Origin of the sequence: Bifidobacterium tibiigranuli (genome assembly GCF_009371885.1) — a bacterium.
In the GTDB taxonomy this organism is placed as follows: Bacteria; Actinomycetota; Actinomycetes; order Actinomycetales; family Bifidobacteriaceae; genus Bifidobacterium; species Bifidobacterium tibiigranuli.
This window is the reverse complement of record NZ_QLZA01000003.1, coordinates 55,324-112,994: the sequence shown is the minus strand read 5'-3', so window position 1 is coordinate 112,994 and position 57,671 is coordinate 55,324. Positions and strand designations below refer to the sequence as shown.

The 57,671-nt window shown below is 61.5% G+C and carries 47 protein-coding genes, 1 tRNA gene, 1 pseudogene and 2 riboswitches (1 of these 51 running past the window's edge); of the genes and pseudogenes, 33 read left to right on the top strand and 16 right to left on the bottom strand.

Features of this window, described 5'->3' with window-relative positions:
- Positions 1-97 carry the final stretch of a homoserine O-succinyltransferase gene (locus tag DDF78_RS03360; RefSeq protein WP_152580378.1) on the top strand. 953 nt of this gene lie to the left of the window's left edge, so the window shows 97 of its 1,050 coding nt (coding positions 954-1,050); its start codon lies beyond the left edge, outside the window; its stop codon occupies positions 95-97.
- Between the two features lie 317 nt (positions 98-414).
- On the opposite strand, the pseudogene eno reads toward DDF78_RS03360, so the two are convergent.
- Positions 415-1,709 (bottom strand): annotated as a pseudogene (gene eno / locus DDF78_RS03355) (phosphopyruvate hydratase).
- Positions 1,710-1,769: 60 nt separating this feature from the next.
- Positions 1,770-1,841: riboswitch (Fluoride riboswitch) on the bottom strand.
- A gap of 933 nt (positions 1,842-2,774) precedes the next feature.
- Between eno and atpB the strand changes: the two are divergent.
- The 8 genes from atpB (at position 2,775) to DDF78_RS03315 (ending at position 9,742) form a co-directional block, all read left to right on the top strand.
- A complete protein-coding gene (gene atpB, locus DDF78_RS03350; RefSeq protein WP_152580377.1) occupies positions 2,775-3,578 on the top strand; it encodes a F0F1 ATP synthase subunit A in 804 nt (267 codons plus the stop codon).
- Between the two features lie 79 nt (positions 3,579-3,657).
- Positions 3,658-3,888, top strand: coding sequence for an ATP synthase F0 subunit C (atpE, locus tag DDF78_RS03345; RefSeq protein ID WP_152580376.1), 231 nt, complete (start codon positions 3,658-3,660; stop codon positions 3,886-3,888).
- A 62-nt stretch (positions 3,889-3,950) separates the two neighbouring features.
- On the top strand, positions 3,951-4,475 hold the full coding sequence (locus DDF78_RS03340) for a F0F1 ATP synthase subunit B (protein ID WP_152580375.1): 525 nt from the start codon (positions 3,951-3,953) through the stop codon (positions 4,473-4,475).
- Between the two features lie 18 nt (positions 4,476-4,493).
- Complete coding sequence (locus DDF78_RS03335) at positions 4,494-5,321, top strand: F0F1 ATP synthase subunit delta (RefSeq protein ID WP_152580374.1); 828 nt, start codon at positions 4,494-4,496, stop codon at positions 5,319-5,321.
- Between the two features lie 43 nt (positions 5,322-5,364).
- Positions 5,365-6,996, top strand: a complete 1,632-nt coding sequence (atpA, locus tag DDF78_RS03330) for a F0F1 ATP synthase subunit alpha (protein ID WP_152580373.1) — start codon at positions 5,365-5,367, stop codon at positions 6,994-6,996.
- A gap of 3 nt (positions 6,997-6,999) precedes the next feature.
- Positions 7,000-7,959 carry a F0F1 ATP synthase subunit gamma gene (locus tag DDF78_RS03325; RefSeq protein WP_152580372.1) on the top strand — a complete coding sequence of 320 codons (960 nt, stop codon included), beginning with the start codon at positions 7,000-7,002 and terminating at the stop codon, positions 7,957-7,959.
- An 8-nt stretch (positions 7,960-7,967) separates the two neighbouring features.
- On the top strand, positions 7,968-9,452 hold the full coding sequence (gene atpD, locus DDF78_RS03320; RefSeq protein WP_152580371.1) for a F0F1 ATP synthase subunit beta: 1,485 nt from the start codon (positions 7,968-7,970) through the stop codon (positions 9,450-9,452).
- Entirely contained in the window at positions 9,452-9,742 is a 291-nt protein-coding gene (locus DDF78_RS03315) for a F0F1 ATP synthase subunit epsilon (RefSeq protein WP_162000673.1), read from the top strand. Before atpD ends, DDF78_RS03315 begins: the two co-directional genes overlap by 1 nt.
- A gap of 139 nt (positions 9,743-9,881) precedes the next feature.
- Here DDF78_RS03315 and DDF78_RS03310 read toward each other — a convergent pair whose 3' ends face one another.
- Entirely contained in the window at positions 9,882-12,692 is a 2,811-nt protein-coding gene (locus DDF78_RS03310; protein ID WP_152580369.1) for an ABC transporter permease, read from the bottom strand.
- Positions 12,689-13,624 carry an ABC transporter ATP-binding protein gene (locus tag DDF78_RS03305; RefSeq protein ID WP_152580368.1) on the bottom strand — a complete coding sequence of 312 codons (936 nt, stop codon included), beginning with the start codon at positions 13,622-13,624 and terminating at the stop codon, positions 12,689-12,691. The genes DDF78_RS03310 and DDF78_RS03305 overlap by 4 nt, the downstream gene beginning before the upstream one ends.
- Before the next feature lie 401 nt (positions 13,625-14,025).
- Here DDF78_RS03305 and nucS point away from each other — a divergent pair, with 401 nt between their 5' ends.
- Positions 14,026-14,730 carry an endonuclease NucS gene (gene nucS / locus DDF78_RS03300; protein WP_152580367.1) on the top strand — a complete coding sequence of 235 codons (705 nt, stop codon included), beginning with the start codon at positions 14,026-14,028 and terminating at the stop codon, positions 14,728-14,730.
- Between the two features lie 19 nt (positions 14,731-14,749).
- Here the strand turns inward: nucS and DDF78_RS03295 are convergent, their stop codons facing one another.
- Positions 14,750-15,718, bottom strand: coding sequence for an FKBP-type peptidyl-prolyl cis-trans isomerase (locus DDF78_RS03295; protein WP_237564527.1), 969 nt, complete (start codon positions 15,716-15,718; stop codon positions 14,750-14,752).
- Between the two features lie 79 nt (positions 15,719-15,797).
- On the opposite strand from DDF78_RS03295, the gene DDF78_RS03290 reads away from it, so the two are divergent.
- The 3 genes from DDF78_RS03290 (at position 15,798) to DDF78_RS03280 (ending at position 19,315) form a co-directional block, all read left to right on the top strand.
- Complete coding sequence (locus DDF78_RS03290; protein WP_237564526.1) at positions 15,798-17,150, top strand: hypothetical protein; 1,353 nt, start codon at positions 15,798-15,800, stop codon at positions 17,148-17,150.
- Positions 17,147-18,148: a DUF8094 domain-containing protein gene (locus DDF78_RS03285; RefSeq protein WP_152580366.1), complete on the top strand. Its 1,002-nt coding sequence runs from the start codon at positions 17,147-17,149 to the stop codon at positions 18,146-18,148. Before DDF78_RS03290 ends, DDF78_RS03285 begins: the two co-directional genes overlap by 4 nt.
- Positions 18,149-18,334: 186 nt before the next feature.
- The gene (locus DDF78_RS03280) at positions 18,335-19,315 is read left to right on the top strand and encodes a tetratricopeptide repeat protein (RefSeq protein ID WP_152580493.1); all 981 of its coding nucleotides are present in this window, start codon (positions 18,335-18,337) and stop codon (positions 19,313-19,315) included.
- Positions 19,316-19,756: 441 nt separating this feature from the next.
- Here DDF78_RS03280 and DDF78_RS03275 read toward each other — a convergent pair whose 3' ends face one another.
- On the bottom strand, positions 19,757-20,383 hold the full coding sequence (locus tag DDF78_RS03275; RefSeq protein WP_152580492.1) for a CYTH domain-containing protein: 627 nt from the start codon (positions 20,381-20,383) through the stop codon (positions 19,757-19,759).
- 103 nt (positions 20,384-20,486) lie between these two features.
- Here DDF78_RS03275 and DDF78_RS03270 point away from each other — a divergent pair.
- The 3 genes from DDF78_RS03270 to DDF78_RS03260 all read left to right on the top strand — a co-directional run bounded on the left by DDF78_RS03270 (position 20,487) and on the right by DDF78_RS03260 (position 23,853).
- Positions 20,487-20,562: transfer RNA gene (locus DDF78_RS03270), tRNA-Arg, on the top strand.
- Positions 20,563-20,773: 211 nt separating this feature from the next.
- Positions 20,774-22,228, top strand: a complete 1,455-nt coding sequence (locus DDF78_RS03265) for a DUF2252 domain-containing protein (RefSeq protein ID WP_152580365.1) — start codon at positions 20,774-20,776, stop codon at positions 22,226-22,228.
- 104 nt (positions 22,229-22,332) lie between these two features.
- Entirely contained in the window at positions 22,333-23,853 is a 1,521-nt protein-coding gene (locus DDF78_RS03260; RefSeq protein WP_152580364.1) for a C69 family dipeptidase, read from the top strand.
- A 174-nt stretch (positions 23,854-24,027) separates the two neighbouring features.
- Here the strand turns inward: DDF78_RS03260 and DDF78_RS03255 are convergent, their stop codons facing one another.
- From DDF78_RS03255 to DDF78_RS03220, 8 genes are all read right to left on the bottom strand, one after another.
- Complete coding sequence (locus DDF78_RS03255) at positions 24,028-25,407, bottom strand: metallophosphoesterase (RefSeq protein WP_152580363.1); 1,380 nt, start codon at positions 25,405-25,407, stop codon at positions 24,028-24,030.
- A gap of 39 nt (positions 25,408-25,446) precedes the next feature.
- Positions 25,447-26,283 (bottom strand): phosphonate ABC transporter, permease protein PhnE, encoded by an 837-nt coding sequence (gene phnE, locus DDF78_RS03250; RefSeq protein ID WP_152580362.1) that lies wholly within the window; start codon positions 26,281-26,283, stop codon positions 25,447-25,449.
- Positions 26,280-27,095: a phosphonate ABC transporter, permease protein PhnE gene (gene phnE, locus DDF78_RS03245; protein ID WP_152580361.1), complete on the bottom strand. Its 816-nt coding sequence runs from the start codon at positions 27,093-27,095 to the stop codon at positions 26,280-26,282. The genes phnE (DDF78_RS03250) and phnE (DDF78_RS03245) overlap by 4 nt, the downstream gene beginning before the upstream one ends.
- Positions 27,092-27,913: a phosphonate ABC transporter ATP-binding protein gene (gene phnC, locus DDF78_RS03240; protein ID WP_152580360.1), complete on the bottom strand. Its 822-nt coding sequence runs from the start codon at positions 27,911-27,913 to the stop codon at positions 27,092-27,094. Before phnC ends, phnE (DDF78_RS03245) begins: the two co-directional genes overlap by 4 nt.
- Before the next feature lie 142 nt (positions 27,914-28,055).
- Positions 28,056-29,000: a phosphate/phosphite/phosphonate ABC transporter substrate-binding protein gene (locus DDF78_RS03235; protein ID WP_202613186.1), complete on the bottom strand. Its 945-nt coding sequence runs from the start codon at positions 28,998-29,000 to the stop codon at positions 28,056-28,058.
- A gap of 146 nt (positions 29,001-29,146) precedes the next feature.
- Positions 29,147-30,040 (bottom strand): MurR/RpiR family transcriptional regulator, encoded by an 894-nt coding sequence (locus tag DDF78_RS03230; protein WP_152580359.1) that lies wholly within the window; start codon positions 30,038-30,040, stop codon positions 29,147-29,149.
- On the bottom strand, positions 30,028-30,765 hold the full coding sequence (locus DDF78_RS03225) for an HAD family hydrolase (RefSeq protein ID WP_152580358.1): 738 nt from the start codon (positions 30,763-30,765) through the stop codon (positions 30,028-30,030). Before DDF78_RS03225 ends, DDF78_RS03230 begins: the two co-directional genes overlap by 13 nt.
- A 144-nt stretch (positions 30,766-30,909) precedes the next feature.
- Entirely contained in the window at positions 30,910-31,794 is an 885-nt protein-coding gene (locus DDF78_RS03220; protein WP_273192305.1) for a TetR/AcrR family transcriptional regulator, read from the bottom strand.
- Between the two features lie 256 nt (positions 31,795-32,050).
- On the opposite strand from DDF78_RS03220, the gene ftsY reads away from it, so the two are divergent.
- The 4 genes from ftsY (at position 32,051) to DDF78_RS03200 (ending at position 37,610) form a co-directional block, all read left to right on the top strand.
- On the top strand, positions 32,051-33,349 hold the full coding sequence (gene ftsY, locus DDF78_RS03215; RefSeq protein WP_152580356.1) for a signal recognition particle-docking protein FtsY: 1,299 nt from the start codon (positions 32,051-32,053) through the stop codon (positions 33,347-33,349).
- 563 nt (positions 33,350-33,912) lie between these two features.
- On the top strand, positions 33,913-35,199 hold the full coding sequence (locus DDF78_RS03210; RefSeq protein WP_152580355.1) for an ammonium transporter: 1,287 nt from the start codon (positions 33,913-33,915) through the stop codon (positions 35,197-35,199).
- Position 35,200: 1 nt separating this feature from the next.
- Positions 35,201-35,539 (top strand): P-II family nitrogen regulator, encoded by a 339-nt coding sequence (locus tag DDF78_RS03205; protein ID WP_024463231.1) that lies wholly within the window; start codon positions 35,201-35,203, stop codon positions 35,537-35,539.
- Positions 35,540-35,774: 235 nt separating this feature from the next.
- A complete protein-coding gene (locus DDF78_RS03200; RefSeq protein WP_162000672.1) occupies positions 35,775-37,610 on the top strand; it encodes a [protein-PII] uridylyltransferase family protein in 1,836 nt (611 codons plus the stop codon).
- Between the two features lie 169 nt (positions 37,611-37,779).
- Here the strand turns inward: DDF78_RS03200 and DDF78_RS03195 are convergent, their stop codons facing one another.
- Complete coding sequence (locus DDF78_RS03195; protein ID WP_152580354.1) at positions 37,780-39,174, bottom strand: MATE family efflux transporter; 1,395 nt, start codon at positions 39,172-39,174, stop codon at positions 37,780-37,782.
- A 417-nt stretch (positions 39,175-39,591) separates the two neighbouring features.
- On the opposite strand from DDF78_RS03195, the gene dnaB reads away from it, so the two are divergent.
- The 3 genes from dnaB to DDF78_RS03180 all read left to right on the top strand — a co-directional run bounded on the left by dnaB (position 39,592) and on the right by DDF78_RS03180 (position 43,724).
- The gene (gene dnaB, locus DDF78_RS03190; RefSeq protein ID WP_152580353.1) at positions 39,592-41,037 is read left to right on the top strand and encodes a replicative DNA helicase; all 1,446 of its coding nucleotides are present in this window, start codon (positions 39,592-39,594) and stop codon (positions 41,035-41,037) included.
- A gap of 41 nt (positions 41,038-41,078) precedes the next feature.
- Positions 41,079-42,893, top strand: coding sequence for a Mur ligase family protein (locus DDF78_RS03185; RefSeq protein WP_237564525.1), 1,815 nt, complete (start codon positions 41,079-41,081; stop codon positions 42,891-42,893).
- An 81-nt stretch (positions 42,894-42,974) separates the two neighbouring features.
- Positions 42,975-43,724 carry a type 1 glutamine amidotransferase gene (locus tag DDF78_RS03180; protein WP_152580352.1) on the top strand — a complete coding sequence of 250 codons (750 nt, stop codon included), beginning with the start codon at positions 42,975-42,977 and terminating at the stop codon, positions 43,722-43,724.
- 85 nt (positions 43,725-43,809) lie between these two features.
- Here the strand turns inward: DDF78_RS03180 and DDF78_RS03175 are convergent, their stop codons facing one another.
- Together DDF78_RS03175 and DDF78_RS03170 are read right to left on the bottom strand one after the other, a co-directional pair.
- Complete coding sequence (locus tag DDF78_RS03175) at positions 43,810-44,490, bottom strand: TenA family protein (protein WP_152580351.1); 681 nt, start codon at positions 44,488-44,490, stop codon at positions 43,810-43,812.
- A complete protein-coding gene (locus tag DDF78_RS03170; protein ID WP_152580350.1) occupies positions 44,487-45,320 on the bottom strand; it encodes a TenA family protein in 834 nt (277 codons plus the stop codon). Before DDF78_RS03170 ends, DDF78_RS03175 begins: the two co-directional genes overlap by 4 nt.
- Positions 45,308-45,402, bottom strand: a riboswitch (TPP riboswitch). Its footprint overlaps the gene before it by 13 nt.
- A 597-nt stretch (positions 45,403-45,999) precedes the next feature.
- On the opposite strand from DDF78_RS03170, the gene DDF78_RS03165 reads away from it, so the two are divergent.
- The 10 genes from DDF78_RS03165 to rpsI all read left to right on the top strand — a co-directional run bounded on the left by DDF78_RS03165 (position 46,000) and on the right by rpsI (position 57,566).
- On the top strand, positions 46,000-46,707 hold the full coding sequence (locus DDF78_RS03165; RefSeq protein ID WP_152580349.1) for an IMPACT family protein: 708 nt from the start codon (positions 46,000-46,002) through the stop codon (positions 46,705-46,707).
- A gap of 274 nt (positions 46,708-46,981) precedes the next feature.
- Entirely contained in the window at positions 46,982-47,716 is a 735-nt protein-coding gene (locus tag DDF78_RS03160) for an AbrB family transcriptional regulator (protein ID WP_415481481.1), read from the top strand.
- A 108-nt stretch (positions 47,717-47,824) separates the two neighbouring features.
- On the top strand, positions 47,825-49,993 hold the full coding sequence (malQ, locus tag DDF78_RS03155) for a 4-alpha-glucanotransferase (protein ID WP_152580347.1): 2,169 nt from the start codon (positions 47,825-47,827) through the stop codon (positions 49,991-49,993).
- A gap of 10 nt (positions 49,994-50,003) precedes the next feature.
- Positions 50,004-51,017, top strand: a complete 1,014-nt coding sequence (locus tag DDF78_RS03150) for a DUF6574 domain-containing protein (protein WP_152580346.1) — start codon at positions 50,004-50,006, stop codon at positions 51,015-51,017.
- Positions 51,018-51,115: 98 nt separating this feature from the next.
- Positions 51,116-51,685, top strand: coding sequence for a type IV toxin-antitoxin system AbiEi family antitoxin domain-containing protein (locus DDF78_RS03145; protein ID WP_152580345.1), 570 nt, complete (start codon positions 51,116-51,118; stop codon positions 51,683-51,685).
- Positions 51,675-52,679 carry a nucleotidyl transferase AbiEii/AbiGii toxin family protein gene (locus DDF78_RS03140; protein ID WP_152580344.1) on the top strand — a complete coding sequence of 335 codons (1,005 nt, stop codon included), beginning with the start codon at positions 51,675-51,677 and terminating at the stop codon, positions 52,677-52,679. The genes DDF78_RS03145 and DDF78_RS03140 overlap by 11 nt, the downstream gene beginning before the upstream one ends.
- 174 nt (positions 52,680-52,853) lie before the next feature.
- A complete protein-coding gene (locus DDF78_RS03135) occupies positions 52,854-54,221 on the top strand; it encodes a DUF6574 domain-containing protein (protein ID WP_152580343.1) in 1,368 nt (455 codons plus the stop codon).
- Between the two features lie 33 nt (positions 54,222-54,254).
- Positions 54,255-56,270 (top strand): TcaA 3rd/4th domain-containing protein, encoded by a 2,016-nt coding sequence (locus DDF78_RS03130; RefSeq protein WP_152580342.1) that lies wholly within the window; start codon positions 54,255-54,257, stop codon positions 56,268-56,270.
- Between the two features lie 322 nt (positions 56,271-56,592).
- Positions 56,593-57,045 (top strand): 50S ribosomal protein L13, encoded by a 453-nt coding sequence (rplM, locus tag DDF78_RS03125; RefSeq protein ID WP_152580341.1) that lies wholly within the window; start codon positions 56,593-56,595, stop codon positions 57,043-57,045.
- A 23-nt stretch (positions 57,046-57,068) separates the two neighbouring features.
- Positions 57,069-57,566: a 30S ribosomal protein S9 gene (gene rpsI / locus DDF78_RS03120; RefSeq protein ID WP_152580340.1), complete on the top strand. Its 498-nt coding sequence runs from the start codon at positions 57,069-57,071 to the stop codon at positions 57,564-57,566.
- Positions 57,567-57,671: the final 105 nt, after the last annotated feature.

Genomic DNA, 57,671 nt, shown 5'->3' with positions numbered 1-57,671 from the left:
GATTCGCCATGCCCCGGGCAGCCCGCGCGCGGACGGGTTCGCACCGTTCGAGGGGCGCAGGTACGGCATGGGCGGCACAATTCCCGAGTCGGCGTGACTCCTAGTACATTCGTCACGCAACGAGGCTTGTTTGCGTGACGTTGCTACTAGAAACGCATGCTCCTAGTACATTCGTCACGCAAAGTGACCGGTTTGCGTGACATTGCTACTAGGACTCTCAGGATTGGGCGGTGCGCGATACGAAAATAATGACGGCAAACGCGCGAAAGGAATGAAAAAGACCGCCAGCCCTGAATCCGAAGCTGGCGGTCTAACGTGGCTTCCGGGATGCAATCGGAAACCACAATGTTCGGTCGAAGAGTCCTGTTCGAGAAGAGGGAAGAAAAAGGCTCCCCGGCCGAAGTCTGTGGGGCGCTAGATACGCGCCGCGTACTGCGGGAATGCCGAGATCCCCGCATATTCCGCATCGCTGCCCAGACGCCCTTCGATGCGCAGGAACTGGTTGTACTTGGCGATGCGCTCGCCGCGCGCCGGAGCGCCGGATTTGATCTGCATGGTGTTCATGCCAACCGAGAGATCAGCGATCGTATCATCGGGGTTTCGCCGGAGCGGTGCGACACCTGAGTCGTGAAGTCGTTGCGGTTCGCCAGCGCGATGCACTCCAGGGTCTCCGTGACGGTGCCGATCTGGTTGAGCTTGATGAGGATGGAATCAGCCGTCTTCTCTGCGATCGCGCGCTTGAGGAAGATCGGGTTGGTGACGAAGATATCGTCGCCCATGATTTGCACCTTCTCGCCGAGCTTTGCGGTGAGCTTGGCGAAATCGCCCCAGGCGTTCTCGTCGAACGGGTCTTCGATGGAAGCGATCGGGTACTCGGCCAGCAAGGACTCGTAGTAGACCGCCATGTCGTCGGCGCTTCTTTCCTCGCCGTCGAAACGGTAGACGCCCTTCGCCTTGTCATAGAATTCGGAAGCCGCCGAGTCGAAGAGCAGCGCAATCTGCGTGCCCGGCTTGTAGCCGGCCTTTTCGATGGCCTCCATCAGCAGGTCGAAGGCTGCTTTGTTCGAAGGCAGATTCGGCGCGAAGCCGCCTTCGTCGCCCAGCGCGGTGCCCAAACCCTTGTCTTTGAGGACCTGCTTGAGCGCATGGTAGGACTCCGCGTTGGCCCGCAGCGCCTCATGATAGCTGTCGAAGCCCACGGGGGCGAACATGAACTCCTGGATGTCGACGTTCGATGAAGCTGCATGCACGCCGCCGTTGAGGACGTTCATGCAGGTGACCGGGATGATATGCCCGTTCGTGCCGCCGAAATAACGGTATAACGGCAGTTTGGCCGACTGGGCGGAAGCGCGTAGCGCTGCAAGGGAGACCCCGAGGATGGCGTTGGCACCGAGGCGCGACTTGTTGCCAGTCCCGTCAAGCCTGATGAGCGTGCGGTCGATGAGCCGCTGGTCGGCAGCGTCCAAGCCGATGACCGCCTCGGCGATTTCGGTATTGACGCTTTTGACGACATCGAGTTTGCCTAGGCCGCCGTAGCGCTTCGGGTCGCCGTCACGCTTCTCCACGGCCTCGTTCTCGCCGGTCGACGCGCCAGAGGGTATGGAGCCGAGGCCGAAGGAGCCGTCAGCCAGCAGCAGTTCGACTTCAATCGTCGGATTGCCGCGCGAATCGAGTATTTCGCGCGCATGGATATTGGTTATGTTGCTCATGGCACACACTTCCTGTCGTTCCATTTCAGGGCGGGGAGGTGCAAGCACACGCGCTTCTGCAACCCTGCAGAAGTCGTCAGCGCTCAGCGGTTCAGGCACGACGCCTAGGGTAACTTCATACCCTCATAACGAGTGTCACGATACACGCATTCACCGGTAGGTGCAAGTCGCATGCGAGGCGAGAGTGCATTCGTCGCTGTTGGAAAAGCTCGTTCCGACTTGACTTCAGCTGCAAACGGAAATGAATTCGAGGGCGTTCGGACAGCTGCTGTATCGATTGACGGCACGCTCGCCGCAGGTTGGACGGCGGCCGGATTCAGCTGGGGTTTGCCACGATCTCCCCGCTTCTTATCGTCGTCATCTTGGCAGGGGTTCTTGTGGCGGGAGTAATACTGACGGGAATCGAGCAGTCGGCGTGACTCCTAGTACATTCGTCACGCAACGAGACTTGTTTGCGTGACGTTGCTACTAGAAACGCATGCTCCTAGTACGTTTGTCACGCAAAGTGACCGGTTTGCGTGACAAACGTACTAGGACTCTCAGGATTGGGGCGTGGAGCGCGAGACGATGGATGCGAAGCATAGAACATAGAACATGGGGCACGAATCAGGCGCGCGACAACGTGCCGATGACGCAATGACCACTATGCGACCCGCGCAGGGTGCGAAGTGACCACTATGTGGTCATCTTTGGCAATCCATCGTTTCTTTTACACGCTCAGACACGCTTATACGCTCTCAGACACGCCCATACACGCCATGTGTGCGCCCAGTCAACACCCGGCGCACTCTCGAACGACACCCAAGCGTCGCCTGCGCAGAAACGCCGTGCGCCGCTTGCCCCGCAAGGGCTGCGGGAAACTTGCCCATTCACGTCGTATGATTGCCTGATATCGGCCACACCGTGGTTACGGCTACGCATGCGCCCGCAGGCAATGAGCGGGCAATGAAATGGCTTGCGCTGTAGCTAGGATATGACCATGACGCAGGTAACCGGGACGTTACATCGTTTCGGCAATGAGGTCTAGACTGAAAGCTGTTGTAAACAGCAGGTTAGGAGGAATGGATGATTGGTGTGAGCGGGGTAGGGATATCACTCGCGGCCGGCTCCTTCCAGGTGCCGAGCGTCGACGAGTTCATGCCTCCCGAGATCCTGTTCCAAGGGACTCCTTTCGCGTTGAACCGCATTATCATCGTCCGTCTTATCGCGACGGTCGTGCTGCTGCTGATGCTGGGCATCACGGCGGCGCGGGCCAAGCTCATTCCCGGGCGCTGGCAAGGCGCCATCGAATGGCTTATCGAGTTCATCCGAGACAACATTGTCTATCAGGTCATGGGCGAGCTGCGCGGCAAGCAGTATGTGCCGATGATCACGACGCTGTTCATGACCATCTTCGTGTTCAATCTGTGCGGCATCATCCCGGGTCTGAACATCGCGGCGACGGCGACCATCACCATGCCGCTGCTGTTCGCGCTGTGGGCGTTCGCCCAGTATTGGGTTGCGGCGGTGAAGGGCAAGGGCCTGGGCAAGTTCCTCAAGGACGAGCTGCTTCCGGCCGGCGTCCCGTGGCCCATCTACATCATCCTGGTGCCGATGCAGCTGCTCGACATCGTGCTGATCCGGCCATTCTCGCTGACCATTCGACTCTTCGCGAACATGATCTCCGGGCATATCCTTGTGGCGCTGTGCTTCGCCGCCACGCAGTTCTTCCTCATCGACGCCGCGAACAAGGCGTTCATCGGGCTTGGCGCGGTCACCTTCGTGGCCGGCTTCGTCATGACGCTGTTCGAGGCCTTCGTGGCCGCCATCCAGGCGTTCATCTTCGCCACGCTGAGCGCGGTGTACATCAATCTCAGCTATCCGGAATGAGTTTCATCCGGCAATAACCAGCTGTAACAGTTTTCCACAATGTGACTTAGTCGAGAACCATAAGAAAGGAAACACAACCATGGATCTCATCACACTCGCCGAGGTTTCCGGCAATCTCAGCACCATCGGCTACGGCCTCGCGGCTATCGGCCCCGGCATCGGCATCGGCATCGTCTTCGGCAAGGCCATCGAGTCTACAGCTCGCCAGCCTGAGCTCGGCGGTCGTATCCAGACCCTGATGTGGCTCGGCTTCGGCCTTATCGAGATTCTTGCGCTCCTGGGCTTCATCGCCTTCTTCATCATGAAGTAAGCGCAGCTGATCGGTAACGGATCGGCTGTGTGCCGACATGAGTGACACGAAAGGAGGCAGGTATGCGTACTGAAGCTGCCGGAGGCATTCAACTGTTTTTGCCTGAGACATATGATCTGGTGTGGTCGGCTATCGTGCTGGTCATCATCGCAGTGTTCTTCTACAAGTTCTTCCTGCCGAAATTCCAATCGGTCTTTGACGAACGCGCCAAGAAGATCGAAGGCGGCATCGCCAATGCCGAGAAGACCCAGAAGGAAGCCGACGAAGCCAAGCGCAAGTACGAGGAGCAGCTGAATACTGCACGCGTCGAGGCGTCGAAGATTCGTGACGATGCGCGGTCCGAGGCTTCGCACATCATCGGCGACGCCCGCACGAAGGCTGAAGGCGAGGCCGCGCAGATTACGGCCAATGCCCAGCGTTCCTTGCAGACGCAGCAGCAGCAGGCGATGGTCAAGCTCAGGGGCGAGGTCGGCACATTGGCGACCGCGCTTGCAGGCAAGATCCTCGGCTCCAAGCTCGCCGACAACTCGGTGCAATCGACCATGCTTGACCAGATGATCGACGACCTGTCGGGTGACGATCGGTGAGCGGAAACGAGGTGAGGCATGCGTGGTGAAGCTTCACGCCTAGCGGATCGCAAATCCCGCGATTCGTTCGCGGCGCAGTTCAGCGGCATCGGCGAGGATACGTGGCGCATCGGCAACGAGCTGTTCTCTATCACCGCCCTGCTCGACGGCAACGCGGCGCTTGAGCATGCGCTCACCGAGGCTTCGCGCTCCAACGAGGACAAGATGGCCTTGCTGCGCGGCATATTCGGCGATCAGGCCCATGAGTTCACGATGACGATCCTCGCGGATCTCGTCAAGCGCCCGTGGAGCCGGTCGGCGGATATCGCGAATGCAGTCGAGGACTTCGGCGTGGACGCGATGATGTACTACGCGGACCACACCGACAGCACCGCACAGGTTTCCATCGAGCTCGCCGAGCTGCACTCGGCCCTGATCGATCTGCCTGTGGTGCGTGCTCGCCTGCAGGATGAGCGCGCGAATTCCGATGCCCGGGTCAAGCTGCTGCATGACATCCTGGACGGCAGCGGCTTCAACATAGTCACGCTGCGTCTTGCGGAGCACGCGACCGCCAACCTGCGCAAACGTCGCTATCTGTCCACCATCCAATGGCTTATCGGCAAATTCTCCCGGCATATGGGTCAATCGCTGGTCACGGTCACGACGGCGACGCATTTGAGCGACGAGCAGATTGCGAAGCTGGTCGATGTCTATTCGGCCAAGCTGGGCCGCCCGGTGCATGTCAACGCCGTGGTCGATGCCTCCGTGATTGGCGGCATGCGCATCCAGGTGGGCGAGGAAGTCACCGACAATACGGTGCTTGCTCAGCTGCGGCACCTGCAGGACACCGTGAAAGTCGGCGTCTGACAATGAGACTTACCAGTCAACACAACATCAATAAGGAGTGATCATGGCAGAACTTACCATCGATCCCGCCGCGGTACGCAAGGCGCTCGACGATTTCGTCGAGTCGTACACGCCGTCGGACACCCCCACCCAAGAGGTGGGCTACGTGGCCACGGCTGGCGACGGCATTGCGCACGTGGCAGGACTGCCTGGTTGCATGGCGAACGAGCTGCTGACCTTCGAGGACGGCACGCTCGGTCTGGCGATGAACCTCGACGCCAGGGAAATCGGCGTGGTGATTCTCGGCGACTTCGCCGGCATCGAGGAAGGCCAGGAAGTGCGCCGCACCGGCGAAGTGCTTTCCGTGCCGGTCGGCGACGGCTACTTGGGCCGCACGGTCGACCCGCTGGGCAACCCCATCGACGGCCTGGGCGAAATCGCGAGCGAAGGACGACGCATCCTTGAGGCGCAGGCCCCGGATGTGATGCACCGCCACCCGGTCGAGGAACCGCTGTCGACGGGCCTGAAGGCCATCGACGCGATGACCCCGGTCGGTCGCGGACAGCGCCAGCTCATCATCGGCGATCGCCAGACCGGCAAGACGGCCATCGCGATCGATACGATCATCAACCAGAAGGACAACTGGAAGACCGGCGACCCGAAGAAGCAGGTGCGCTGCATCTACGTCGCCATCGGCCAGAAGGGCTCGACCATCGCTTCGGTGCGTCAGAGCCTTGAGGAATCCGGCGCGATGGAGTACACGACGATCGTGGCCAGCCCGGCTTCCGATTCCGCAGGCTTCAAGTACATCGCCCCGTACACCGGCTCGGCCATCGGCCAGCACTGGATGTACCACGGCAAGCATGTGCTCATCGTCTTCGACGACCTGTCCAAAGAGGCAGAGGCGTATCGCTCGATCTCGCTGCTGCTGCGTCGCCCGCCGGGGCGCGAGGCGTACCCTGGCGACGTGTTCTACCTGCATTCCCGTCTGCTCGAGCGCTGCGCCAAGCTCTCCGACGATCTGGGCGGGGGTTCGATGACCGGTCTGCCGATCATCGAAACGAAGGCGAACGATGTGTCCGCCTACATTCCGACCAACGTGATCTCGATCACTGACGGCCAGATCTTCCTGCAGTCCGATCTGTTCAACGCCAATCAGCGCCCGGCTGTCGATGTGGGCATCTCGGTGTCCCGAGTCGGCGGCGCCGCGCAGACCAAGGCCTTGAAGAAGGTCTCCGGCACGCTGAAAATCTCGCTGGCGCAGTACCGCTCGCTTGAGTCCTTCGCCATGTTCGCCTCCGACTTGGATGCGGCCTCCAAGGCCCAGCTGACTCGTGGCGCGCGCCTGACCGAACTGCTCAAGCAGCCGCAGTTCTCGCCCTTCCCCATGGAGAACGAGGTCGTGTCGGTTTGGGTCGGCACGCACGGCAAGCTCGACGATCTCGACATCGAAGATGTGCTGCCCTTCGAAAAGGGCATGCTCGACTACCTCGACCACAACACGGATATCCTAAAGACCATCCGTGAGACCGAGGACTTCACCGCTGAGACGGAGAAGGCGCTGGATGCGGCCATTGACAAGTTCCGCACGACTTACGTGACGAAGGCCGGCAAGCCGCTCGTCGAGAAGAAGCCGGATGCTGTCAAGCCGACCGAGGTGGAGCAGGAGCAGTTCATCGCGGGAGAGAAGAAGTAAGCAATGGCCTCCCAACTTGCACTGAAATCAAGAATCAACTCCACCACGTCGCTCGGCAAGATCTTCAACGCCCAGGAGATGATCGCGTCCTCGCATATCGCGAAGGCGCGTAACGTGGCCCTGAATGCCAAGCCGTACACGGACGCGATTTTCGATGCGGTGCAGGCGCTGGCTGCGCATACCCATATCGACCATCCGATCATGAAGACGCATGATCGCGGGGACGGTCACGCTCGCGTCGCCGTTCTCGCGCTGACCGCCGATCGCGGCATGGCCGGCGCTTACACCTCCTCGATCATTCGTGAAACCGAAGGACTGCTTGCGCATCTCGACAGCGAAGGCAAGGATCCGCAGCTCTACGTCTACGGACGTCGTGGCGTCTCCTACTACAAGTACCGCAACCGCGATGTGGCCGGCACTTGGGATGGCGACAGCGATCACCCGGGCGTAGAAGTGGCCGAGTCCATCTCGTCCGCGCTGATGGACGCCTATATGAAGCCCGAAGACGAGCATGGAGTCAGTGAGCTCTATGTCGTCTTCACGGAATTCGTGAACATGGTGGTCCAGAAGGTCCGCGTGCTGCGCATGCTTCCTGTGGAGCTGATTCGCCCGGCTGTGGATACCTCCGACGGCATCACGATGGCCGAGCTGGCTGAACCTGACGATGCGGACGATCCGGCCAGCGAAGTCTCGCCGCTCTACTCCTTCGAGCCGAGCGTCGACGAGGTGCTGGATGCGATTCTGCCCAAGTACATCCAGTCGCGCATCCACGAATGCCTGCTCACCGCAGCGGCTTCCGAGACCGCAAGCAGGCAGAACGCCATGCATACGGCCACGGATAACGCCAACAATCTGATCGACAGCCTGACCCGCGAGCTCAACGCTTCCCGCCAAGCGGCCATCACCCAAGAACTTACCGAAATCATCGGCAGCGCCGACGCGCTGAACAAAGAGGAAGAGTAGGAACGCATATGGCTGATAACCAGACCACAGCGGCTCCCGAGGACACGGCGCAAGAGTCGAGTGCGGGGCGCATCACACGCGTCACGGGCTCGGTCATCGACGTCGAATTCCCGGTCGGCCACCTGCCCGATATCTACAATGCCCTGAAGGCCGAGATCAGCGGTGTCGGCCACACCGAGGGCAACACCGCCACGCACATCACCTTGGAGGTGGAGCAGCAGATCGGCGACTCGACAGTCCGTACGGTGGCGCTCAAGCCTACTGACGGCTTGGTGCGCGGCTCAAAGGTCATCGACACCGGCGGCCCCATCAAGGTGCCGGTCGGCGACGTGACCAAGGGCCACGTGTTCGACGTCTCGGGCAACATCCTCAACAAGAAGGATGGCGAAGTCGCCGAAATCACGGAGCGCTGGCCTATCCACCGCAATCCGCCGGCTTTCGATCAGCTCGAATCGCGCACTCAGATGTTCGAGACGGGCATCAAGGTCATCGACCTGCTCACCCCGTATGTGCAGGGCGGCAAGATCGGCCTGTTCGGCGGCGCTGGCGTGGGCAAGACCGTGCTCATCCAGGAGATGATCCAGCGCGTGGCGCAGAACCACGGCGGCGTCTCCGTGTTCGCCGGCGTCGGCGAGCGTACCCGTGAGGGCAACGATCTGATCGGCGAAATGCAGGAGGCTGGCGTCCTTGAGAAGACCGCGCTGGTCTTCGGACAGATGGACGAACCGCCAGGAACGCGTCTGCGCGTGCCGCTGACCGCGTTGACGATGGCCGAGTACTTCCGCGACGTGCAGAATCAGGATGTGCTGCTCTTCATCGACAACATCTTCCGCTTCACGCAGGCCGGCTCCGAGGTCTCCACGCTGCTGGGCCGTATGCCTTCCGCCGTGGGCTACCAGCCGAATCTGGCCGACGAGATGGGCTCCCTGCAGGAGCGCATCACCTCGACCCGTGGCCACTCGATCACCTCGCTGCAGGCCATCTACGTGCCCGCCGACGATTACACCGACCCGGCCCCGGCTACGACCTTCGCCCACTTGGACGCCACCACCGAGCTGTCTCGCGACATCGCCTCGAAGGGCATCTACCCGGCCGTCGACCCGCTGGGCTCCACCTCGCGAATCCTCGATCCGCGTTACGTGGGCCAGTCGCACTACGACTGCGCGAACCGCGTCAAGGCGATTCTGCAGCGCAACAAGGAGCTGCAGGACATCATCGCCCTGATCGGCATCGACGAGCTGAGCGAGGAAGACAAGACCATTGTGAACCGCGCGCGCAAGATCGAGCAGTTCCTCGGCCAGAACTTCTACGTGGCCGAGAAGTTCACCGGCCGCGAGGGCTCCTACGTGCCGGCCGACGAGACCATCGAAGCCTTCACCCGCATCTGCGACGGCGTGTATGACGACGTCTCCGAGCAGGCGTTCTCCGGCATCGGCGGCATCGACGACCTTGAGAAGAAGTGGCACGATATGAAGCAGGAATTCGGTGCGTGATGGCCGATAAGAAAGTCCTGCAGGTCAACATGGTCGCGGCCGATCACCCCGTGTGGTCGGGCACGGCCACCTCGGTGACCATCCCTGGCACTGAGGGCCAGATGGGCATTCTGCCCGATCACGAGCCGCTGCTTTCGATTATCAAGGGCGGCACCGTGAGCGTGGTGGACCCCAGCGGCGAACGCCACTCCTTCGAGGTCGCCGATGGATTCATCTCCTTCGACTCGAACAAGCTGACGATCGCGGTCGAACGCGGTCGTGACGTGGTCAGAACCTCCGGAGCCGACTAAGCGCATTTGCTTCGTCTTCATAGCAATGTGGCCCGCAGCACGTGAATGAACGTGCTGCGGGCCACATTTGTTTTGGATGGGGCTTAGTACCGGGGGAGTCTGGCCGGTCGGGTTGCTTGCCTTATTCGCTCGACTGTGCCTATTCGCTCGACACGGCGTCGAGCACGGGCTTCTTGAGCGCGCGGCTCGCGGGGGAGACGCTGGCGATGAGGCCGACCACCACGGCGAGTACCAAGAAAATGACGAGCTGGCTCCACGGTATGCTCAGCTTCTCCAACCCGCTGCTCTTGTAGACGGAGCGAATCATCGCGCCGGCGCCCGTTCCGATCAGGAGCCCCAGCAGTGTGCCGAAGACGGAGATAATCACGGCTTCGATGGCCAGCATGCCGCGAACCTGCCCGCGCGAGGTGCCGATGGCGCGCAGCAGGCCGATCTCCCTGGTCCGTTCGGAAACGCTGAGGGCCAGCGTGTTCACGATGCCGAAGATTGCGATGATAATCGACAGCGCGAGCAGCGCGTAGAGAATCATCAGAATCTGGTTGACCATCGAGCTCGTCGTGGACTTGTATTCGTCGTGGTCCATGACCGTGACCACGTAATAGGGCTTGACGGCCTTGAGCAGACGCTCGTGGAGCGCGGTGAGGTCTTCTCCGGGCTTGGCGATGACGAAGAGGTTGCGCGCAATCTGCATCTGGCTGTCGGAAAGGTCATTCGCCATCGTGTCGCTCATGTAGATGCCGCCGGCATAGGCCGAATTGGTGACGATGGCACCGACCTTGACCGGCTGCTCCTTGGTGACGGATTTGGTTTTCACGAGCGTGGCCGGGTCGACGTTCTTCGCCTCGTTCATGGCCTGCTGCGCGCCCGCCTTGTCTCCGGCGGCCATGCGCTGCTGGACTTCGGCCTGCACTTGGGTCTGGTAGCCGGCCTGCGCCTGCTTGGTGGCCTCTTCGTCGATGACGGTGCTGGTGGCCGAGACGGTTATGGTGTCGCCGACCTTCCAGTTGTTGTCATTGGCGATGTTCTTGGCCACGACGAGCTTGCCTGCTGCGATGGCCTGCTCGGCGCTGCCGCCCGTGGTGGTGGCGGCGAACACTTCGGAGAACATTGCGGCGGGCGTGGCGGTGGTTATGGCTGAGTCGATGGACTTGCCGTTGTATTTGACACCCATGACCATGCGATTCGTGACGGTTGACTTCACGCCGCTGGTTTTGCCGATTGCATCAATCGCGCCCTGCGGCAGCCTGCCATAGGAAGCCGAGCTGACGGCGAAGTCCGCTTTCAGCCCTGTATCGATGATATCGGCCACGGAGGCCTTGGCGGAGGCTGCAACGACGCCGAGACAGCTGACGATCGCGACGCCGACGAACAGCGCGGCGGCCGTGTTGGCAATGCGTCGCTTGGAGCGCGAGAGATTGCGCGTGGCGAGCCGCCCGGTCACGCGGAAAATGTGCGAGGGCAGCCACCCAAGCGCCGAGCCGGCCGGCCTGACCAGCGCGGGCCCGAGCACGATGGCGCCGATGACCAGCAGCGCCGCGCCGAATCCCAGCGGGAAGCCAGTGGCGATGTCATTGACGCCCTTCCACGGCGTGGGGCCGTTGCCGCCTGCCGTAGCGAGCGCCTGCGTGAACGCCCATGAGGCGAGGCCCAGTGCGCACATCACCGCGCCGATGATGCCGCGCAGCGTCACGGATTTTTCAGGATTGACCGTCTCATTCATCGCCTGTATAGGCGGCGCCAAGGCCGCGTCACGTGCCGGAATGGCCGCGCCAAGCAGCGAGACGATCAGCCCGACAGCCATGCCGATTGCCATGCCGCTTACGGTGGGATTGCTCTGGCCGCTCAGCGGCGTGCCGGCCTGCGCGAGCCCGACGACGATGAGCTTGATGATGCCCCAGCCCAGCCCGGTGCCGATGCCGGAGCCCACGATTCCTAAGATAACCGCCTGGATGATGACGGTGGAGAACACCTGCCGGGGTGAAGCGCCGACGGAGCGCAGCAGGGCATAGCCGCGCATCGATTCGCGCACGATCATGGCGAAGGTGTTCGCGATGATGAAGGAGCCCACGAACAGCGCGATGATGGCGAAGATCAGGATAAGCGGCTGAATGAAGCCCATCGCGTCCTGAATGGACTTCGTCGCCTCCTTGCGCACCTCATCGCCGGTGACGGCGTGCGCGCGCGAGCCGGCGGGAAGCGCCTTGTTGATATTGTCGGCCAGCTGCTGCTGGGCCTGGTTGCTCAGCGGGGTCGAAGCGTTGCCATACACGCCGATAAGCGCCGAGGTGTTCGGATCGGGCGCCGTCGCGGCATAGTAGTGCCGGGCCACCGACGGGTCGACGCCGATGATGATAGCGCCCGCCTGGCTCGTCTGCGTGGTGAAGATGCCGGAGACGGTGACTTTCTTCGGGCCATCCTCGTAGACGATGGTGGTGGTGTCGCCCACTTTCAGCTTCGCCTTGTCAGCGGCGAACTGGTGCAGCGCGATTTCGTTCTCGCCCTTCGGATAGCTGCCGGCAGTGAAATGCGCCGAACGCCAAGGCTCGCTGCTGCTCATGCCGATGGCCATCGTGGGTGCGCCCATAGTCGATACGGCGTTGCCGTCGTGGTCCACCAGCACCGTGCCGGTGATAGTGGCGGTGGCGCTCGCCGAGGAGACGCCTTCGACCTTCGCGATGGTGGTGGCCAGGCTGTTGTCGATCTGGTTGTAGTTCTCGCCCGCGCCACCGCCTCCCATCGACATGGCGCTGCTGTCCTTGGCTTTGTCGACGCCGCGCACGTACACATCGTGGTCGGAGTTGGTCGCCATCATGGTGGAGACCTGGGTGTTGAGCATCTCGCGGAAGCAGAACGAGCCGACCACGAAGGCCACGCCAAGGGCGATGGCGATGATCGACATGATGAAGCGGCCGAAATGGCTTCTGGCGTCACGCAGTCCGATTCGAATCATAGGGAGGCCTCGCTGGGATTGGTGGAGGTAGTGGGCTGGGTGGGTTGTTCGTCGTCGCCTTCAGAAGCGAATACTTGAAGAATCTGCTCGTAGGAGGGCTCGTGCATATCCTGGGTGATCTGGCCGTCGGCGAGCACGAGCACGCGGTTCGCGTAGGAGGCGGCGCGCGGGTCGTGGGTCACCATCACGATGCTCTGGCCGTACTCGCGCACGGAATCCTGCAGGAAGCTCAGCACCTCGCGGCTTGAGCGCGAGTCGAGGTTGCCGGTGGGCTCGTCGGCGAAGATGACGGAGGGCCGGGCCATCATGGCGCGGGCGCACGCCACGCGCTGCTGCTGGCCACCGGAGAGCTGGCTGGGCCGGTGCCCCAGACGCTGCTTCAGCCCGACAACGCGCACGATCTGGTCGAACCAGGCGCGGTCGATGGGCTTGCGTGATATCTGCAGCGGGAGGAGGATGTTTTCCTCGGCGGTGAGCGTCGGCACCAGATTGAACGACTGGAAGATGAAGCCGATCTCCTTGCGGCGCAGATCGGTGAGCTGGCGCTGGTTCATGGCTGAGACCTCCAGCCCTTCCACGAAGACCTGTCCGGATGTGGGCGTGTCCAAGCCCGCCATGCAATGCATCAGCGTTGATTTGCCGGATCCCGAAGGGCCCATGATCGCAGTCATCTGGCCGCGCCCGAATTCCACATTCACATGGTCGAGCGCGGTGACGACGGCATCCTTGGTCCCGTAGGTCTTGCTCAGATTGGCGGCGTAGGCCACAACGCCGTCATCGTTGTGACTGACTGAGTTGTGCGTACCGGTCGCGTTGATGCGTTTGGTGCTGTCGGATATGGCCGCGCCGCCCGCCTCGCGTGCAGTGCTCGCAGAGCTCGCAGTGAGTGACGTGTCCGTGCTGGTTGGTGTGTGCGCCGAGTGCCGTGCCATGATTTCCATTCTCGTGAGAGGTGCTGTGCGACTGTCCTGTGTGAGCTCTTGCGTTGCAGCTGTGCAGTATGACAGCGTTCAAGCCTTGCATCGCTAAGCATTACGGTACTGCAGTGTTACAGCGCTGCAGCAATGTTGCCCTCTGCAATCTGCAATGCGGTGACGAAGTGGTGCCGTTATTGTGAGATGTCTTGCGTGGGTGCCGTCGTGTTGTGATGGCTCACCCTCAGTCTAGCGGAGCGGAGCTGCAAATTGCCTGTGAACGTTGCCTGTGAACGTTGCCTTTGAAAAAAATTGTGCCTGCTGAGGTACTCAGGCGCTTCGCGATTGCGCAGGGCGGCGCGGGTACGCGCAGGCCGTTCGCACATCGACGCCCAGCGGGCTTGCTAGAGTGAGGTACCGTGCGAATCATAGTTGCTGACTGCCAGGCCGAATACTCCGGTCGTTTGAATGCCTCGCTGCCGCTGGCCAGGCGCGTCCTGCTCATCAAGGCGGACAACAGCGTGCTGATTTTCTCGGAGATCGGCTCCTACAAGCCGCTCAACTGGATGGCGGCCCCGTGCAGCATCAAGGAGATCGAGCCTTCCGGCGCCGATGACGATGTTGACACTGACATTCCCGAGCGGGTGCTGCGCGTATGCGCCGACAAGTCGAGCGACATTCTGGAGATCAACCTGCAGCATATTTACTCCGACGAGGCCTATGAGCTGGGCACGGACCCGGGGCTGGTCAAGGACGGTGTCGAGGACCATTTGCAGCGCTACCTGGCCGAGCAGATCGAGCGCATCGGCGAAGGCGCGAAGCTGGTGAGGCGCGAATACCCGACGGCTATCGGCCCGGTGGATATCATGGCGGTGGATGCGAACGGCGATCATGTCGCCATCGAGATCAAGCGGCATGGCGGCATCGACGGCGTCGAGCAGCTGACGCGCTACTGCAAGCTGCTCAACCGCGACCCGCTGCTGGCCCCGGTGCACGGCATCTTCGCCGCGCAGACCATCACTCCGCAGGCGCGCACGCTGGCCGAGGACCGCGGCTTCGCCTGCCTGATTCTGGATTATGACGAGATGAAGGGCTCACAAGACGGCAGCCTGCGCCTGTTCTGAGGCTGCGCGTCAGCCTCGCTCAGCCCGCGTAGAGGATGTCGACGACGAAGTACAGGGTCGAATTCGCCGGAATCTTGCTCTTCGCCGTATCCCCGTAGCCTTCGCTCGGCGGCACGACCAGCAGCACCTGCGAGCCGACGGTTTGCCCGGCCAGTCCGTTCTTCCAGCCGGTGACGACCTGATCGAGCGAGAAATCGGACGGCTCGCCGCGATCCCAGGAGGAATCGAACTGGGTGAGCTTGCCGGAGGCATCCAGCGTCCAGCCGGTGTAATGCGCGGTGACGGTGTCGGTCGACTTGACGACGCGCCCCTTGCCGACGATCAGCGGCTGCGCGACCAGCGCATTGCCCGGCTTGTAGCCGTTAAGGTTGAGCGAGGGCCTGCCCTTGGCATCCAGCGTCACCTTCGGCAGATCGGCGGGAATGTTCTTCGCCGGCGTGCCCTGCGCGCGCGCAAGCGGCTTTGACTTGGAAATGAGCGTCAGCGCCATGATATAGGAGCTGCCGCTGCTCTGATCGTTGACGCCGAAGGCGATGGTGGCGTCGATCTTCTGCCCTTTGAAGAGCTGGTAGTACCCGGCGCTCATGCTGCTTTTGTTGATGCTCATGGAGCAGTCCGGTGTGTTCTTGGTCCAGGAATTGGCCATTTGCGAGCCGTCCTTGGCACTGAGCGCGATGCCCTGCGAGCAGACGTGATCGCCGTCTTCGACGGTGGCTCCGTTGCCCTTCTGCAGCACGGCATAGGTGTTGTTCTCCACGGTCATCGGTGTCTGGAAGGAGACCTTGGGCTCCTTGCCCAGCTCGCCGCTCGCGGTGACGCCGGTCAGCGGCTTCATGCCGGTCGGTGCCGAAGACGACGACGCGGCGCTGGACGAGGACTTCTGCGATGCGCTCGATCCGCCGCAGGCGGCGAGCGAGACGCACAATCCCAGCGAGCACACAACTACGGCGGCCCGGGAGAGCAGGGAACGGTTCATAATAATACGCATGGCACACCACACTACCGTCCAACCCTGATTTCTCAGCTTTCGCGCGCTATTATGCCGGGGCCTGTAGAATAGTACTGTTATGACATCTGCACAGAATAAGCGCGAAGAGCCGTCGGGCGTGAAACGGCCCTCAAAACACGCCATAATCATGCGCGGAGTCGTCGCGCCCATACTCGGACTGCTTGCCGTGGCAAGCATCGTGCTGGGGTATTTGAACGCCACGATCTGGAAGCCCAGCTCTCAGATCACGGCCAAGGCGACGGTTTCCAATACGCGATACCTCGTGACCGACCCCGGCGTGCTGCAGCTGGTGGACTCGCAGGCGCGGCTGAAGGTCGACGCCAAGAACGCCGACGCAACCGTCTGCGCGGCGCTGGGGAGCGCCAAGGACGTGGCGGGATGGGTCGCGGGCAACGCCTACACGCGCATCAGCGGGCTGAACGATTGGACGACGCTGGCCACGCAGCAGGCTAAGGTGCAGGGCACGCCAAGCTCCGGCGGCAATGAGGTCGCCTTCCAGGATTCCGACATGTGGAGCGCCGCGCACTGCGGCAATGCGAGCGTCACGCTGGACATCGGGCAAAAGGACGCCAACTCGATAGCACTGGTCGACTTGGGCGAGGATTCCTCTCAGGCCACGGTCTCCATGCAATGGACCCGGCAGACGCTTCCTGATTTCGCGACGCCGCTGTACTTCGTGGGCGGGCTGCTGGTGGTGATGATGGTGCTGTCGGCCTCGGTCTTCGCGATGCCGGCGCGCAAGCGACGCAAGCGCATGATATCCAGCGAGCCGGTGCGCTCCAGCGAAGAGGTCGCCATCGGCGAGGCACTGACCGGCAGCCTGCGCGGGCTGACTACTGCAGTGCGCATCAAGCCCAAGTCCGGCGGCGGGCAACGCCGTCGGCACGCTGCCCACGGGGCGGGCTCCCAGGAGGGTACCAAGGCTCAGGATCAGAGCGCGGCGCAGTCGGCGAAGCAGGGGCCGGCGATTATCGACCCGACCTCGCGCAATATGGTTGCCGATCAGCAGGGTGCGGCATCCGAGGCGTCCGTTTCAGCCGGCGGCGAAGGCTTCGCGGATTCCGGCGAGGCGACTTCCGTCATCACCCCGGACGAGCTGCAGGAGTACTTCGCGCGGCTGTCGCAGGAGATCGCAGCGCCCGACCAGCCCCAGGGCGCGGCCGGCAACGACGACGCCACCTCGATCGAGTTGGATTCCGGCGATGAGGATGTTGAGGCTGTCGCCGAACAGGTAGGAGACGCTGTGGAGCAGCCGGGAGACACGCCGGTGCAACCAGCTGCTGACGATACCGGCGATGCCGATGATGCTGACAATACGCATGCGCATGAATCGCATGAGTCAGGCGCATCGGGCAAAGACGCCGAAGATGGCGAAGATGGCGAGAACGACAAGGAAGGAGAGCGGTCATGAAGGCGCGTTCCATGAAACTGATTGCCGTGGTGCTCTCCGTGGGAATGCTTACGAGCCTTGCCGCGTGCGAGGGGCAGGTGCCGGTGGTGCAGCCGTCCGCAAGCTCGAGCGCGACTCCGGATATGAGCACGGCGCAGGAGAAGAAGATACGGCTTGCGACTCTCAAGGTGATTGATGACGCGGATGCGGCGAAGAACGTCGACCTTCTGCCCCAGCGGCTTTCGGGTCCTGAGCTTGACGTGCGCACCAGCCAGCTTACGGTCGCCAAGGCCACTGGCGGGCTTGATAAGTTCGCCACGATTCCCAAGGACATGACCCAGACGGTCATCCCGACCGATTCAGGCTGGCCGCGTGAGGTATATACGATCACGACCACGACGCAGGATCAGCAATCCAAGCGTCTGCTGGTGCTCAGGCAGGACAGCGCCCGGAGCAACTACCAGCTGTGGGGCATGGCCAGGCTGTTCCAAGGGGCCAAGCTGCCGAAGTTCGCGGTGCCCGATATCGGCGCGCAGCTCGGCCAGGCTGATGACCCGGGATTGCTCGCCAAGCCGCAGGATGCCGTCAACCGCTATGCCGACCTGCTGCAGAACGGTTCGGGAAGCAGATACGCCGGCGACTTCGCCGACGATTACTTCCGGCAGTCCTTGACGCAGCTGACCCAGACCGTGCAGGAGGGCATGCAGCGCAACAATGGCACGCAGCAGCAGATCTTCAACGCGGCGCCCGACCAGATCAGCGTCATGCGATCCAGCGACGGCGGCGATCTGGTGGTCGCGCGCATCGACTCCGAATGGACCCGCCAGACCGGCCAGGGCCGCGAGTCCCTGCCGGCGAATGACGATGAGAAGGCGCTGTTCGGCGCTGCGAAGCCCACCAGCACGCTCAAGGTGACGTATGTGAATGTGGTTGCGCTCTATGTGCCGCCGGCCAAGGCGAATCAGAAGATCACCGCGGTCGGAGCCGAACGCCAGCCGATTAAGGTCGAGGCGCTGTAGATTTTGGTGTGCAATGGCGTGCGCGCGTGGGCTGGCGCACTGCGGTGCGTGGCGTGCAATGGCACGCGGCGTGGGTCCCTGCGCATGGGTTGCGCTGTCAGACGCAAGCGCCGGCGGCTGGCGCAGGCGCACGCTAGATTGGTGTGGAGTTGAGTTTGCTCCTATTCGCTACACTTTGGAGGCATGATGGCGGGTCAACAGCAGTACAATCCGGGGATGTCGCTCGCGGGGGCGGTCGACCTTGAATCGTTGAAGCATCAGGCCGAGGCCGAGGCCGAGCCGGGGCAGGCCGGGGGCGCGCCCAAGGCGGGCGGCTACGTCGTCGATACGAGCGAGAATACCTTCCAGGCGATGGTGCAGACCTCCTCGACCTTCCCCATCGTGCTGCTGCTGTGGACGCCCACCGACAGCCGGATGTTCGAGCTGGCGCGGACGCTGGGCGAGACCGTGAACGCGATGAATGGGCAGATTCAGCTCTCCCGCATCGACGTCGCATCGAATCCTTCGATTGCCCAGGCGCTGCAGGTGCAGGGGGCTCCCGCGCTGTTCGGCTTGGTTTCGGGCCGTCCTATGCCGATTCTGCAAGGCTTGCCGCAGGGCGACGAGCTTCGGCAGGTGTGCGACGAGGTCATTCCGCAGCTGGTGCAGCTGGCCCAGCAGTCCGGCGTGACGGGCACTGCGCCGTACGCCGATATTCCCGATGATGGGGATGCGGCGGGCGAGGCATCCGAGGCTGAATCTCAGGTGCCGCAGATTCCGCCCGAGCATGCGCAAGCACATCTGCTTGCGCAGAATGGCGACTACGAAGGCGCTGCCGCCGCCTATGCGAAGCTGGTGGAAGCGGACCCTCATGACGAGCTGGCCGCGCGCGAGCGTTCGAAGGCGCTGCTGCTGGCCCGTTCGGCGAAGAGCAATGTGCGGCAGGTGCGCGCGCAGGCCGCTGCGGCCCCAGACGACGTTGACGCGCAGCTTGCCGTGGCCGATATCGATATGATCGGCGGGCAGATCGACGATGCCTTCGGGCGGCTGCTGGATTACCTTGCGTCCGGGCATCGCGACCAGATCGAACCGGTGCGCCAGCGCCTGCTCGAGTACTTCGCGATCCCCGAGTCCGCCGATCCACGCCTTTCGCGCGCACGTCGCCGCCTTGCGACCCTGATGTACTGATGCGTTGATGCGTTGATGCTGGTAGGTGTTGAGGCGGTTGCGCGTAACCGTATGACCTGTTCCGCGTAGCCGTATGACCGCTATCGCGACCCTAGCGGTCAACATGCAACGGTAATCGGGCCTTGTGCGTTGCCTTTTGTACGCTAGACACGAGTTAGCGGTCATAAGGCGACGCTCATGGGCGATGATGGGCGTTATGAGCCAGGCTGTGCTGCATTATCTTTTTGGGTGCTGCGCCCATCGCCTATTCTCAAATGTCACGTTTCCCGCACTAACCTGACCCTTGTGCGGGATTTGCGTCGTATAACCGCTGTCATATGTCACAACCCCCGCATAAAGGTCGAGTTAATGCGGGAGTTGTGACGGTTGCGCAGAGCTTGTTTGCCCTGATTAGCAGCAGCGCCGTCGTAGGGTCGTAGGCACTACGCAATGTATGCGATGTCACTGCATGCGATTCCTGCCGAAGAACTGCTCGAAGTGCGGGCCCTGCGTTGCGAGCTCCTGCTCGAATTCGGCGCGCCATGTGCCGAAGGGGTGGGCAGCGAGTCCATCGTTGGAGAATCGCGGCTGATCGGTGATTTCCGTGACGCAGAAATTCGGGATGACGAGATTGGTGACCGGGCCGCTGCGTTCCGCTTCCGCCACGATAAGCGGCGCATTGTCACCGCCGAACACGTCGATGCTCCATCCGTCCTCGCCAATCCATGCGGAGAAGCGGTTCTTGATAATCGGCTCGCCTCCGCGACTGATCAGTTCGGCGGCGATATGCGCGTCGATCTCGCGCTCCGCCTCGTAGCGCGTACCGCCCACCGACGGCCCCTTGACCGTGACATAGGCCTCGGTGAACTTGTCGCGGTAGGCATCCAGCAGGTCGAGCGGATTGGTGTCCGCGTTCAGGTCGACGCGAACCGCATGGCTGACCAGCCGCACGCGCAGCGCATAGTTGTCGGCATGCACGTAATAGCTTTGCACAATCAGCGCTGGCGCGTCGCCGTCGTCCAGCTCGGGCGGCATTTCGCGGCAGAAGAAGCGCCGCTCGTATTCGAAGTCGTTCAGCGCGTTGTCCATCACAGTTCCCATACGCACAGTCTAGTCGTAAAGGCAGCATGGCCGTAAATACATCATTCTGGCGCGTAAAGTCGGGAGTGCGTGTAGAGTAGTGGGGTGCTGAGGGCTTGTAGCTCAGTGGATAGAGCGTCCGCCTCCGGAGCGGAAGGTCGTGGGTCCGAATCCCATTAAGCCCACCATATGTTTGTCGTTCATTGGCAGCGTGCAGGAATTGTGTGGCAGTTCTCGTAGTTTCGTCACGCAAACAGCCCTGTTTCCGTGACGAAACTACGAGTTGTCGCACGATGAAGTGTTAGCACCAGAGTGACGCGCTGCACTTGCGGCGCGTTCCATAGTATTTTCCGGCCATCGGCACACGGCCGCACAGCCGCCAGTGCTACCCTAAAACGCATGTACAGACAAATCGCAGTGCCTCCGGTAGGACTTCATTCCGTCGAAAAGCAGGAAGAACTAGGGCGTCAGGCCCGCAAGAGCCTGCCCAGGAGCGCGGCGCGGGATTGCTCGATTGACGGCCGCGATCCGGTGGATTTGATTACTGCGCAGGACGAGTCACGGCTTGCCTCGCTGGTGCCGCTGCGCCACGCCCGTATGGGGGTCAGCCCCTTCCGCTTCTATCGGGGCACGGCAGGCCTTATGGCGTATGACTTGGCCGGCCAGGCCGATACCGGGGTGAATGTCATCATCTGCGGCGATGCGCATATCGGCAATTTCGGATTCTATGCTTCGCCGGAACGTAATCTCATGTTCGATCTCAATGACTTCGATGAGTCGGCGCCGGGGCCATGGGAGTGGGATGTCAAGCGCATGGCCGCGAGCGTTGCCATGGCCTCTCTGGCGCATGATAATGACCGCAAGGCCGCCGAACGGGTGGCGACCAAGGCCGTGGGCGAGTATCGGCGGGCGATGAAGGACTTCGCGGAGATGCCGATGGTCGATCGGTACTATCTTTCCGTGCGCGATGACATGCTCATCGACAGTCTGAATGGGCGTAGCCGCCAGGAGCTCACGCGTGTCACGGAGAAGGCGCGTCGGCGCACTTCGGAGCAGGCTGTTCAAAAGCTCATGGTCACAGGCCCTGATGGCTGGCGTCGGTTCCGCGAGGAGCCTCCGGTGCTGCAGCACTTGCGATCCGCGGATCAGTATGCCGTGAACGAGCTGACCACGCAGTATCTGTCGAGCGCCAGGCCCGATATCGCCCTGCTGGTAGCCAACACCAGGCCTGTCGACATCGCGCTGCGCGTCGTCGGCGTGGGCAGCGTGGGGACGCGCTGCTATGTGGTCGCGTTGGAAGGGCCCGACGGACTCCCGCTCGTGCTGCAGATCAAAGAAGCGCAGGAATCGGTCATCACTCGCGCCCAGACTTTGCGCGCGCCGAAAGCCAAGACGCTGGATGCCGCTGGCGAAAGCGGGGATCTGGCCGCCGCGCTATCTCCGACGATGTCCGCGAAAAGCGTGCTGAGCGATGCCTATTCCCAAGGCCGCCGCGTCGTCGCCTGCCAGCAGGTGCTGCAGAGCGTGTCCGACAATTTCCTGGGCTGGCTCAGCTTCGAAGATCGCGACTATTACGTGCGCCAGTTCCGCGACATGAAAGGCAGCGTCGACGTGGACACCATCGGCGGGTCGATGCTTGCCCGCTACGCTCGCACCTGCGCCATACTGCTGGCCCGGGCGCACGCGCAGAGCCCCGCATGCTATTGGATCGCTGGGTATCTGGGGAAGTCGGATGTCTTCGACCGCGCGGTGGGCGCGTGGTCCTTGGATTACGCCGACCAGATGGGCAAAGACTACGAGGCATACAAGCAGGCTATTGCGGATGGTCGCGTCGAGGCGTCGGAATTAGCGTAAGACTCTGGGATTCAGGCGCGTTCGGCCACAGGTGGCTTACGACGTGAGCAATGCCATATAAACGGCCGTAGCGTTTCGTCCGAGGCTCTCATAGAGTAGTGCCCATGCCTTGCACAACTATTCTCATCGGCAAATCAGCAACCTACGACGGGTCGACGATCATCGCACGCGACGATGACACCGGCCACGGCAAATTCGATCCCAAGCGCTTCGTGGCGGTGAATCCCGAGGATCAGCCGCGTCATTACCGCAGCACGCTGAGCCACGTGAGCATCGAGCTGCCTGATAATCCCTGCCGCTACTCGATCGCGCCCAACGCGCTGCCCAATCGCGGCATTCTCGCCGAGGCCGGCATCAGCGAGCGCAATGTGGCCATGACCGCGACCGAGACTCTGGCCGTCAACGAGCGTGTGCTTGGCGCGGACCCGATGGTGGCGCTCAAGCCGGCGCAGGGCGGCGATGACCCGCAGTCGACCGATTACGTGCCTGAGCAGCCCGGCGGCATCGGCGAGGAGGATTTCATCACGCTCGTGCTGCCGTATGTGCATTCGGCGCGCGAGACGGTGCAGCGGCTCGGCGCGCTGCTTGAGCAGTATGGCACTTACGAGGTCAACGGCGTTGGCATCAGCGACGTGGACGAGGTGTGGTATGTCGAGACAATCGGCGGCCACCACTGGATCGCGAAGCGCGTGCCCGACGACTGCTACGCCACGATTCCCAATCAGCTCGGCATCGACGACTTCGATCTGGACGACGCATTGGGCGAGCAGAAGAACCATATGTGCAGCGCGGATATGTGCGAGTTCATCGCGGCCAATCACCTCGACCGCAGTATGGACGAGAGCCCCGAGCACGTCAGGCACTTGAATCCGCGCAAGCTGTTCGGCACCGCCACGCCGAAGGACCATATCTACAACACGCCGCGCGCCTGGTACATGCAGCGCATCCTCAACCCCAGCGAGGACTGGGATTCGCCCGCCGCGCCGCTCACGCCGATCTCGGAGGACATCCCGTGGTGCCGTGTGCCGGAGAACAAGGTGACGATCGAGGACATCGATTTCATCATGAGCTCGCATTACGAAGACACGCCCTATGACGTGTATGGCACGCAGGGAACCGAGGAGTCGCGCCACCGCTACCGCCCGATCGGCATCAATCGCAACGGACATCTCGCCGTGCTGCAGCTGCGACCCTACGAGTCCGCAGCGAACCGCGCGGTGATGTGGCTGGCGTTCGGCTCGAACCCCTTCACTTCGGTCGCGCCGTTCTACACCAACGTGCGCGCGACGCCGGAGTATCTGGCCTGCACAAGCGGTGAAGTGACGACCGACGCGCTGTACTGGACGAACCGCATCATCGCAGCCGTCGCTGACCCGCATTTCCTCAGCAACAGCGCCGATCTCGAGCATTTCCGCGAGGATATATTGGCTTATGGGCACAGGCTTGTAGCCGATACCGATACGGCAGCCAAGAAGGAAGGCATCGACAGCATCCCCGATATGCTCGAACAGGCCAACGAGACCATGGCCAGCCACCTGCGCCAGCGGACGAACGCGCTGCTGGCCCAGGTCCTGTTCACCTCAAGCAACCTGATGAACAACTCTTTCTCGTTGTCTGATAGGTGAAGAGAGACCGGCTGCGGCCGGATTCAGACTCGGACTTGGACTCGGGCACGGCATCGGCAGATGGATCCTGCTGAAAACGTGGATTTCGAGATCTGATACGCTGCTTGCGTCGCGCAGGCCGTGCGAATTATGCATTGCGCGAATCACGCATCTCGGACTCACGCAATGCATAATTCACGCAGCGTATCGCGTGGAGTCGGCGACTTGTGCGATGTATTCATCGAACACATTGTCGACGCTGCAACGTTCCAACCGGTACGCGGGGAAGGCCTGCGGATCGTTGGTGATTACGCGGTAGCCGCCCAGCGTCTCAGGCCTGGGGTGTTGCGAACCGCTCCACGCGATGATGTCTCGTTCCGCAAGCGCTTGGTATTCCTCCTCGGTCAGGCGGAATACCGAAAGCGCATATGGGGAGGGGAAGCTGCGTTTGAAGGTTTCGACAGAGATTCGCGGGGATGTGCTGCGGGCCGTTTCGAACGGCTTACAGCAGCCATCCCGCCAAGTGTAGCGATACGAGCGAATTCCGGTTTTGTCGGTGACATATTGTGCGAAATGGCTGACATCGATGGGTCCTTCGAGCCATCTGCGATATCGGGGAAGATTGAACGCTTCGCGCAGCGCCAAGTTTGATTGAACATCCAGCGCATGCTCGGGATCGAGCGCTGTCGTATCGAACAGTGAAGCGGACTGAGAGCGGATTGAATGATCGGCTTCAAGCTCGAAACGCATCGCGCCCACGAATTCACCTTGATACCCAGGCTGCACGTACAGTGCGCCATGGCTTTCGCCATACGCCGTACGGTGCTGGTGCCCGCAGATCATGCCGTCGATGCCTTGGATGGAGTCAAGGATGCGATACGCCTGATCCTCGCCGGTGTCATATTGAGTGGGGCGGCCGTCGGCCATGTCGCGCTCGATGCCGCCATGGTAGGCGAGTATCACCAGATCAACCTGTTTGCGTACCTCGTGCACGGCATCCGCGATGCATTGCACGGCGTCGTCCACGATGATGTCAGCGGTGTTCGCGAACGCAGTTAGCTGGGGAAGTGCGCCGGTCACTGCGCCGATGACAGCAACGGAGACGTCGGCGAGCTCGAGGATGCGATATGCGGGGAAGATGCGGGTGCCGGAAAGATCGAAGACATTGCAGCAGACGAGTTTCTCGCCGAGAAACGGCTGTTGCGCCCGCAGCACGCCGACGCCGTGGTCGAAATCGTGGTTGCCCGGAGCCATGGCATCGTAGCCGCAGATGAGTGCGGATTTGGTGAGTGGCGAGAGGAAGGCAGATCCGCCATCGGTTTGCGCTGGCTGTGTTGTTTGTGTATCGTTCGCCCTCACGCAGTGCGCAAAAGTGGCATAGGGACTGCCGAAGTAGTAGTCGCCAGCGTCGATCAGCAGCGTATGCTCGCTGCCGTGTGCATGACGGATCGCTGCTCCGGACAGAATCCCGGCCGAACCATGCGAAGCTGCTGAGATGTCAGTCGGCTCAAGGCCGAGCGAAGTTGGCAGGAAGCCGTGTATATCGCTGGTTCCCAAAATGGTGATTGTCGTCATGAGCATTCCTTGCTAACGGTCTTCGCAATTGACAGTGAATTACAGCAGCTTTTTACGCAGCCAGCCTGTTCCGGCATCGATGGCGGCAACCACTACGATGATGCCAAGAAGCAGTATGCTCACTCGATTCCATTGGCGGCTCTGAATGGCGAAGATCAGAGGCGCGCCGATACCTCCGGCGCCAACCAATCCTAATGTGGCTGCGCTGCGCACTGCTATCTCGAAATGATTGAGCGAGAGTGAGGCGAAAATCGGAGCAAGTAGCGGGATGCGTCCGAACAGCGTGGTCTTCCAGAAGTTGGCGCCGACCGATTCCATGGCTTCAGCCGGGCCGGTGTCCATCGATTCGATCGACTCGGCGTACAGTTTGCCCAGCATGCCGATTTGGTGGACACCTAGGGCCAGCACGCCTGCGGCTGGTCCCGGCCCGACCACTTTGACGAAGACGATTGCATACACTAGTTCGGGGAAAGCGCGCAGTATATCGGTGACAAACTTTGCTGCAACGGGTATCGCCGGCATGTGCGGCCATAGCGTCGAGGCACTGATAAAGGACCACGGGAAAGCCAAGACCGTCGCGATAATCATGCTCAGGAAGGCGATACATATCGTCTGCAGCATGAGGGAGACAAGATCCTCGCCGCTGCCGTCATAGACATAACCCCAGTCGGGGCGCAGGAGCTGAGAGAAGGTATGGGTGAGCGTCGGCCATGACATCGGGGCCTTGTCCCCGTAGTCGACTGTTGCGAAGCATGCCACCACGATAAGAGCTACCAACGCAATCGAGATGCGCTGACCCCAAACTCCTACCGCGTTTTTAGACCTTCGGGAAGAGGGGCCAGACAAAGTGCTCGTATGTTGTATTTCATTGTTCATCGCAGTCTCCTTCGAATGCTTCCGCTAAGCCAGTCGACAGCGACGACGAGCACCAGCACGGTGAGGATTACCAATGACACTCGATCGTAGCGTTGCAGGCTCAGTGACGAGTTGAGCAAGACTCCCAGACCGCCAGCACCCACATAGCCCAAGACGACCGATGCGCGGATATTGATTTCAAAGGCATACAGCGCGTAGCTCGCGATGTCGTCGCGCACTTGCGGGGCAACGGCCCATACGGCCGTTTGCGTGCGATTTGCGCCGACTGAGTGCGCGGCTTCGAGCGGGCCCGGGTCTACGGTGTCGATGGTCTGATACACGAGCTGGCCCACCACACCGAATGTGAATATGGCGATAGTGAGGATGCCGCTTACCTGCCCGATGCCGACGAAGGCGACGATCAGGGCGGCCAGCAGCAGATTGGGAATTGTACGCACGATGTCCATGATGATGCGCGAGGCCGCGGTGAGCGCGCGGTTTGAGGTCACTATCCGCGTGCATAGGAAGGCGAAGGGGATGGCGAAGACCAGCCCCAGAACTGTGCCTACGACCGACATGCGTATAGTCTGCAGCAGCGGTATCCAGAGCTTGGCGAAATATGGCCAATCGGGGTGCAGGAGGTTAGAGAAGAAGTCAGCAGCCTGATCGGCGTTCTCAAAGGCGTCGATCAGGCTCGTCCCGGTGACTGAGGATGCTCCGAGCACGCAGACGACGATAAGCGCAAAAGTTGCCAGATTTCTCCACAGATGACGGTGAACTGTCTGCGATAGCGCTCGGCGAGGCGCGGAACGCTGTATTGGCGAGCCACTCATTGCTGCCTGCTTTCGGCTTTGTCATCAGCGATGCTCTCTGCTCTCGCCTCAGCGGCTGCGCTGACGGCAGCGCCAGATGCACCGTCTGCAGTGTAGATTCTGCGGAACATGTCATCGGTAAGCTCCTGCGGCGCCCCATCGAACACAATGCGTCCGGCGCGCATGCCGATGATGCGTGAAGCGTATTGCTTCGCGAAATCGACCGAATGGATGCTGAGCAGCACAGTGGTGCCCGCATCACGGTTAATGCCGCGCAGGTCGTCAAGAATCGTCTGCGAGGTGACTGGATCCAGAGAGGCGACCGGCTCGTCGGCCAACAGTATTCTGGCCTCTTGGACTCTCGTGCGGGCGATGGCCACGCGCTGCTGCTGGCCGCCGCTGAGACGATCGCTGCGCTCCTGGAGCTTATCGGAAAGTCCTACCGTCGCCAATGCCTGATCGACGAGTTCGTAATCGGCTCTGGGGAAGAGTCCCAGCAGCGTTTGCAGCGTAGAGTATCGGCCCAATCGTCCGGATATCACGTTCTTCTGCACGGTGGCGTTGCCGACCAGATTGAATTGTTGAAAGATCATGCCGATGGAACAGCGCATCGCGCGAACCTCTCTTCTCCTGGCTTTCGTGATCGAAGTGCCATCGATGAGAATGTCGCCGGATGTGATGTCGTTCAGCCGATTGATGGAACGCAGCAGCGTGCTTTTCCCTGCGCCGCTAGGGCCCACGATGGCGACGAACTCTCCTTCGCCTACGGTCAGACTGACGCCGTCGAGGCCCAGCGTGCCGTTGTCATATCGCTTGGTGACTTTGTTCAAAACGATCATGTGATGGCCTCCCTAGGCCTCGAAATATCGTGAATAGTAGCGTTCCTGCCCGGTTGTGCCGGACAGGAACATGAAGTATGAGGAGTGTGTAGCGTAAAGGGAAGTTGCCGGCGCGCGGCATGCTGCGCGCCGGCAACTTCCCTTAGTCGGCGGCGAGTTTGAGGTACTGCTCTATGGTGTCGTAATTCTTCTCGTTTGCCGGAACATAGCCTTTGTGTCCCCACATGGCCATGGCTTCGGCGCCTTCCTTGTCTTTGGGCATGCCGAGGAAGGCCTGCTTGACCTTATCCTGCAGTGATGCGTCCATCGAAGGATTCACCGCGATGGCATCGTTGGGGATGTCGCCTTTGGTGAGATACAGCACCCGAAGATCTTTGAAGAGGTCCTTGTCGCTGAATTTCGAGGCGAATACGTTGCGGGCGCCTTCGAATACGAAGCATGCGTCTTGCTGGCCTTCGAGCACTGCCGTCATTGCGCTAGGGATGTCGTTGACTGTCGTCAGTGTCGATGCGGTGGTCGGGTCCACGCCCGCCTTCTTCATCTCAGCTACAGGGTAGATGTAGCCGCTTGCTGAAGCTGGGCTGAGCGTGGCAATTTTCTTTCCTTTGAGATCTGTGAGCGAATGAATCGAGCTGTCGGCGCGCACGAGTACTTCGCCCTTGAACGAGTCACGAAGCTTGCCCTCAATCGGCTTACCGGTCGTGCGGTCATAAGCGCCCAGTTCGGAGGTGAGGATTGCCTTGGCGGCCTTAGCCTGCCGAGCTTGCACATAGGCTGCAGGCGGCATGATGCCGATATCAACTTTTCCGGACTTCATCGCCTCCACAATGGTCGTGTAATCGGTCGCCAGCGTAACATGGACCTTCCGGTCGAGCTTCTTGCTGAGATAGTCACCGAAGGGTTTGGCCTTGGCCTGCATCGAGCCGTCGTTGTTGGTGGGTACGAACTGTAATTCGAGCGTTTGGGTGTCGGAGCTCTTGGCTGATGATGCCTTGTTGCCGCAAGCCGCCAGAGACAGGCATAAAGCCGCACCGACCGTAGCTGCCGTAGCGGTCTTGGCCAGCGTCTTCATAGTGCTGAATGACATGTGCTTTCTTCTTTCGTGTGCATGGAATTACCGGCTTTGCGCCGGAAGGGTGCGATTGGATCGTTGGTGCTGGATTGAGGTGTGTGATAGATCGCCATGGACGACGATTGACGGTGGTGAATTAAATTCGTTGAGCCTCCTCGTGTTCAGTGTTCAAGATGCTGGGAAATCATGGTGATGAGCTCGGAGTCGTCGCCTCCGCGCAGTTGCTCCATCACGGCCTCAACCATGATGTCCAGAGGAAGACGCGAGGTCTCGATGAGTTCGCTGCTGAAATCCATGCCGGAGACACATGCCGCGACGGTGACGTCGGCTTCGTGGGCGAGTGTCGAGTTCGAGAAAATTGTGATGGCCAAGGTGTTCACGCCCGCGCTATGAGCTGTGCGTGTGGTACTGATGGTGTGGGCATTTTCTCCTGATCCGGAGATGGCGATGACCAGATCATCCTTGCCCAGCGATGCGGCGGAAATGTCTTGCGCCATGGGATCAACGATGAATGTGGCCAGTATCTTCTCGCGGGCGAGACGTGACTGCAGCGTGTTGCCAATGCCGATTGACAGACCTGACGCGAGTATGAGAATATGCCGGGCATGGCGGATGAGTTCCAGCGCGCGGTCGAGAGCTTGGGCGTCAAGAGAGTCAGTGATGGATTGCAGTGAGGCGACGGTGGCTCGCACCCTTGCGATGATCTGCATGCCTTCGCCATCTGTTTCTTGGATGGACGTTGGCGGAGCCTGACGTTGGCGCAAACGGACGATAGCATCGTCACGGGCTAGCAGCATGCGTAGTTCGCGGTATCCGCTGTACCCCAGATCGGAGCAGGTTCTCACAACCGTGCCAGCTGAAACGCCGGAACGCTCCGCGACTGCTGCAATTGGCAGGTTGATAACCTGAGCTGTGTTGCTAAGCAGAAAATCAGCTACTTTTCTTTCTGCTGGATCCAAGGCATTACGTGCGGATTGCAGACGAATGATTACCGAATCATTGCTGAGCCGGGTGCCAGGCGTTGCTCTGCGCGCCTGTTCGTTCAACGTTGCCATGAGACACATCCTTTGATGATGTCGTCATACATATCCGGCAATTCTGGTGCCTGATAGGTGGCGCGAGGGTGTGTGCCGGGCGACTTACAGCCATGGATGTATGCAGCCTCGTATCCTGCGGCGAGCACCGGTGCGATGTCATTGGACCAGTAGTCGCCTATGCTGAGCAGATGCTCGCTTGCGGATTGCTTGGTGAAGGCTTGCAGATGCGATGGCCATTGGCTGGGTTTGCTGGCATCGGGGACTATGGCATCGAAGTCATCGGTGAGCGCGAAGCGTTCGAGCGTCTCGCGCAGACCAATAATTGGCGAGTTCGACAGCAGTATTCGCCTGCATCCAAGAGCGCCGAGTTTGCGCAGAAAATCTTTCATGCCAGAAGGTATGTGAGATGTCGTAAAACCCCGAGCGAGATCGGTTCGGCTCGCCAAATAAGCATTCTGCAGCTGACTTGGAGCCATATGGTCACGGCAGAAATACGCCACGACGTCATATCCGTCTTGCCATCCGTATGTGTTAAGCGTTTGTGCAGGTAACGAGTCATCCAAGTAATCATCAAGCACCTTTTCGGCTTCGTAGCGAGGTTTCGGCGCAAGGTTGGCGTAAGCGTGTCGCGCATAGGACCGGACCGGTCCGTCGCCGAGACAGAGTGTGCCGTCAAAGTCAAAGACCACGGTTCCTGTAACGCTCGATTGGCTGCGTGCGCTGCATGGTGCAGATAACGGCATAGCTTCATTAAAGCGTATAAAAAAGTTTGTATAATGGTTTTTGAAAAAAATTCAAAGAGTGTTATTCCATTATTAACACAAACGAAATGAATGACGTAGATTAGTTATGTGGTGCTCATATCTCATGAGCCATAGTATTGGCCTTCAGCGGGTTCTTTTTTCGTTCATTGGGTACTCCGGTTCGCGGTCAGATGGAGAGCCAGGGCCAGAGTCGAACGTGGAATCGGAGCCAAACGCAGCATTGTGGCCGGATTGGGTGGGTGTCGCGCTGATTGCGGCACTGGTCGCAGGGGCGGAATTCGAATCGGTCTCGTCGCCGTGCTCGGGAGCAGCGTCGGGCATGGCATCGCTGTGCGGCTCTTTGGCATGGCGGGCTGTTTCCTTGGCTTCCCTCGCCTTGCGCCGCTGCAGTGCCTTTTTGGCCTTGTCGCCCTCGAAGCGCAACTCGGGCTTTGCCTCAAGCCGGGAGAGGCCGTACCACGCCAGATTCACGATGTGCGCAGCGAGCTGCTCCTTGCCTATCTTGCGTTGGTCGGCCCAGTATTGCCCGGTGAACACGGTCATGCCTACGAGCATCTGCGCGTAGTAGGGCACGCCTTTGGCAGGCAGATGCTGGTTCTTGAACGATTCGTCGAGAATCTCCTCGACGCGCATGCTCACATCGCCCAGCAGCGAGTTGAATGACCCGGCCGGATCAGTGCTCGGCGAATCGCGCACCAGCACCTGGAACCCCTCGGTATTCTCCTCGATATACGTCAGCAGGGCCAGCGCCGTGCGCTCCACGAGCTGGCGCGGATGCTGCTGCGGGTCGGCCAGCGCCTTGGTGAGGGCGTCATTCAGGGCGCGCATCTCGCGATCCACCACCACTGCGTACAGCCCCTCCTTGCCGCCGAAGTGCTCATAGACGATGGGCTTGCTCACTTTGGCGCTCGCCGCGATCTCCTCGACGCTCACCGCCTCGAAGCCCTTTGCGGCGAACAGGGATCGCCCGATCGTCAGCAGCTGTTCGCGGCGCTGGTACGACGTCATTCTGGAAGCATTGGCCATGTCTCCAGTCTCCCACACCCGGCGAAGATTGGCGGTACCAGGCATTTGCATCGTCTTATGACCGCTAACTTGACCTTAACGTAGGAAATGCTACGTCTGAGAGGCATATAACGTGACATTTTACCGTTAGGGTCAAGTTAGCGGTCATAAGGCGATGTTGCCTAGCATCGATGGGCTTTGGGTTGCTTGATTACCTGGGTGACGGTGGCCTGTCCGTTGAAAACCATAGGCTATTGGTATGGATACCACAATGATTATCGGCATCGTCGTACTCGTGGCCTTGGTGATTGCGGCTGTGGTCGCCGCCGTGCTCGTCGACCGTTCGCACAAGCGCCGTGCAACGGGCGCGCACGACGATTCCCCATCGCGTACACGTTCAGCGCAGCAGCCCGAAGCCGCTGCGCCTGCCACCGCCCAGTCCTCTTCCGAGGCTTCGAAGCAGCAGACTGCCCAGTCTGCCGCATCGGCGCCCCAGCAAGCAACAACAGAGTCCGCAGTCAACCCCACAGCAGAATCAGCAAGTTCCACGCCCGCCGAGCGGCCCGTGGAAACGCCGGAATCCGCCGGTTCGCGCATTGTTCGGCTCAAAGCGAAGCTTGCGAAAAGCTCGAATCCCTTTGGTCGTGCGCTGTTCAACATTCTGGCCAAGGACCATCTCTCCGAGACGGATTGGGAGGATGTCGAGGACACGCTGCTACTCGCCGATGTAGGTGCCGACGCCAGCGCGCAGCTGGTCGAGGAGCTGCGCAACGATGCCCGCGTCACCGGTGCCAGCGACCCCGCGCAGGTGCGCGATGCGCTGCGCTCCAAGCTGCTCGACTTGGTGGGCACGGACACGGATCGGCGGCTGAACGCTGATAAGAACGCCACCTCCGATGCAGCCAGCTCGGACACAGCCAATCCCGATGCCGCTCAGCACGAATCTCGCCAGCCCAGTGTCATCATCATGGTCGGCGTCAACGGCACCGGTAAGACCACCACTGCAGGCAAGCTTGCACGGCTCTTCGTCGCCGAAGACAAGAAGGTGGTCATGGGCGCGGCTGACACCTTCCGCGCGGCCGCCGCCGATCAGCTTGAGACCTGGGGCGCCAAGGTCGGCGTGAGCGTCGTGCGCTCCGACAAGGACGGGGCCGATCCGGCCTCGGTCGCCTTCGATGCGGCGCAGCAGGCCAAGGACGCCAACGCCGACGTGCTCATCATCGACACGGCCGGCCGCCTGCAGAACAAGGCGAATCTCATGAACGAGCTGGGCAAGATCCGCCGCGTCGCGGAAAAGGTCCTGCCTGTCGACGAGGTGCTGCTCGTGCTCGACGCCACCACCGGTCAGAACGGCATGGCGCAGGCCAAGGTCTTTGCCGAGGCGATCGGCATCACCGGCGTGGTGCTCTCCAAGCTCGACGGCTCGGCCAAGGGCGGCATCGTCATCGCCGTGCAGAAGGAGCTCGGCGTGCCGGTCAAGCTTGTTGGTCTGGGCGAGGGCCCGGACGATCTCGCTCCCTTCGATGCGGCGGCCTTCGTCGACGGCATTCTGGCCTGAGCAGGCTGACTGACTGGTTTGTTTGGTTATATGCTGACTAAGCCCGACTGCCAAATCCAGCCGACTCAGCCAAGCTCGATCAGCCAAACCCGTCTCGCACAAACCAGCTCAACTCAGCCCAGCCAGTCCAGCCCAGTTCAGCCTCGCCGCGAAGCGCGGCACGCCCGCCAGCGGATGCGCGTGGCCGCAGAAGGACTTTTGTAAAAGCCATGTTACGGCGGCCATGCGGCTGGCGTGCAGTGAGACGCAGCTCACAGCCGGGCCGGATGCGCATTCGACACGCGCAGAACAATCGCAAAGCGCCACGGTTTCGGCGCATTGTGGCGCATGGTGTCAGGGTGCTCCGAGCCCGCGTTATGCCTGTGCGACTAGAGTCAGAATCAGGGTGCGATGGAGGATGGACGTAACATGCTCGTAACCTTGCGTAACCTGACGAAAATCGGAGTGGCGTTCGATATCAGTTGTAGGTTTCTCGCTATGAGGAGCTGCATAACGAATATGGCAGCGCGCGGCTTTGACCGGCCGTAGCGCTCCATAATCAATATGAGAGAGGGAGGTAGACAATGGATTCAGGAAATGCTGCGTGGATGTTGACATCCGCGTCTTTCGTGTTGCTCATGACGCCCGCCGTGGCGTTCTTCTATGGCGGCATGGTGAGAGCCAAGGCGGTTCTGAACATGCTGATGCTGTCCGCCGGCGCTTTGGCGGTCACCGCCATTGTATGGACGTTCTGGGGCTGGTCGATTGCATATGCAGGCAAGGATATCGGCGGCATCTTCGGCGATCCCGCCACTGGTTTCCTGCTGAAGGATTCGATGGTCTCTGACCACGGCGTCTTCACTGCTGCAACCAACAATGCCAACCACTACCCGGTGAGCATCGATGTGGCCTTCCAGACCACCTTCGCGATGATCACGGTGGCGCTGATCAGCGGCGCTTTGGCCGAGCGCATCAAGTACAGCACCTGGATGATCTTCGTGGCGCTGTGGATTACCTTTGATTACGCGCCGATGGCGCATATGGTGTGGAACGGCGGCCTGCTGTCTCCCACGGGTGCCATCTCCCAGGCGATCGGCGCTTCGGCCCACGATTTCGCAGGCGGCACCGTTGTGCATATCAACGCGGCAGTCGCGGCCTTGGTTATCGTGCTGATTATCGGCAAGCGCAAGGGCTTTGGCAAGCAGCCGATCAAGCCTCATAACGTGCCCTTCGTGATGCTCGGCGCCTTCCTGCTGTGGTTCGGCTGGTTCGGCTTCAACGCCGGCTCCGCCTTCGGCGCGAACGGCACCGCCGGCTACGCATGGGTAAGCACCACGGCAGCCACGGCAGCCGCCATGCTGTCCTGGGGCTTCACCGAGCGGATTCGCACCGGACACTACACCGCGCTCGGCGCCGCCTCCGGCATGGTCGCGGGCCTGGTTGCCATCACCCCTGCCGCCGATGTGGTTTCGCCGCTGTGGGCCATGGTTCTCGGCGCAATCGCCGGCGTGCTCACCTGCCTAGCATGCAACCTGAAGTTCATGCTCGGCTACGACGATTCGCTCGATGTCGTCGGCGTGCACGGCGTCGGTGGTGTCACCGGCACCGTCCTCATCGGCTTCTTCGGCTCGGGCACCGGCCTATTCGCAGGCGGCAACTGGAGGCAGCTCGTGGTCCAGATCTGCATCGCGGCAATTGCTATACTGTTCTCGGGCGTTATGACCGCCATCATCGCCTTCGCGCTTGAGAAGACGGTTGGCTGGCGCGTCACCGAGGCCCAGGAGGTCGCAGGCGTCGATTTGTCCGACCAGGGCGAAACGGCCTACGATTTCGCTGGCACTGCCAGCTCGATTCTCAAGGAGGTGAAGTGACATGAAGCTGATCACCGCTATTATCCAGCCTCATAAGCTCGACGACGTCAAGGAGGCTCTTGCAGCCGCCGGCGTGCATGGCATCACGGTTTCCGAGGCCAACGGCTACGGCCGTCAGCGCGGGCACACCGAGGTCTATCGCGGCGCTGAATACACCGTCGACCTGATTCCGAAGATTCGCGTTGAGGTCCTGTCCGACGACGCTGATGCGGATACCTTGGTCTCCGTCATCGTCAAGGCTGCCGGAACCGGCACCATAGGCGATGGCAAGGTCTGGGTTGCTCCGCTCGACTCGGTGTCGCGCGTGCGCACCGGGGAGACCGGTTCGGCCGCGATCTGACGATTTCGGCTGATTGCACAGTCAAGTATCAGTTAAGTAAATGATTCGGGGACGATCCATTGTCATGGGTCGTCCCCGAATTTATTGCTGCCGGGCACCTAGTCTGTTGACTGCGCGGTTCGCTGGCGACGCGATTTGCTGGAGACGCAGCCGAATTGGCATGGCCGGCATGGGTGCCGGCATAGGCATACAACGAACACAACGCATATAACGCATACAACGTAAGGGGAATTTCTTGGCATCGGCGGTTGATGGTCTGGGAGCGCGGTTCATGGAATTGAGCCGGCCCGATGATGACGGCGTATATCGTGACGGGGCGGGCAAGCGAGCGGCGCGAACCGCGCTGGCCATATCGGCCATAGGGCAGCTATGGGATGAGGCGACGGGCGCGCTGCCTTTCGCGCTTCCCGAGCGCGGCGTGGGTCTGGCGGCCGTCGGCTCGCTGGCTCGCGGGCAGATGGGACCGTGCTCCGATGTGGATCTGGTGCTGATCTACGAGCCGCGTGCGCTGAACGATTCCCAGCTCAATGCGCTTGCCGACGCGCTCTGGTACCCCTTGTGGGACAGCGGCCTCGACCTCGATCACTCGGTGCGCACGCGCCAGCAGTGCGAAGGCGTGACCGATCACGATCTGCCGGCCGCTGTGGGCTGGCTCGATGTCAAGCCGATAGCAGGCGATGCCGAGCTGATTACGTCTACTGCCGGCTCAATTCTCGAGCGTTGGCGCAAAGCCGCCCGCAAACGCTTGCCCGAGCTGCTGGAATCCGCGCAGTCCAGACTCGACGGCTTCGGCCGAATGGCCTACCTCAACCAGCCTGACATCAAGGAGTCGCGCGGCGGTCTGCGCGACACGGTGATCATTTCCGCGCTGGCGGCATCCTGGCTGGCCGACCGGCCGCATGGAAACTACGACGATGCGGTCGAACGGCTGCTCGATGTGCGCGACTGCATCCATCTTGCGGCCGCCAAGGACACGAACCTCATGCTCACCCGATATCAGCCGAATGTCGCGCAGACCTTGGGCTTGGCCGATCCGACGCTGCCCGAGGACGAGCGCGCTGCGCGGTCCATCGACGACCTGCAGATGCTGCTCGCCCGCATCGGGCGGCAGATAGCGTTCTCGTGGGAGTTCACCTCGTCGCGGGCCAAGCATGCGCTGACGCATGAACGGCCGCGTTTCGCCTTCTTCCAGCTGCTCGACCCTCGTTCGGGCGGCAAGCGGGAGGCGCCTAAGTTTCGCGCGCTTGCGCCCGGCGTGGTGGAGCACGAGGGCGAGGTGTCGCTTGCTGCCGGTGCGAAACCGGCCGAGCAGACCGATTTGCCGCTGCGTGTCGCTGTCGCCGCGGCGCAGGCCAGACTGCCGATCAATCCGACGACGCTGCGCAACCTTGAGCGCTGCCCGGTGCATGACCATGATTGGAGCGCCGAGGATCGCGAGCTGCTGATTCGCCTGCTCGGTTCGGGAACAGTGCTCCCCCGGGTATGGGAGGAGCTTGACTTCATCAATATTCCCGGGCGTTGGATACCCGAATGGCTCGGCGTGCGCAACCGCCCTTCGGCATCCGCTGCGCACCGCTACACCATCGACCAGCATATGATCTATGTGGTTTCGCAGCTAGGGCGAGTTGCGCCTGACGGCACGCAATATGACGACATGCGGTATGCCGCGCTGCTGCTGGCTGGGCTGCTGCATGACATCGGCAAGCGGCCTGGCGTGCCGGACCACGCCATCGAAGGCGCGCGCCATGTGCCGGTGATACTGCGTCGCCTGGGCTTCGGCGAGGATATCGTGCGCATCGCGACGCTGCTGGTGCGCGAGCACCTGACGCTTTCGGAATTTGCCACGGGCAAGGACCCTGCGGATCCAGCAGTGGCCGAGGACTTGGCGGAGCGCGTCGACTACGATCCGCTCACGCTCGACATGCTCTTCGATCTGACCCGTGCCGACGGCTCGTCGCTGGGAGCCACCGCCAACGAGGCCATCACGAAGAAGTACGGCTGGTCGCGCTGGCGCGAACGGCTCGTGCGCGCTATGGCTGACGCCGCGCGCGCACGTATGCCGCGCGGCTGACAGGGTGCGAGGAGCCGTGCGTGGCAATGTCCCCATATGCCGTCGTTTCGCGTTGCCTTTTGACCGCTAACGGGACGCTACCGTACAAAATGCAACGGAATCGACGCTCATAATGTTGTCTTTTGCACGGTAGCCTCGTGTTACCGTGCAAAAGACAACGCATCTCCCGCTATTCCATCCAGACGTTGCTGCGGACGCGCAGCCCGTTGAACAGCGCTCGCAAGCCGATGAAGACCAGGTTGAGAACGCCCCAGAGGATGGCCATGCGCCAGGCGTCGCTGAGGTCGATCGCGCCGTCAAGCGCGTTGACGCCGCCGAGGGCCGCCAGATATGCCAGCGCGGTAATCGTACAAGTCAGGGCAAGATAGCGGTAGTCCTCGGCACCGATGAGGATGCCGTCGAGCGCCCACATCCATCCGGCGAGCGGCAGGAACGCGCCCTGCACGAGCATGCCGACCATGATGAGATGCTGCACCTCAGAAGAAGGACTGAACAGTCCGGTCGCCGCAAGCCCTGCGACCGCCAGCCCCACGCCGATGACCGCGCCCGCGAACAGGCCCGATCTGCTGGCGATCGAGGTCATAGCGTGCGCCCGGTTGTGCCGCCCCGCGCCGATCTGCGTGGCGACCAGCGTCTGCCCGGCGATGCCGATGGCGTCAAGCATGTTGAGCACGAAGTTCCAGCTCGAATTGACGGCCTGATACGCCGCCAGCACCTGCGTGCCCATGCGGGCCGCCAGCACCACCGTGGCGACCAGCGAGGCCCGCAGCGCCAGCGTGCGGATGAACAGCGGCACGCCGTCCGAAGCCGTGCCAAGGATGCCGGCCAAGCGCGGTCTCCAGCTCGCGCCATCCGCGCGCGCCCACAGCAGCGCCGGCACGACGAGAAACAGCCCCATGAACCATTGCGCTATCAGGGTCGCGGCTCCCGAACCGGCGACGCCCCAGTGCAGGCCGAACACGAACAGCACATCGAGCGCGGTGTTGACCACCGCCCCGGCCACAGCCGCGACGAAGGTGATGTTGACCTTGGACAGCCCGCGGAAGATGCCATTGGCGGCGTACACGAGCAGCATGCCGGGCAGCCCGAATACGATGGCCTGCAAATACGCGGTCGCGTTGTCGAGCACGGCATCGCGCGCCCCCATCGCCCAGCACAGCGGGCGCGCGGCGGCGAACAGGGCGACTGATACGAGCAGGCCGATGGCCAGCGCCAGCCACAGTCCGTCGATGCCAGCCTCAAGCCCTTCGCGCCGCTTCCCTGCGCCAATGAGCTGGGCCACGCTCGATGTCGTGCCGTAGGCCAGGAACACGCACAGCCCCACCGTGGTGAGGATGATGGTGGAACCGATGGAAAGCCCCGCCAGCGCCGCATCGCCGATATGACCCACAATCGCCGTGTCGATGAGCACGAAGGCCGGTTCGGCGATGAGCTGGCCGAAGGTCGGCAGCGCCAGCGCGAACAGCTGCCGTGTCGCCTGTCTGCGGTCGACATGACCTGCCTGTTCGGACGATTGGGCAGCGTCATCCCGCTGCTGCGTCGTATCGTGAGTCAATTCATTCATCGCCATTCATCATGCATTCCCTAGCTGTTTCCATAAGCGTACCGAGCCATCACAAGCGTCAGGAAGGGGAAACCTGCCCATTGTACTGTATTTCAGGCAAGACCGAGACGAACGCGATGAATGCCACTATCCGGAGTTCTTAAGGAGACCTTCTCAGCAAACCGCCCCCGGAAAACTCGACTCGCATATCATCGACGCCGGTCATATGCAAATCGAGATTGGACTGCCGCATAACTATCCCCACGTTATGCACTGACTTATCCCCATCATGTGGATAACTGAATGGATTATCCCCTGTGACACGCCTGCAATGTGGATAACTTGATTTTGTTGTCCACCGTGGAATACTGCGCGTGTCGCGTGAGCAATGCCGGGAAACGGCGGATGCGCTCCGCCGGTCTCCCTATACTCGAGCGTATGGCAGATGGAAATTCGTGGGACGAATCGCGGTCCGGCAGCGGGCAGGGCGCATATTCCGGCGGTTCGTCGTACGTTTCGGGCGCGACCGGGACGGCGGTGCGCGACGCGCTGTTCGACCGCGTGCCGCCGCATGACGACGACGCGGAAATGGCGGTGCTCGGCGGCATGCTGATGAGCAAGGACGCCATCGGCGAAGTCTCGCAGATGATCGACGTCACCGACTTCTACCAGCCCAAGCACCAGACCATCTACGAATCCATCATCACGCTCTTCTCCACCTCCCAGCCGGTGGACGTGGTGCTGGTCGCCAACGAACTGCTCAAGGCCGGCGACCTCGACAAGGTCGGCGGCGCTGACTACCTGCACAGCCTGGTCGCCTCGGTGCCCACGGCAGCGAATGCTACCTTCTACGCCGAAATCGTGCACCAGCGCGCCATCCTGCGCAATGTGATCGCCGCCGGCACGAAGATCGCGCAGCTCGGCTACTCCGCCGAAGGCTCGCAGGCCGAGGACGTCGTCAACCTGGCGCAATCCGAGGTCTACGAGATGAGCGTGGGCAAGGTACGGCAGGATTATTCGCCCATCGAATCGGTGGTGCATGATGCGCTCGACCAGCTCGACAAGCTGCAGAACCACGAGCTGGAACGCGGCGTGCCGACCGGCTTCCGCGACATCGACGACGTGACCCAGGGCCTGCAGCCCGGCCAGATGGTCGTTGTGGCAGGACGCCCGGCTATGGGCAAGTCCACGCTGGGCGTCGACTTCGCGCGTTCGGCCGCGCTGCATCACAACATGACAGCGGTCATATTCTCCTTGGAGATGAGCAAGGTGGAGCTGGCGCAGCGCATCATCTCGGCCGAGACGAACATTCCGCTCAACGCCCTGCGCCGTGCGGACGAGATCACGCCCGAACGCTGGAACACGCTCAATACGTTTTGGGGGACTTTGCAGGAGGCGCCGCTGTTCATCGACGACAGTCCGAATATGAGCCTTATGGAGATTCGCGCGAAATGCAGGCGGCTCAAGCAGACTAACGATTTGAAGCTCGTCGTGATCGACTACCTGCAGCTCATGAGCTCGGGCAAGCGCGTCGAAAGCCGCCAGCAGGAGGTCTCCGAGTTCTCGCGCGCTTTGAAGCTGCTCGCCAAGGAGCTTGAGGTGCCGGTCATAGCGCTGTCCCAGCTCAACCGTGGACCGGAAATGCGCAACGACCGCAAGCCGCAGCTTTCCGATCTGCGTGAATCCGGCTCGATCGAGCAGGACGCCGACGTGGTGCTGCTCGTGCACCGGCCCGACGCCTACGACAAGGAGGACCGGCCCGGCGAGGCGGACATCATCATGGCGAAGCACCGCAACGGGCCGACCGATACCTTCCATTTGGCGTTCCTCGGCGCGACGTCGAAGTTCAAGGACATGCCGCAGGACTACCAGCAGGGGGTGTGAAGTCGATGGAGAACCACGAGGATACGGCAGCAATGTCGGCAATGCCAACAGAGTCCGAACAATCCGATACGCAGCGCGGCAAAGACGCGGACGGGTCGGTGCATGTGGCGAACGTGCCGATTAATACGAACACGTTGGCCGAGTCGGCCATATCGCTGGGTATGCCAGATAACGTGTCGAGCATTCCACTCGACGTGGTGACTGTACCGAGTCGTCCTGCCCGCACGATTTCCGCCCAGGCGACCCAAACCGAAGTCGTGCCTGAGTCTGAATCCGAAGAAGCCCAGGAGTCTGTCGCACAGCAGTCTTCGGCGCAGGAAGCTTCGGCGCAGCAGCAAGCCACCGTGCCTCCGCGCGCCCCCTGGTATGCCTTCGCAACCCCGGCGCTGGGCAAGATAGTGCGCTGGGCCTCACGGCTGTCGCGGCATGGCGGCAGCGCCTTGCCTGGGCAGGTCATCGAGCGCTTCGACCGCGGATTTTTGGCCCGCACCTTGGCTGAACTGCCGTACGGCGTGGTGCTCGTGTCGGGCACGAACGGCAAGACGACGACGACCCGCATGGTCGCCTCGGTGCTCGAAAGCCTCGGTCTGCGCGTCTTCACGAATCCGACCGGCTCCAATTTCACGCGCGGCGTGGTCTCCGCGCTGCTCGGCGAGGTGGATCTCAAAGGCAGACTCGATGCGGATATCGCCGTGCTCGAACTGGACGAGGCCTACGCGGTGCATTTCGTGAAGCAGTTCAGGCCTCGATACTCCCTGCTGCTCAACGTGATGCGCGATCAGCTCGACCGCTTCGGCGAAATTGACAACACCGCCCGGCTGCTCAGCCATGTGGCGCAGGCGACGAGCGGCACGGTGGTGCTCAACCGCGAGGACGCGCGCATCGCGCATCTGGCCGCCGACGTGCCGCACGACACCAAGGTCGCCTATTTCGGCCTGGTGAACAGCTTGCGCGTGTTCTTCCCCTCTGACGACGATATGCATGCCTCCGACATGGCGCAGGACGAGTCGAACGCAGCCGACCGGAGTGCCAGCGTCCGCACGGGTTCGGATGTCTTCGCGAGTGCCCGGTCCGGCATGCCCGCCCCCGGCGTGCGCGATACCGGCTCTCCGCGCCTCAATCTAGGCCGCGCAGCCTTCGAATCCACCGCGCAGCCCGCCGATGTGGTGCTCAAGCATGTCGGCGATCACGAGGCCGAATTCTTGATTGATGGCCGCGCGGTGAATACTTCGGTGAAGCTCGAAGGCGTCTACAATCTGTTCAACGCCGCCGCCGCGCTCGCCGTGGTGCGTGCAGTCGCCGCTGACAGTGCTGATAGTGCTGCCGACAATGCTGGTGATGGCGACAGCGCCGGTGATAATGACCGTGCCATCAACGCCAGCGATGAACGGCTGATGCGCGCGCTCGCGCAGGTCACGCCGGCCTTCGGGCGCGGCGAGGTCATCGATGTGAACGGCACGCCGGTCGAGCTGCTGCTGGTCAAGAATCCCATGGGATTCAGGCTTTCCCTTGCATCATTCCCGCCGGAGAATCACGACACGATGATCGCGATCTGCGACGAATACGCCGACGGCCGCGATATGAGCTGGCTGTGGGATGTCGATTTCGGCTCCCTGCGCGGCGAGGGCGTGGCGATGGTCTCCGGCACGAGGGCGTGGGATATGGCTTTGCGATTGGAATACGACCAAGTGCCGGTCGGGCAGACCGATACCGACTTGGAGCAGTCCGTCGAGCGCTTCGTCACGGCGAATCCGGGCAGGCCGAAGCACATGTACTGCACGTACACGGCCATGCTGCGCGCGCGGTCGGCGTTGTCGCATATCGCGCAGGTCGCCGACGCTGGTGTCGGACGCTGAACAGGCAGCACAACCGATAACAACGCAAACAACGCAAACAATCGAAACGCGCCGAACACGCCGAACGAGGGGAGAACCGCGATGGCCAAGGCAATCGACGTCATGTCCTTGTATCCCAAGGACATGAACATCTACGGCGACTGGGGCAACGTGCTCACGATAACCCGTCGCCTCGCGCTGTACGGCTACGAACCGCGCCTGCACGTCTACAACCAGGGCGACGCATGGCCCGAGCACATCGACATGATTCTGGGCGGCGGAGGTCAGGACAATGGGCAGAAGAAAATTACCGAGGACCTGTTCCTGCGCGCCGACGAATTGCGCTCGCTGGCAGCCGACGGCACGCCGATGCTGGCCATCTGCGGGCTGTACCAGCTGTTCGGCGAGTATTTCGAGACGATCGACGGCACGAGGCTCGACGGCATCGGCATCTTCGGCGTGTACACCAAAGGCCGCAACGTGCGCATGATCGGCAATCTGGTCGAGCACGCCGAGCAGTTCGGCGACGTCATCGGCTACGAGAACCACTCCGGGCAGACCTTCCTGCGCGAGGGCGTGCAGCCGCTGGGCACTGTGGATGCCGAGGGCACCGGCAACAACGGCGAGGACCACACCGAAGGAGCCAGGGTCGGCAACGTGATCGGCACCTACATGCACGGCTCGCTGCTACCCAAGAACCCGGCCATATCGGACTTCCTCATTCGCACTGCCGTCGAACGCCGCTACGGCGCGTTCCAGCCCCAGCAAAGCGAGCAGCAGCGCGCCGATCTGGCCCGCATCGACGCTGCGGCCGAGCAGGCGCGCACAGTCGCCGCAGCCCGCCCGCGCTAATGGTTAGGTTTGTGCGTTTCAAAGGCTGAAATACCCGAACCCAACCAGTCATCTAGTAAGCTGGCCGCGCAAACGGTCTGCGGCCTCAGGCCTTCCCTGTGTAGGCGTCGTCGAAGAAGCCGAGTTCGTAATGCACGGCCTGCTCGAAGCGACCGCGCTGCTCGGGGTCGTCGGGGTCGACGACGCGATTGAGTTCGCTGATCAGGAACGTCACCCATTCGGCGAAATCCCCGCCACGATGCACATCGACCCAGCCGCGATTCTGCGCCAGTTTGGGCATGCGGGTGCCGTGCTCGGTCTGCAGCTCGGCCCAGTCGAGGTAGAGCGATTCCGCGACGGTGAGCACGATAAGCGCGTCGGCGTAGGAGCGCGTTTCGAGCGTCGAGCGATACAGTTGGCGGAATCCCTGTGCGGATGGCGTAAGCTGCGGATGGTCGATTTCGGCCTGCGGCACTGCGAACTGGGCGAACCGATCCTGGAAGTACGCGTCCTCGTCATTGGCAATGAAGCCGAGCTGCCGGGCGAGCCGATTCTTGGCCGGCATCGTGTCAGCCGAAGCGAGCGCCTGGCCGAGCAGGGACAGGAAGTCGAAGGAGAACTGATTGTCCTGAATCAGATAGTCGCGCAGCACGTCGTCGGGCAATTGATCCGCCACTAGCTCGCGCACGAAGCGGTGGGTGACGGCGGCCTGCCACTCGTCGTGCGCCGAGGCGCGGAAGCGGTCGTATGGCGTGTTGACGGCGGCTGTTGTAGTTGGGTTGTTCATCGAAGGTCTCCTTGCGTACCGAGCTGTGCGTCGGTCTGCGCGTTATCGTTATCAGCTTGTGCATTTTCATCAGGCTGTGCATTTTCATCAGAAAAGTCCGGCCAGGGTCGGCGGTGCAGCGCCGAATCCCAGAAGAGGTATTCGTACCGGGTCGCGGTGCGGTAGGCGCGTCGCATCTCGTCGCGTTCCTCGGGCGACGCGGCGGCTGCAGCGCGGTCCACATTGCCGCGTGCCTGCTCGACAGAAGCGTGGAATTCCTCGCCGTCGTATTCGGCAATCCACTGCGCATAGGGGTGGTCGGGGTTGCGTTCCAGCAATGCGCCGGCCTGATGGGCCAGCCGTTCGGCGACATGCGCATACACCCAGAAGCAGGGGAGCACGGCTGCGGCGCCCACCGGATACGGTGCCTGCGAGGTCTGCGCTACGAGGAATGATGTGTAGCCTAGGCAAACCGGCGACGGCAGCTGATCGGCCGGCGAGAGCAGATCGGGGCCGTTCGGCAGCACGCTGCGATGCAGTTGGGTTTCCTCCACGCTGGCGCTGCGTGCGGCATCAGCCCAGCTGGCGGTCAGCTCAGGCGTAGGGCTTCGGGCCGAGAGCAGGGCGAGCGAGCGCGCGTACCCGCGCAAGTACAGCGTGTCCTGATGCATGTAGAACTGGAAATCGGCGGCGTCCAGCTCGCCCGAACCCAGCAGGTTCAGGAATTCCATCCTGTGGATGGCGGCCAGTTCGGGGGCTATCGACTCCCAGAGCTCATCGGTGAAGCGTGGGCCAGTCGATAATGGTGATAATGATGGTGATTGCGTCTGCGGTCGCGAAAAATCGTTCATGACATCCCTTCGTCAGCATGATCTGCATCAGGTTCAACGGGTGTGGTCTCAGTCGCCGGCGGCGACACCCCGTGTCGATTGCCGATTGTACCAGCGCCGCCGGCTGCGGTCCAGAGCGACGTGCGTCGATTGAGAGCATGCGGTGGCTGGGACCGTGCGTGGGCGGGGGCTACTGGAACGAATGCGCCGCTGAGTTGCGGTCAGTGGCATATTCGTCCCAGTTATACGGGCTACTGGAACAAAACGTCCGCACCACCGCGCGTCAGTGGCGCATTCGTTCCAGTGGCCGTATGGCGGACTCATGATGATATTCGTGAGTTCTTCGATAACGTGCTGCGTGAAGTGGAGCCGGAGGTACGCCGTTGTCCGTCCGCCTCCAGTTGCCAGTCTATAGGCATTTCATGGCGGGCATTCGCGCGTCCCATTGCGATATGGCCGTACGCGGCGTGTCGCAAGCGTGCGCCTTGCGCGCCCCCGCATACCGCGCTCCATGCGTTTCGTCAGCGTACGTTTTATGACACGTTCGCGAGGTCCGTATTGGAAAACGTACACTGCCGACGACTCAGCGTACGTTTTCCAATACGGGCTCATGCAGCATGCTGGAAAACGTACGCTTGGGGGCCGCGGGTCGTGCAGTCGTGGTTCGCACAGTCGTGGGTCGTGGACACCATAGGTATCGATGAACAATGCAGTACGCACCAGCCACGCACAGTCCGCGGATTCCACAGCCTCCACGGACTTCACGGTGCTTAACGCGCCCGAGAGCCCGGCGCAGGGCTCGCTTGTCGAGCTCAAATCCGAGTTCATCGGCAATGCCTGCCATGTGGCCACCCTCGATGAGGCGCTCGCCTTCGTGCAGACGATTCGTGAGCGTCATCCCAAGGCCCGGCATGTGGCCTATGCGGGCGTGTGCGGTGCCAGCGAGCGGCTGAGCGAACGCATGAGCGACGACGGCGAGCCGTCGGGCACGGCCGGCAAGCCCATTCTGGACGTGCTGCGCGCGAAGCGTCTCACCGATTGCGTGGTGAGCGTCACGCGCTATTTCGGCGGGATTCTGCTGGGCTCGGGCGGCCTGATTCGCGCCTACGCGACAGCCGCCTCGCTGGCCGTAGAGGCTGCGGACAGAGCCGCGCTGATGCCGAGCCGGCACTATCGGGTCGCGCTGGAATACCGGCATTTGGGTGCGTTTGAGCATTTGCTGGAATCGGTGCAGGGCACCAGAGTGGATGCGAGCTATGCGCAGGGGGTCGTATGCGAGGTGCTGGTGCCTTGCGAGCAGTGCGACCGCTTCGAATCGCAGCTGCGCAACGCGTTCAGCGGCACGGTGCGACCGCAGGCGTTGGACATAGTCAATCAGATCGTGCCGCAGGCTGTACCGCTGAAATGACTGCGCCTCTGTAAGCTGTGTTTCTGTAATAATTGTGCTTCTACAATGGGCTGTGCTTCGGCGGAGCAAACCGCTGCGAGCTGTACCTCAGGGCTCTGCCTTGGCGAAGTTCTTAAGGGCAGGCGATATGCTGGGCGATATGAGCGAATTGCAGGAAACGGCGCGGCAGACCGGATCGGAAGACGCCGATCAGTCGCAGGAGGATGCTGTGCAGACAGGAGACGTTGATATCACTGAGGATATTGGGGCAGACGCCGAGATAGACAGCGCGGCGGTGGGCGATGCCACTTCTGTCAACGATGACGACAGTGCCACCGACGGTGCCAACGCTAATGACAATGACGGCGCCAACACTAACGCCAACGCGCGTGAACCCGCCAGCGTCGACGCGAGTGAACCCGCCGGCAACCCCGACGATTTCGAACCGCTGACCGACAGCTACGAGCGGCTGCGGCACTCCCATGACAGCGCCGAGCTGAGCGAATTCGCCCGCAGGCCCTTGCCTGACAGAGCCAATCAGGCAGCCTTCTCCCGTGCGACCGCATTGCTCGAAGCGGTGGCCGGCAACCCCAGTACCCCCGTCGAGGACCGCGTCTACTTGGCGCAGACCATGCCCTTCCCGAACGTGCTGGTCAAACTCTCCGTCGATCCCGCGCCCGAGGTGCGCCGAGCGGTGGCGGGCAATGCCGATGACAAGAACTGGCTCGTCGGCAGGCTCACCAAGGATGAGGACGTCGAAGTGCGCGACATCGCGCTGCGCAACGGCCGCACCTCATGGAAGATGCGCCTGGAAGGTGCGCAGAATCCGCAGACCAGTGCGGAAACACTAGATTTTCTAGCACAATTAGGAGTCGAGCTTGAGCCTGATGCCTCCGGTGTACTCGCCTCGATGGTGCGCCGCGCGGTCGCGCTCAATCCCCAATGCGCGCAGCCGACGCTGGAGCGCCTTGCTGCGGATTCCTCGCCACAGGTGGCCAAGGCCGCCCGTTCCCGGCTGCAGGAGAGATAAGTACAGCAATACGGCAATACGACGCCTATGAGGTGAGTTCCGCCACATGATTGCCCTAGGATGGCCGCAAGTGCCGTACCACACCAAGCTAGGGATTACACTGGAGGAATGACACAGAAAGTCGAAAGCGAAGAACGCCTGGCGCGTCCGCTCATCCGATTGGCTCGACTGGTCGGGGTGGAGACCAGCTACATCGGGCAGACTAGCGATTATCACGAGATCGATGATGATGTCCTCGTCGACGTGTTTGGTGCCTTGGGCGTTGACGCCACGAGCGATGAAGCAGTGGCGCAATCCATCACCGCAATACTTGACGACCGGCATCGGCGCCTGGTCACGCCCACCGTGCTGCACACCGTAGGCGAGCAGAGCGAGGTCCCGGTCAATACCGGCGTGCTCGATGTCCCCACGGCCAGCATCACCTTGGAGAACGGCGAGAAGTACGACGGCGAGGTGACCATCGACGCGGGAGACGGCTCAGGGGCCTACCCGCTCGGGGATGCCTTCGTGGTCACGGCCTCGATTCTCATTCCCGCCGACCTGCCGATGGGCTACCACACGTTGCATGTCACGGTCGGTGAGCGCGAGCAGGATGCCACGCTGATCAGCGCGCCGGAGCGGATCGAGCCGTTGGAGCCGATCAAGGATGGCCAGCTGTGGGGCTGGATGGCCCAGCTGTATTCGATTCGTTCGGCCGGGTCATGGGGCGTGGGCGACTTCGCCGATCTGAAGACCCTGCTGGTTGAGTCGAAGCACAGGACCGGTGCCGATTTTCTGCTCGTCAATCCGCTGCATGCCGCCGAACCGGTTTCGCCGCTCACGCCCTCGCCTTATCTGCCCGTCTCGCGCCGCTTCGTGAACTTCACCTACATTCGCCCTGAGGGCATTGAGGAATACGACGCTCTGGATGAGGAGACGCGCGCTCAGATTACCGAGCTGCACAATCAGACCGAGGCGCTTAACGGCGATGCGCAGCTCATCGACCGCGACGCGATGTGGCGCTCGAAGATGCGCGCGCTCTGGCTGATCTTCAAAGCCGGTCTGGGCGCTGCCCGGCAGGCGCAATTCGACCAGTTCAAGCAGGCGACCGGCGACGAGCTTGAGGCCTATGCGACCTGGTGCCTGTGCTACGACAAGTGGGGCGCTCCGGACGACAATGATCAGGGCAACTGGATTCATGCGCTGTCCAAGGATTCCGAGGCGATCGCGCAGGTGCGCGCGCAGTTCCCCGACACGCTTGACTTCTATCGCTGGCTCGAATGGGTGGCTATCGGTCAGCTCGAAGACGCCCAGCAAGCGGCCAAGGATGCGGGCATGGGCATCGGCATCATGTCGGATATGGCCGTCGGCGTGCATCCGGCCGGTTCCGAAGTGTGGTGGGATCCCGAACGTTTCGCCAAGGGTGCCACGGTCGGCGCCCCGCCGGACTACTTTAACCAGCAGGGCCAGGATTGGAGCCAGCCGCCCCTAAGCCCCCTATCGCTGGAATCCACGGGCTATCAGGCGTATCGCAGCCTGGTGCACGGCATGTTCTCACAGGCTGGCGCAGTGCGCATCGACCATATTCTGGGCCTCTTCCGGCTGTGGTGGATACCGCAGGGCCGCTCGGCCATCCAAGGCGCCTACGTGCATTATGACAGCGAGACTATGATTGGCATTCTGGCCATCGAGGCTGCGCGCGCCCAGGGCGTGATCGTGGGCGAGGATCTCGGCGTGGTGCCCAAATTCGTGGTCGATTCGCTTAAGCGCCACGGGATTCTGGGCTGCACCGTCGAATGGTTCGCACAGAAGGACGGGGAGTTCCTGCCGCCCGACACTTGGCGTCGCGATGCGCTCGCCTCCGTCAATACGCATGACATGCCGCCGGCCGCAGGGTACTTGGTCTATGAGCACGTCGAGCTGCGCGACCGTCTGCACCTGCTCACTGAGCCGGTCGAGGACTTCAAGGCAGGGGCCGTGCAGGAGCATAACGCGATGCTTGCGATGCTGGTCGACAAGGGCTTCCTCGACCCCGAGCTCATCACCGACGAGACCGAGCACACGCAGCAGATCGTCGAGGCGCTTTACCGCGGTCTCAAGGCCGCGCCGAGCAGGCTGTTGGCTGCTTCGCTGACCGACGCGGTAGGAGAGCGCCGCACCCAGAACCAGCCGGGCACGAACAACGAATATCCGAACTGGCGCATTCCGCTGGCCGACGAGAACGGCGACGTCGTGCCGCTCGAAGCGCTCTTCGACAACCCTCGTCTGCAATCGCTCGCCGCAATCATGAGAGCATGAGGGGATGATCGTGGATCAGCGGGTTGAGGAAGATGCTCACGAAGAGGCCGAGGGAAGCAGGCGCAGTCAGAGCGATGCTGACACGGGAGGCACGCAGCTGAGGATTGCGCCAGCCGATTCTGCACTGGGTACGGCTGCACTGGGTACATCTGCACTGGGTGCGCCTGTGTTGGGTGCACCTGCGACGAATGCCAGTGCTACGAGTGCTGACGCCGCCGCCAATGCCGCCTCCCGTGGTCTAGTGGCATGGCTCGCCAGCTCGCTCAAGGCGCCATCTCGCGATATGCGCGAGAGTGACCGGAGCATCTTCGGCTGGCTAGCCATAGTCGTGACCTCGATATTCAGCGCGCTGATTCCAGCTACGATGGCATGGCGCGCGATCTCCGCATTCGCCGCGTATGCCACCAACAGGGCCGGCAGCCTGCAAGCGCTCGTCCTCGGATATGTGGATCAAGGGATAGCCTCGGCCAGAGAGGCGCTTCCCAGTGGGTCCCTCGCCATGCCGTTCGACTTCGTCACCTCGTATATCACTACCATGCTCACCAATAAGCTGGGCAGGGTACAGGCGTCATTCGGCGGGCGCGTGGACCGCTGGGAGTCAACGCTCAGAAGCAATATCACCAGCATCTTCATCGTCGCGGCGCTCGGCTTCCTCATCTTCAATATCGTGCTGGTGCTGTGCGTGTGGGTGGTGCGCCGCGCCCTCCTGCACGATACGGCGTTCACGCTCGGGCGGGCGCTCAACCTGGTCGCGCGGCAGTATGTGCTTGTGCTGCTCGTGTTGCTTGCCGCCGAACTGTTCGCTCTGCTCGACCTTCCGATTCCGGTCGTCATCCTGCTGCTCGTCGCTATTATCCTCACCCAGATGATTATTCGCTTCGGGGTCTTCGACGCGAGCAATCGCCGCAGGGCAGACGGATACTATCTCAAAGTTTTCGGCTTCATCGTCATCAACATCCTGCTGCTTGCCGTGTTCGCGCTCATAGTCGTATTCGGATGGCATATCCTGAGCGCCTCGCTGTGAGGCGGCATATCTAGTACTCAGACTCGAAGCGGCACCCTGATGTAGTTCTCGGTAGAGCTTACTTGGCAATACTGTCACGGTTGCGTTATACTTTTGCCATGACTGAGAAGCTGTTGGCGAGAGACGAACTATGGGACACTGCGGCCGTGCAGCATGGTTTCGTGACAGCTCAACAGGCTGCAGGCCTAGGCGTCACCAAGGGCGCGCTTCAGATGATGGTGCACCGGGGAACCTTGGAGCGGGCGGCTTTCGGGGTCTATCGTTTTCCTCAATATCCGGTGGGCGAACATGATCAGAAGATGCTTGCAGTGCTGTGGACGCGGGCGCCCGAGGCCGCGCTGTCCCATGAAACCGCGCTTGACGCTTACGGCCTGTGCGATGTGAACCCTAATCGCATCCATGTCACGGTCGGCAGTGAGCGCAGGCTACGGCGCGCTGACGGGGACGAGTATGCCGTTCACTATGAAGACCTTGACCCCAAGCAGGTTGGGTGGTGGCAGGAGATCCCGACCGTGACGGCGAAGACCGCAATCGGGCAGTGCATGGAATATGACACTCCAACGTATCTGCTGAGGCAGGCGATTGAGCAGGGCTACGCACAGGGGTACCTCAAGGCCACGGAACGCGACGAACTAAGCGCAGCATTGGAGACTCGACATGGGCAATAAACGAATGGAATCGCGCCTGGCCGGGCTGCTGGGAATGCTGAAGCCCAAGACCAAACAGCCTGTTTCGACCAAGGTTCTCAACGGCTGGATCGCCCAGGCCGAACGCGCCCTCGGCAATGAAGCCAAGGGAGGTCGCCTTGGCTGGCTCATTGCTTCCTCGGTGGCGATTGCCGCAGTGCAGCGCGCTATCGATGCAGATGGTCGCCAACGGTTCCTGCTCAAGGGCGGCACGTTGCTTCAGTATCGTCTCAACTCGACCGCCAGAGCCACCAAGGATGTTGACGGCTTGGTGAGAGGCGACCTTGATGAATTCATTGCTGCACTGGATGACGCTCTCGACGAACCGTGGGGGCCACTGACGGTACGCAGAACCGATGTCGAGATCATTCGCGTGCCAACTCGCGTGTTTCAACCTCGTCGATTCGACCTCATCTTGGAGCTGCGTGGCGTGACTTGGCGACGCATCCAGTTCGAGATCTCGCCCGATGAAGCAGGTATCAGCAACGAAGACGAGTCCATCGAGGCGCCGCCGCTCAGTGGCTTTGGGCTACCAGACCCCGATGCGCTCGTTGGAATTGCCATGCGCTTCCAGATCGCACAGAAGTTCCACGCGGTCACCGATCCTCACGCTCCACCAGAGTCGATCAATGACCGCGCCCGCGACGTCGTAGACCTGCTGCTGCTCAGAGACCTTGTGCAGGAGACTGGAAGCCCATCGTTGCCTCAGATCAAGTCGGCAGCCGTGGCGGTGTTCGACGCTCGTGCGGCGGAAGCAGAGCAGTTGGGGCGCACTCCGCGCCATTGGCCACCAACCCTGACTGCCTACAATCATTGGGCAGGCGACTATGCCCGTGCCGCGGCATCAGGCGGCATCGCCTTATCCCTTGACGAGGCAGTGACTGAAGTGAACGACTGGGTCACACGGATAGACGCCGCCAGAAACATAGCATCCCAGCCCCTGCCCACTTCTCACGGACGTCTAGCACAACAGTGAACATGCATCCGGCCCGTCAACGGGCTGAGATTCCCGGCACGTATGGCACGCAGCCGATGTGAAGAGCTGTTTTTTCCATGGGGGTACTATCAAAACAGGCGGCTTGCGCTGCCGTAGAAAGAGCGATGAGGGAATTCAAGCCGCTTCGTAACGCGGTGGGCGAAAGGGTCAATTGTGGATCAGCACGGTTGGGAAGAGTATTTCGAGGCGGTCAATGGTCGAAAGCCTACGCAGGATGACATCGATGAGGGCATCGCGAAGGGTGAGCTTGAGCTGAGCGACCCGGAGGACGCTGAGAATTCCAGCAATGCTGCTGCTCCTAGTGATGCCGCTGATGCCGCCATTTCCAGCGATGTCGCTGTTTCTGCTGATGCTGCCGTTTCCGCCGGTTCCGCTGATGCCGTCGTTCCCAGCGTGGCGTCTTCCTTGGCGGATAATGGGCAGGATGCATTGCCAACGCAGGCTATACCATCGGCTCAGCCTGTGGCGATGCCAGTTTCTGTCTCTGCCCAGAGCGCTCAGACTGTTCAACTTGCACAGACTGCCAAGTTCTGCACCAGCTGCGGCGCGCAGATTGTGCCGGGAGGGCGATTCTGCAAGAAATGCGGCGCGCAGGTGCTGCAGCAATCCGCAGTGGCGCAATCCGGCAGCCAGCCTGTGGCTGCGGTCCAGCCGGTTCCAGCGACCCAAGTCATGCCGACTGCCCCTGCCCAGCCTGTGCCAATTCAACAGTCTGTGCCAGTCCAGCAATCCGTCCCAATCCAATCTGTGCCGGTCCAGCCTGCGCCAATCCAGCAAACTGTGCCAATCCAACCTATTCCAACCCAATCAGTTTCAGCCGCTGCCCAGCCTCCGAGCGCGGCAGGGCTATTTTTCACCGGTCTGTGGGCGTGGATCATCGGCTCCATCAAGGCTCCGTGGCGCGATGCACCCGATGCCGTTCAGCGGGGCTTCTGCTGGATTTCCATCGTCGTGACCTCGCTGCTCGGCGCACTGGTTCCGGCCACGCTGGCTTGGCGCGCAGTCTCCGCAGTCAGCTCGTACGCCAGCGATAGTCTCACCAATCTTTTCGGCGAATCGATGATGGGACTCGGCGGGTCCGTCGACCAAGGGACATCGACAGCCAACGGCGCGGTCGCCAGCGCCTTCTTCGGCATGGTGATTGGCCTCTTCGTCTTCAATATGGCGTTGGTGCTGTGCATATGGATGGTGCGCAGCGTCTTTCTGCTCGGCAAGGCATTCAGCTTCGACCGGGCGCTCGATTTGGTCGCGCGGCAGTATGTGCTTGTCGCGCTCGCCCTGCTTGCAGCCGAGCTCTTCGCTCTCATCGGTGTTTCGGTTCTGGTTGCTCTCGCGCTGATTGTAGCTATAGTCATCGTCGCGGCAATCGCGAATTTCGGTGTGTTCCAGTCGGTGAATCATCGCAAAGGCAACGACTTCTACCTCAAGCTCCTTGGTTTCGTTGCCACCACCATCATTCTGTGCATTGTGGTGCTGCTCATGTCTGTGCTTGGGCTGCACACGCTGATTGCATCCCTGTAATTTTCTGTAATTCCCGATAAGGTGAGGAAAACCATGAATCCGCAGCAATGGGCATCGTTATTCGCGCAGGCATTCGATCGCAAGCCGACCATCGAGGAATTCAGCGCGGCGAAAGAGGCCGGCTTCCCGATAACGAGCTTGACGGACATCAGTCAGGAAGCACTTCCTCGCGTCTGGGCGCAGGCGTTCGAGACACTGCAGGGCAGAAAGCCGACCGCGCAGGAGTTTCTGTTTGCCAAGCAGGGAGGTTTCGACCTCACAGTGCTGGACGCTGTTGCGGCGCACGCGCAGCCGGAAATACCCAATGCCGGCAGTGCGGCCCAAAACAGTGCAATCCAGGGCAATGTAGCCCAAAACAGTGCTGCCCAGAGCAGCGCATCGGAGCAAATGCCGTCAGCAGCCGCAACGGACAACACTGTCGCCATGCCGCAAGATGCCCTGCCTAGCACCGTTTTTCCCGCCGATGCCGCTGCGACGACGATTATCGAAGCCGTGCCCAGCGACGACCAGATCAATCTGCGTGCGGTATCCGATGTGCTGCCCGACCCGCCTGCGGCGCAGATGCCATTGCAGCTGGGAAGTGTGATCGGAGCGGCCGGAGCGGCCGGAGCTACGGCTGCTCGCACGAAGCGGTCGCGGCTCATCATGTGGCTTGCCATTGCAGCGGCGGTGCTGCTGTGGATCATCGCCTCCACCTTGTACTTCTGCTTCAACTATTTCGGCGTTTCCCCGACAGGTTTCAGCTTCTACTGGACGCATCAGTCAAGCACGCTGACGCGATATGCGGACGACTACGATTCCCACGCCCCGCTGGACGAGAGCACGCTCGGCTGGTATGTGTGGCAGGATACCGGCAAGGCTTTGCAGGCATCCGATATCGCCTATAAGCCCACGCTGCCGTCCTCGCTCTCCATCAGCCCATACACGCCGAATCAGGGCCTGCTGCCCGGTACGTCGGTGCAGCGAACGGGCACGCAGTATTTGATATTCCCCAAGTACCAGATCGCCGTAGCGCCGCAGGAGGTTGCCGTTTCGACGGATACCTCGGGGCTTGACCTCGCGTTGCACGGCAGAGTGGTCGGCACATCCGATTCGACATCGTATTCCGCCTCGGTCAAGCGCCTGTTCCCAGGCAAGTATCAGGCCAGCGCGCGCGGCACCGTCAACAACGTGAAAATCGATCTGGCGAAATCGGTGGATGCCGTGAAAGGGCGGACGCATTCCGATTTCAATCTGCAGTTCGTCACCTTCCACCTGTATTCCAATGTGCTCAATGCCGATGTGTTCATCGGCGACTCCAAAATCGGGACGCTGGACGGCGGCGACTACAAATTCAATCAGATTCCGGTGCTTGCCGATCAGCAGCTTCAGGTGCAGAGGACCTTCCGCGATGGCGTGGTCAAAACGAAGTCAGTACTGGTCTCCTCAATCGCCGACGGGTCGTCACTCTACCTCAATTGGGGCCAGGAGCTGAGCAACAGCGCTGCCAACGACCTCTTCTCCAAGGCGCAGAGCATCTTCTCCCAGCTGTCCAACGCCGAATCAGCGGACAATGTCTCCTCGGTATTCGAAGGCGGAACGGGCAATTCTGCGTACATCCACTTCCGCGATGATAGCGTGACGAACATCAAGTCGCCGCTGCCCGGATTCATGCCGAAATCAATCAGTTTCAGCAATGTCAACGTCAACAGCATCGAGCAGACCGGCGTGAACACTTATAACGTCTCATGGACCATGACCTGGGACTTCTATTACCCGGATGTGAAGAACGACGATAATTCGCAGACCGCCGATGGCGACTATCTGCAGACCTGCCAGTATCTGGCGCAGGTCAAGTATGTGCCGACCGGCAGCGCCTCCACGCAAACCGGCAGCGATTCAGGCTCCGGCTCCTCCTCGTATGATGGCAGCCAGTCGACCTCGTCGGGCGGCGCGGGCGACGATTCGTCCAATTTCCTCATTACATCGCTTGACCCCTCGGTTACCGTTGCCAATGAGAGCAACAATGTCACTATCAATTCAGTCGATTCGAGCGATTCTGGCGACTGACGGCAGCGCTGGTTGGCTGCTGGTTTGTTGCCGGTTAGCTGTCGTTTGGCCGTTAACCGGTGCCGATCGGCTGCCGATCAACTGCGGCAGCGCACGGTTGCGCATGCTATGGCATACCGGGCGTGTTGTGCGTGTTGCGTGAAGTCAAGACCCGCGATATACTTGAGGATTGTTGTGTTTCCCTAAGGGGTCCTTCAAAGCGCTTTCCCACTCGCAACCGAGGACTTTCAGGGAGCCCACGGATAATGAGGCTGAAACTGTCGTGACTTTTCACCACGGCTCTCGAAGCCCGGAACACAATAACCTAAGAAAAGGTACACTCGTGAAAACTTTCACACCGAAGCCAGCTGATCTGACTCACGACTGGTACGTCATCGACGCAACCGACGTGGTGCTCGGCCGACTTGCCACCCAGGCGGCGACGCTGCTGCGCGGCAAGAACAAGCCAACCTTCGCGCCTCACGCCGATTCCGGCAACCATGTCATCATCATCAATGCGGCCAAGATCGCGCTGACGGGCAACAAGCTCGGCAGCAAGGAACTCATCACGCACTCCGGACGCCCCGGCGGCCTGCGTCGTGACAGCTACTCCGATCTGCTGCAGCGCAACCCCGATCGCATCGTCATCTCCGCGGTCAAGGGCATGCTGCCCAAGAACCGTCTGTCCAAGGTGCAGCTGGATAGGCTCCACGTCTTCGCTGGCGCCGAGCATCCGCACACCCCCCAGAAGCCCCAGAACTACGAGATCTCCCAGATCTCGCAGCAGGCCAAGTGAACCGAAAAGGAGACAAGAGAAACATGGCTGAAAACACCAACGACTCCGCGGTTCTCGAGACCGAAGAGGAGCAGGAGCTCACTTCCTACAGCACCGAGACCAACTCCGGCGCAGGCACCGGCACCTCGGCGATCGAACCGGGCTACGGCACCGGCCGCCGCAAGGAAGCCGTCGCCCGCGTGCGACTGATTCCGGGTTCCGGCAAGTGGACCGTCAACGGGCACACGCTTGAGGAGTACTTCCCCTCTCGCCTGCAGCAGCGTGAGGTCAACTCGCCGATCGTGCTGCTCAAGCTCGAGAACAAGTTCGACGCAATCGTCCTCGTCGAGGGCGGCGGCACCACCGGTCAGGCCGGCGCAATCCGCCTGGGCGTAGCTCGTGCGCTCAACGGCATCGACCGCGACGCGAACCGTGCGGCCCTGAAGAAGGCTGGATTTCTGACTCGCGACGCCCGCGCCGTCGAGCGCAAGAAGGCCGGTCTGCACAAGGCACGCCGCGCTCCGCAGTTCTCGAAGCGTTAAGTTCCGCGCGTTATACGCAATACGACATTGGCCCCCTGCGATGCACTCGCAGGGGGCCAATGTCGTATACCAGACATGTTGTGGCGACGTCAGTGTGGCGGCGTC

Excerpts from the sequence above, each read along its gene's own strand:
- atpB (WP_152580377.1), top strand. The coding sequence starts at position 2,775 with ATGATTGGTGTGAGCGGGGTAGGGATATCACTCGCGGCCGGCTCCTTC.
- atpE (WP_152580376.1), top strand. The coding sequence starts at position 3,658 with ATGGATCTCATCACACTCGCCGAGGTTTCCGGCAATCTCAGCACCATC.
- DDF78_RS03340 (WP_152580375.1), top strand. The coding sequence starts at position 3,951 with ATGCGTACTGAAGCTGCCGGAGGCATTCAACTGTTTTTGCCTGAGACA.
- DDF78_RS03335 (WP_152580374.1), top strand. The coding sequence starts at position 4,494 with ATGCGTGGTGAAGCTTCACGCCTAGCGGATCGCAAATCCCGCGATTCG.
- atpA (WP_152580373.1), top strand. The coding sequence starts at position 5,365 with ATGGCAGAACTTACCATCGATCCCGCCGCGGTACGCAAGGCGCTCGAC.
- DDF78_RS03325 (WP_152580372.1), top strand. The coding sequence starts at position 7,000 with ATGGCCTCCCAACTTGCACTGAAATCAAGAATCAACTCCACCACGTCG.
- atpD (WP_152580371.1), top strand. The coding sequence starts at position 7,968 with ATGGCTGATAACCAGACCACAGCGGCTCCCGAGGACACGGCGCAAGAG.
- DDF78_RS03315 (WP_162000673.1), top strand. The coding sequence starts at position 9,452 with ATGGCCGATAAGAAAGTCCTGCAGGTCAACATGGTCGCGGCCGATCAC.
- DDF78_RS03310 (WP_152580369.1), bottom strand. The coding sequence starts at position 12,692 with ATGATTCGAATCGGACTGCGTGACGCCAGAAGCCATTTCGGCCGCTTC.
- DDF78_RS03305 (WP_152580368.1), bottom strand. The coding sequence starts at position 13,624 with ATGGCACGGCACTCGGCGCACACACCAACCAGCACGGACACGTCACTC.
- DDF78_RS03295 (WP_237564527.1), bottom strand. The coding sequence starts at position 15,718 with ATGCGTATTATTATGAACCGTTCCCTGCTCTCCCGGGCCGCCGTAGTT.
- DDF78_RS03290 (WP_237564526.1), top strand. The coding sequence starts at position 15,798 with ATGACATCTGCACAGAATAAGCGCGAAGAGCCGTCGGGCGTGAAACGG.
- DDF78_RS03285 (WP_152580366.1), top strand. The coding sequence starts at position 17,147 with ATGAAGGCGCGTTCCATGAAACTGATTGCCGTGGTGCTCTCCGTGGGA.
- DDF78_RS03280 (WP_152580493.1), top strand. The coding sequence starts at position 18,335 with ATGGCGGGTCAACAGCAGTACAATCCGGGGATGTCGCTCGCGGGGGCG.
- DDF78_RS03275 (WP_152580492.1), bottom strand. The coding sequence starts at position 20,383 with ATGGACAACGCGCTGAACGACTTCGAATACGAGCGGCGCTTCTTCTGC.
- DDF78_RS03265 (WP_152580365.1), top strand. The coding sequence starts at position 20,774 with ATGTACAGACAAATCGCAGTGCCTCCGGTAGGACTTCATTCCGTCGAA.
- DDF78_RS03260 (WP_152580364.1), top strand. The coding sequence starts at position 22,333 with ATGCCTTGCACAACTATTCTCATCGGCAAATCAGCAACCTACGACGGG.
- DDF78_RS03255 (WP_152580363.1), bottom strand. The coding sequence starts at position 25,407 with ATGACGACAATCACCATTTTGGGAACCAGCGATATACACGGCTTCCTG.
- phnE (WP_152580362.1), bottom strand. The coding sequence starts at position 26,283 with ATGAACAATGAAATACAACATACGAGCACTTTGTCTGGCCCCTCTTCC.
- phnE (WP_152580361.1), bottom strand. The coding sequence starts at position 27,095 with ATGAGTGGCTCGCCAATACAGCGTTCCGCGCCTCGCCGAGCGCTATCG.
- phnC (WP_152580360.1), bottom strand. The coding sequence starts at position 27,913 with ATGATCGTTTTGAACAAAGTCACCAAGCGATATGACAACGGCACGCTG.
- DDF78_RS03235 (WP_202613186.1), bottom strand. The coding sequence starts at position 29,000 with ATGTCATTCAGCACTATGAAGACGCTGGCCAAGACCGCTACGGCAGCT.
- DDF78_RS03230 (WP_152580359.1), bottom strand. The coding sequence starts at position 30,040 with ATGGCAACGTTGAACGAACAGGCGCGCAGAGCAACGCCTGGCACCCGG.
- DDF78_RS03225 (WP_152580358.1), bottom strand. The coding sequence starts at position 30,765 with ATGCCGTTATCTGCACCATGCAGCGCACGCAGCCAATCGAGCGTTACA.
- DDF78_RS03220 (WP_273192305.1), bottom strand. The coding sequence starts at position 31,794 with ATGACGTCGTACCAGCGCCGCGAACAGCTGCTGACGATCGGGCGATCC.
- ftsY (WP_152580356.1), top strand. The coding sequence starts at position 32,051 with ATGGATACCACAATGATTATCGGCATCGTCGTACTCGTGGCCTTGGTG.
- DDF78_RS03210 (WP_152580355.1), top strand. The coding sequence starts at position 33,913 with ATGGATTCAGGAAATGCTGCGTGGATGTTGACATCCGCGTCTTTCGTG.
- DDF78_RS03205 (WP_024463231.1), top strand. The coding sequence starts at position 35,201 with ATGAAGCTGATCACCGCTATTATCCAGCCTCATAAGCTCGACGACGTC.
- DDF78_RS03195 (WP_152580354.1), bottom strand. The coding sequence starts at position 39,174 with ATGAATGAATTGACTCACGATACGACGCAGCAGCGGGATGACGCTGCC.
- dnaB (WP_152580353.1), top strand. The coding sequence starts at position 39,592 with ATGGCAGATGGAAATTCGTGGGACGAATCGCGGTCCGGCAGCGGGCAG.
- DDF78_RS03185 (WP_237564525.1), top strand. The coding sequence starts at position 41,079 with ATGCCAACAGAGTCCGAACAATCCGATACGCAGCGCGGCAAAGACGCG.
- DDF78_RS03180 (WP_152580352.1), top strand. The coding sequence starts at position 42,975 with ATGGCCAAGGCAATCGACGTCATGTCCTTGTATCCCAAGGACATGAAC.
- DDF78_RS03175 (WP_152580351.1), bottom strand. The coding sequence starts at position 44,490 with ATGAACAACCCAACTACAACAGCCGCCGTCAACACGCCATACGACCGC.
- DDF78_RS03170 (WP_152580350.1), bottom strand. The coding sequence starts at position 45,320 with ATGAACGATTTTTCGCGACCGCAGACGCAATCACCATCATTATCACCA.
- DDF78_RS03165 (WP_152580349.1), top strand. The coding sequence starts at position 46,000 with ATGAACAATGCAGTACGCACCAGCCACGCACAGTCCGCGGATTCCACA.
- malQ (WP_152580347.1), top strand. The coding sequence starts at position 47,825 with ATGACACAGAAAGTCGAAAGCGAAGAACGCCTGGCGCGTCCGCTCATC.
- DDF78_RS03145 (WP_152580345.1), top strand. The coding sequence starts at position 51,116 with ATGACTGAGAAGCTGTTGGCGAGAGACGAACTATGGGACACTGCGGCC.
- DDF78_RS03140 (WP_152580344.1), top strand. The coding sequence starts at position 51,675 with ATGGGCAATAAACGAATGGAATCGCGCCTGGCCGGGCTGCTGGGAATG.
- DDF78_RS03130 (WP_152580342.1), top strand. The coding sequence starts at position 54,255 with ATGAATCCGCAGCAATGGGCATCGTTATTCGCGCAGGCATTCGATCGC.
- rpsI (WP_152580340.1), top strand. The coding sequence starts at position 57,069 with ATGGCTGAAAACACCAACGACTCCGCGGTTCTCGAGACCGAAGAGGAG.